We start from the raw sequence: 55285 nt of genomic DNA, 5'->3' as shown, positions 1-55285 counted from the left end.
GTGGACGCCGAGTCCTACAACCAGGTGCGCGGACTGCCGTTCAAGGCGGCGCAGTTGGCGGACGTGCTGTGGGCGGCGATCGGCACCCTGGACGAGGAGGACAACCGATGAGCGAGAAGTTCCCCTCGTTGAAGCTGGTCCCGAAGGCCGAGGCGCCGCAGAGCGCCAAGGAGTTCAAGACCGACCAGGAGGTGCGCTGGTGTCCCGGCTGCGGTGACTACGCGATCCTGGCCGCGGTGCAGGCGTTCATGCCGGAGCTGGGGATCAGACGGGAGAACACCGTCTTCGTCTCCGGCATCGGCTGCTCGTCCCGGTTCCCCTACTACATGAACACCTACGGGGTGCACTCGATCCACGGTCGCGCCCCGGCGATCGCCACCGGGCTGGCGACCTCCCGGCGGGACCTCAGCGTCTGGGTGGTGACCGGTGACGGCGACGCGCTGTCGATCGGCGGCAACCATCTGATCCACGCGCTGCGCCGCAATGTGAATCTGAAGATCCTGCTGTTCAACAACCGTATCTACGGCCTGACCAAGGGCCAGTACTCGCCGACCAGTGAGCTCGGGAAGATCACCAAGTCCACCCCGATGGGCTCGCTGGACGCGCCGTTCAACCCGCTCTCGCTGGCCATCGGCGCGGAGGCCACCTTCGTCGCCCGGACCATCGACTCCGACCGTCAGCACCTGCAGTCGGTGCTGCGGGCGGCGGCCGAGCACGAGGGCACCGCGCTGGTCGAGATCTACCAGAACTGCAACATCTTCAACGACGGCGCGTTCGAGGTGCTGAAGGAGGCCGGCACCCGGGACGAGGCGCTGATCCGGCTGGAGCACGGGCAGCCGGTCCGCTTCGGCGCGGACGGCGCCCGGGGCGTCTTCCGCGGCGCCGACGGCGAGCTGTTCGTCGACGCCGTCACGGCGGAGAACGAGGCGGCGCTGCTGGTCCACGACGCCCACGCGGCCGGCCCGGCCACGGCGTTCGCGCTCTCCCGGATCGCCGACGCGGACACCCTGCACCACACCCCGATCGGCGTGCTGCGCGAGGTCCGGCGCCCGGTGTACGACGAGCTGATGGCCGACCAGCTGGCCGCCGCCGCCGCCGACCGCGGCCCGGGCGAGCTGGCCGCGCTGCTCGCGGGCGGCGACACCTGGACGGTCGACTGAGCCCGGCCGACGAGCGCGGCGGCGCCCCCGGCCCTTCCCGGCCCGGGGGCGCCGCCGCGCGTTCCGGCCCGCGGCTAGCCCAGCCCGGGCAGCGGGTCCTGGTCGACCTCGTGGCGGGGGACGCGCTCGGCCGGATCGCGGCACTCCGGGCCGAGGCGCAGGATGCGCGACTCCGGGTCGTGCAGGGGGCGGTGGCAGCGGCGGCAGGTCACCCGGGGGCGGACGGCCTCGGGGGTGGTGGTGCCCGGCAGCGGGTCGGGGTCGGCGGTGGTCATGGAGCCGACCGTACCCGTGGGCCCGGCACGGCCGCCGGGCCGAGGACGGGCCGAGGACGGGAGGGGGACGGGCCGAGGACGGAAGGGGGCGGGCCGGTCTAGCGCCCCCGGGCGTCGTACTCGTCGCGGGCGGCCAGCACGGCCGGGACGCGTTCCTCGGTCCAGTGCGCCAGCTCGGCGACCAGCCGGGAGGCCTCCCGGCCGAGCGGGGTCAGGCTGTAGTCGACCCGGGGCGGGATGACCGGATGGGCCTCGCGCAGGACGAAGCCGTCGCGCTCCAGCGTCTGCAGCGTCTGGGCGAGCATCTTCTCGCTCACCCCGGTGATCCGGCGGCGCAGCTCGCTGAACCGGTAGCCGCGCTCGTGCAGCGCGCCGAGCACCAGCACGCCCCAGCGGCTGGTGACGTGTTCCAGGACGCCCCGGGACGGGCACATCCGGTCGAAGACGTCGGGCGGGGGCAGCGGGCCGGCCGGGGCGCCGGGGCCGCCGGCCGGGGGCACCTGGGTCGCGGTGTTCATTACCTGCATATCAGTACCCTACTTTGAAGTGCGTACTTACGAAAGGTTAGTGCCGTCCCTAAGGTGAGTTCCGAAGCCGAAAGTCCAATGGACAGCCACCTCAGGGAACAGGGAGCAGCACCATGTACGTCGTCACCGGAGCCACCGGACAGCTCGGCCGCCTCGTCGTCGAGGGGCTGCTGGCCAAGGTCCCCGCGAGTGAGGTGGCGGTGGTCGTCCGCTCCGCGGAGAAGGCCGCCGACCTCGCCGAGCGCGGCGTGACCGTGCGGGTGGCCGACTACGACCGCCCGGAGAGCCTGGCGGGTGCCTTCGCCGCCGGCGACCGGGTGCTGTTCGTCTCGGGCAGCGAGGTCGGCAACCGGATGCCGCAGCACACTGCCGTGGTCGAGGCGGCGCGCGCCGCCGGGGTCGCGCTGCTCGCCTACACGAGTGCGCCGGGTGTGGCCACCTTCAAGCTGGCCGACGAGCACAAGGCCACCGAGGCCCTCATCCGCGAGTCCGGGCTGCCCTTCGCCCTGCTGCGCAACGGCTGGTACACCGAGAACTACCTGGGCGACGCGGCCGGCACGGTCGAGCGCGGCGCGGTGGTCGGCAGCGCCGGCGAGGACGGCCGGATCGCCACCGCCCCGCGCCGGGACTACGCCGACGCGGCGGTGGCCGTGCTCACCGGCGAGGGCCACGAGGGCGCGGTGTACGAACTGAGCGGCGACGCCGCCTGGAGCCTGCCGGAGCTGGCCGCCGAGCTGGCCCTCGCCTCGGGCAAGCCGGTCGTGTTCCACCCGGTGACGCCGGAGGAGCACCTGCGGATCCTGGTCGGCGCGGGCCTGCCGGAGGGCTTCGCGGGGATCCTGGTCGACGTCGACGCCGGCATCGCGCGCGGCGAGCTGGCCGGCACCCCGGGCGACCTGGCCCGGCTGATCGGCCGCCCGACCGTTCCGCTGGCGCAGAGCGTGCGGACCGCCCTGGGCGCCTGAGCCGCCCCGGTCGGGCACCCGGTCATGACATCGCCCGCGGCACCCGCCGCGGGCGATGTCATGACCAAAAACCGAATACGGAGATGACAGGCCCGGCCGTGCCCGCTACCGTCGGCTCGACACTCGCGCGCGGAGGGCGGACGGGCCATGCCAGAGACAACCCAGCACGAGGCCGGACGCGGCCTCTGGTACGGCTTCGCGGCCTACGGCATATGGGGCCTGTTCCCGCTCTTCTGGCCGCTGCTGGAGCCCGGCGCCGCCGACGACATCCTGGCCAACCGGATGGTCTGGTCGCTGGTCGCGGTCGTCCTGCTGCTGGTCGTCCAGCGCCACTGGGGCTGGATCCGCCCGCTGCTGCGCCAGCCCCGCCGGCTCGCCATGCTGGGCGCCGCCGCCACCGTGATCTCGGTCAACTGGGGCGTCTACATCTGGGGCGTCAACGCCGGGCACGTGGTGGAGACCAGCCTCGGCTACTTCATCAACCCGCTGGTCACCATCGCCTTCGGCGTGCTGGTGCTCAAGGAGCGGCTGCGCACCGCCCAGTGGGCGGCGGTGGGCATCGGCGTCCTCGCGGTGGTGGTACTGACCATCGGCTACGGGCGGCTGCCGTGGATCGCGCTGACCCTGGCGTTCTCCTTCGCCACCTACGGGCTGCTGAAGAAGACGGTCGGACTGAGCGGGCTGGAGAGCCTGGCCGCCGAGACCGCCTTCCTGTTCCCCTTCGCCCTCGGCTACCTGGTCTACCTGCAGGTCTCCGGTCGCGGCACCTTCGGGCACACCGTGCCCGGTGAGTACGGCTGGGGGCACACCGGGCTGCTGGTGCTCAGCGGCGTGATCACCGCCGTCCCGCTGCTCCTCTTCGGCGCCGCCGCCGTCCGGGTGCCGCTGAGCGTGATCGGCCTGCTGCAGTACCTGGCGCCGGTGTTCCAGTTCCTGATCGGCGTCGCGGTCTTCCACGAGTCGATGCCGCCCGCCCGCTGGGCCGGCTTCGCCCTGGTGTGGGTGGCGCTCGCGCTGCTCACCTGGGACGCGCTGCGGCGGGTCCGGGCCGACCGGGCGGCCGTCCGGGCCCGGACGGCCGCCGCTTCGAGCACCGCTCCCGCCGACGCGGTGCCGGTCAGGCGGTGATGTCCCGCGAGGTGAACCGGGACCACGCCGCCGAGCCGAACACCGCCACGTAGGCGGCCTGCAGCCCGAGGTTCTTCAGCACCCCGTCCCAGTACATCGGCTCCCGCAGCAGGTCGCCGAAGGTGAGCCAGTGGTGGGTGAAGAGGAACGGCTGGATGGCGTGCAGCTGCGGGAAGGCGTCCAGGATCTGCACCGTGACCACCAGACCGACGGTGGCCGCCATCGCCGCGATGCCGCTGCCGGTGAGCGTCGAGACGAACAGCCCGATCGCGACCAGCCCGGCCAGCGAGGCGGCCACCACGGCGGCCACCAGCACCGCCCGCAGCAGCGCCGGGCCCAGGCCGATGGTCTCGCCGGAGATCAGCGTGACGTCGCCGACCGGGAACAGCACCGTCCCGGCGATCACCGCGGAGAGCGCGACGGTCACCGTCGCCGCCAGGCAGAACGACAGCCCGGCGGTGAACTTGGCGGCCAGCAGCCTGGTCCGCCCGGCCGGCGCCACCAGCAGGTAGCGCAGGGTGCCGGTGGCCGCCTCGCCCGCCACCGAGTCCCCGGCGACCACGCCGACCGTCATCGGCAGGAAGACCGGCAGCGCCACCGCCAGCGCGGTGAACACCAGGAACAGGCCGTTCTGGGTGACCTGGGCGATGAACGCCGGGCCCTCGCCGCCGCGCGCCCCGTCCGTGTTGATCTTGACCACCACGCCGATCAGCACCGGCAGCACCGCCAGGATCCCGAGCAGCACGATCGTCCGCATCCGGCGGAAGGTCAGCAGCAGCTCGTTGCGGAACAGCGCCAGGAACCCGGCCGCCGTCTGCGGCCGCCGCCCGGGCGCCACGGCCGCGAGGGCCGGCACCGCCTCAGCCCGCGACATCGAAGCCCTCCCCGGTCAGCGCCACGAAGGCGTCCTCCAATGTGCCCCGCTCCACGCCGAAGCCGTGCACCCGGACGTCCGCCGCGACCAGCGCCGCGACCAGCCCGGGCAGCGCGTCCTCGGCGAGCGAGGCGATGTCGCCGTCCACCCGGCCCTCGCCGATCCGGACCTCGGTGACCTTGTGGGCGAGCAGCACCTCACCGGCCCGGTGGGTGTCCGGGGTCCGTACCACCAGCCGGCCGCGGGCCCGGGCGGCCAGCTCGGCGACGGTGCCCTGCACCACCAGCCGGCCGCGCGACATCACCGCGGCGTGCGTGCAGACCTGCTCGATCTCGTCCAGCAGGTGCGAGGAGAGGAAGACCGTGGTGCCCTCGGCCGCGACCTCCCGGACCAGCGCCCGGATCTCCCGCATGCCCTGCGGGTCCAGGCCGTTGGTGGGCTCGTCCAGGACGAGCAGCTCGCGCGGCTGGAGCAGCGCCGAGGCCAGGCCCAGCCGCTGCTTCATGCCCAGCGAGTAGGCCCGGGCCTTCTTGCCGGCCGCGGCGGCCAGACCGACCCGGTCCAGCGCCTCGGCGACCCGGAGCTTGCGGGTGCGCGGATCGGACGTCGGGTCGGCGGCGTCGAACCGGGCCAGGTTGTCCCGGCCGGAGAGGAAGCCGTACAGCGCCGGCCCCTCGATCAGGGCGCCGACCCGGGGCAGCACCGAGGCCACCGACTGCGGCATCGGCTCGCCGAGCACCGTCGCCACCCCGGCGCTGGGGGCGATGAGGCCCATCAGCATCCGGATCGTGGTGGTCTTGCCGGAGCCGTTGGGGCCGAGGAAGCCGAAGACCGAACCCCGGGGGACGCTCAGGTCCAGCCCGTCCACGGCGAGCTGGCCGCCGCGGAACCGCTTGGTCAGACCCCTGGTGCTGATCACGTCGTCGGACGGGCGGGAGGGCGAAGCGGCACCGGGGGCCGGGCGCGACACCGCGCCCGGCCCCCCGGCCGGCTCCGTAACGTCCCCCGTTACGGGAGCCTGGGTCACTACTTCACCCCGGCCGCACTCTGCAGCACCGACGGGGTGACCGCGCCCGCGAAGACCCGTCCGTCGTCGGTGACCAGGACGTTGAGCACCTTGGTGCTGATCAGCGAGCCGCCGGCGACCGGCTTGCCCAGCGACTTGACCAGCGCCAGCGGGTTCTGGGTGGTGCCCGCGCCGGCACCCGGGCGTCCGCCCGGACCGTGCCCGCCCTTGCCGCGCGGACCCTTGCCCTCGGCCGGGACGAACACGTCGCCGCTCGGCAGCTTCGCGGACAGCACGGCCGTCCAGCCCTCACCGATCACGTTCAGGCCCTCGGTGGCGGCCTTGGCCTCCTCCGGGGCCGCCTCGGCGCGCGGCGCGTCGGACGCCTTCTGCTCCGTCACCTTGGCGCCCTTGGGCAGGGTGAACTCGAAGGTCTTCGCGTCCGGCCGGGCGAACGAGACCTGGGTGAAGTGCACGTCCAGCACCGTGCCGCCGTCCGTGCCCTTGACCACGACCGACAGCGGCACCCCGTTGTCGGCGGCCACCGCGATCCGCACCTCGCCGATCGTCGAGCCGGATCCGGTGGGCTTCACGCTCAGCCGGTAGGCCTTCTGCCCGGCCACGGTCGCGGTGCCGTCCACGGTGACGGCGGTGGTCTGCGCGCTCGCGGTCAGGAACTGCCGGGCCGCCTCCTGCGGGGTGGTCGGCACGCCGGTCAGCGGAGCCTTGCCCCGGTGGCCGTCCGCCGCGTCCCGCCCGGTCCCGGTCAGGTGCACGGCCTCGTTGGTGCTGCTGTCCCAGGCCCAGGCCTGGTCGCCGTTGCGGATCAGCTCGTAGCCGGAGAGCTGCTCCAGCAGGCCGATCCGCTGCCGGTCCGGCCCGTCCACCGCGACCCGCAGCGTGTGGTCACCGCCGAGCAGACCGGTGAGCTTCGCGGTGGGCGCGGCGCCCGACGGCTTGTCCCCGCCGCGCTCCCCGCCACCGGCCGCCGCGAGCCCGCCGCCCGCCGCGCCCAGCAGCTGGGTCGGCACACCGAGGTCGGTCGAGACCGACACCGTGCCGGAGAGCGTCTGCGCCTCCGAGCCGAGCACCTTCGCCACCACCTGCTCCGCCGTCAGCGCGGGCAGCTCCGGCGGCGAGGAGTCCGCCAGCGCCGGCACCAGCCCCACCCCGGCGGCGATCGTGGCCGTGATCGCCAGCGGCACGGCCACCCGCACCAGGGTGCGCCGGCGCGACCGGTAGGGAGCCGTGCCCTGCCATTCGTCCGCCGGGCCGCCGCCCGCGGTCGCCCTGTCGTCCGTCATCCGTCCAACCCCTCCGTCGGTCAACGACTTTCCCTGGATACCCATTAGACGGTCCCGGGGCGCTCGCGTCATCGCCCTGCAGGGTTGGTTCCGGGTCGGCCTCGCGGCGCACCCGACCCTGAGGGGGACTCAGGGTCGAGTCCTCCGAACGCACGAGGAACGTACGTGAACTGGCGTAGGGTCGCGGCATGGACGCAACCAACAGCCCGACCGCGAATGCGATGCGGCGCGCCCTGCGCCGGGCCCGGGACGGCGTCGCGCTGGACGCGACCGAGGCGGCGGTACTGCTCCGGGCCAGAGGCGATGACCTGCGCGACCTCTGTGCGAGCGCCGCCCGGGTCCGCGACGCCGGCCTCGACGCGGCCGGCCGGCCCGGCGTCATCACCTACTCCAAGAGCGTGTTCATCCCGCTCACCCGGCTCTGCCGGGACAAGTGCCACTACTGCACCTTCGTCACCGTCCCCGGCAAGCTGCGCCGGGAGGGACACGGAATGTTCATGTCCCCGGACGAGGTGCTGGAGGTCGCCCGCCGGGGCGCGGAGCTCGGCTGCAAGGAAGCGCTCATCACGCTCGGGGACAAGCCCGAGGACCGCTGGCCGGAGGCCCGCGAGTGGCTGGACGCGCACGGCTACGACGACACCATCGCGTACGTGCGCGCCATGTCGATCCGCATCCTGGAGGAGACCGGGCTGCTCCCGCACCTCAACCCCGGGGTGCTGAGCTGGACCGACTTCCAGCGGCTCAAGCCGGTCTCCGCCTCGATGGGCATGATGCTGGAGACCACCGCCACCCGGCTGTGGAGCGAGCCCGGCGGCCCGCACTTCGGCTCGCCCGACAAGGAGCCGGCCGTCCGGCTGCGGGTGCTGGAGGACGCCGGCCGCAGCTCGGTGCCGTTCACCAGCGGCCTGCTGATCGGCATCGGCGAGACCTACGAGGAGCGCGCCGAGTCGCTGTTCGCGCTGCGCCGGGTCGCGCGGGCCTACCACGGCGTGCAGGAGCTGATCCTGCAGAACTTCCGCGCCAAGCCGGACACCGCGATGCGCGGCATGCCGGACGCGGAGCTGGACGAGCTGGTCGCCACCGTCGCGGTGGCCCGGCACATCATGGGCCCGTCGGCCTGCCTGCAGGCGCCGCCGAACCTGGTGGACGGCGAGTACGAGCGGCTGATCGCGGCCGGCATCGACGACTGGGGCGGCGTCTCCCCGCTGACCCCCGACCACGTCAACCCCGAGCGCCCCTGGCCGCAGATCGACAAGCTGGCGGAGCGCTCGGCCGCGGCCGGCTTCGAGCTGCGCGAGCGGCTCGCCGTCTACCCCGAGTACGTCCTGCGCGGCGAGCCCTGGCTGGACCCGCGGGTGCTGCCGCACGTCCGGGCGCTGGCCGACCCGCGGACCGGCCTGGCCCGGCCCGACGCGGTGGTCACCGGGCACCCCTGGCAGGAGCCCGAGGACCTGCCGGACTCGTACGGGCGCACCGACCTGCACAGCACCATCGACACCGAGGGCCGGACCGGCGACCGGCGGGCCGACTTCGAGGACGTCTACGGCGACTGGGAGGTGCTGCGCGAGCAGGCGGCCGCCTCGGCCGCCTCCGCACCGGGCGCCTCCGGCGGTCCCGGCGGCTCGGCCGGGGCGCCGGAGCGGCTGGACGCCGAGGTCCGGGCCGCCCTCGCGGTGGCCGCCGACGACCCGGTCCGGCTGACCGACGAGCAGGCGCTGGCGCTGTTCCAGGCGGACGGCCCGGCGCTGGACGCGCTCTGCCGGATCGCCGACGCGGTGCGCCGCGACGCGGTCGGCGACGAGGTCACCTACTGCGTCACCCGCAACATCAACTTCACCAATGTCTGCTACACCGGCTGCCGGTTCTGCGCCTTCGCCCAGCGCCGCACCGACGCGGACGCCTACAGCCTCTCGCTGGAGCAGGTCGCCGACCGGGCCGCGCAGGCCTGGGAGGTCGGCGCCACCGAGGTCTGCATGCAGGGCGGCATCCACCCCGACCTGCCCGGCACCGCCTACTTCGACATCGCGCGCGCGGTGAAGGAGCGGGTGCCCGGCATCCATGTGCACGCCTTCTCGCCGATGGAGGTGGTCAACGGCGCCACCCGGACCGGGCTGTCGATCCGGGACTGGCTGCAGCGGGCCCAGGAGGCCGGGCTGGACACCATCCCGGGCACCGCCGCCGAGATCCTCGACGACGAGGTCCGCTGGGTGCTCACCAAGGGCAAGCTGCCGGCCGCGACCTGGGTGGAGGTCGTCACCACCGCGCACGAGCTGGGCATCCGCTCCTCGTCCACGATGATGTACGGCCATGTGGACACCCCGAAGCACTGGGTCGGCCACCTGCGGCTGCTGGCCGGGATCCAGCAGCGCACCGGCGGCTTCACGGAGTTCGTGACGCTGCCGTTCATCCACACCAACGCCCCGGTCTACCTGGCCGGGATCGCCCGGCCGGGCCCGACCGCGCGGGACAACCGGGCGGTGGTCGCGATGGCCCGGCTGCTGCTCCACCCGCACATCCGCAACATCCAGACCAGCTGGGTGAAGCTGGGTGCCGAGGGGGCCGCCGAGATGCTCCGCTCGGGCGCCAACGACCTGGGCGGCACGCTGATGGAGGAGACCATCTCGCGGATGGCCGGGTCGGCGTACGGGAGCTACAAGTCGGTCCGGGAGCTGCGGGCGATCGCCGAGGCGGCCGGGCGTCCGCACCGGCAGCGCACCACCACCTACGGCGAGGTGCCGGCCGAGCGGCTGGCCGCCGCGCTGGCCTCGGACGGGCACCTGCCGGAGCTGCTGCCGCTGGTGGACTGAGCCGTCACACCCGGAAGGGCGCGTTCCAACCCGGGGAGCCCGTCGGCCGGCCGAACATCCGGTGGCGATCCGGTGGAGCGGGAACCCTGCCGTCCCGTTCGGGCATTCGAATACAGTGCGAGGGCGCGCGACCGGCCGTGCGTCGCGCGACCCCGCCCGAACCCGGACGAAAGGCGCCCGTCGTGATGCCACTGTGGTCCCGCGCCCAGCAGCAGGACTTCCGCAGCCGGGTGCGGGGGTGCCTGCTGGGCGGGGCGGTCGGGGACGCCCTCGGCGCGGGCGTCGAGTTCGAGTCGCTGGAGAAGATCCGGGCCGCGCACGGGCCGCTCGGCGTCACGGGGTACGTCCCGGCGTACGGGCGGCTCGGCGCGGTCACCGACGACACCCAGATGGTGCTGTTCACCCTGGACGGGCTGATCCGCGCGCACATCCGCCGGGACACCGGCAGCTGGCACCCGCCCACCGACGTCCACCGCGCCTACCTGCGCTGGGCCGCCACCCAGCGGGACTGGGGCCCGGACGAGCGGCGCGCCGACCTCGGCTGGCTGGGCCGCGAGGAGTGGCTGTACGCGCAGCGCGCGCCGGGCCAGGCCTGCCTGTCCGGCCTCTCCGGTCCGGACGCCGAGCGGCTGGGCACCCTGGAGGTGCCGAAGAACCCGCACTCCAAGGGCTGCGGCACGGTGATGCGGGCGGCCCCGTTCGGGCTGCTGACCACCTGGGAGCCGAGCCTGGTGTTCCAGCTGGCGGTGGAGTGCTCGGTGCTGACCCACGGTCACCCCACCGGCTACCTCTCGGCCGGCGCGCTGGCGGTGATCGTCCAGACCGCGGCCCGCGGCGGCACCCTGGAGGAGGGGGTGCACCTGGCGCTCGCGCTGCTCTCCGAGCGGCCGGCGCACGAGGAGACCACGGCGGCGCTGCGGGCGGCGCTGGACGCGGTGCGGGCGGGGGAGCCGTCCGCCGAGCGGGTCGAGGCGCTGGGGGAGGGCTGGGTCGCCGAGGAGGCGCTGGCGATCGGGGTGTACTGCGCGCTGGTCGCGCACGACGTCCGGTCCGGGCTGCTGCTGGCGGTCAACCACTCCGGGGACAGCGACTCCACGGGGGCGATCTGCGGCAACCTGCTCGGGGTGCTGCACGGTGACACGGCGCTGCCGCCGGGCCTGGTGGCGGGGCTGGAGGGGCGCGGGGCGCTGCTGGAGCTGGCGGACGACTTCGTCCTGGAGCTGATGCACGGGCCCGAACTGCACAGCGCGGACACCCCGGAGGGCGCGGCCTGGGCGGCCCGCTACCCGGTGCTCGGCTGAGACCCGGCCGCCGGAGGAGGGGGCGGTCTTCTCCACCGGGAATTCTTTGACGAGGTCATGCCTGCCGGACGCGAAGATGCCCGTAGCGGTGTCCGCCGCCCCGGGGAGGGCGGTGGACACCGCTACGGGCACCTGGCCGAGAAGCGGTACGGAGCGGATCAGAACCCGCCGAACACCCCGGCGCCCGCGTCGGCGGCGAACGCGTTCCAGGCTTCGGCGGAGAACCGCAGTTGAGGACCCTGTGGGTCCTTGGAGTCACGGACCGCCACCAGGTCGGTGGCCGGTACGCGGATCTCCACACAGGCGCCGTTGCCGCCGCTGTGACTGCTCTTGCGCCAGCTCGTGCCGTTCTCGAAGGTGGTGCTCATCGGTGGTATCCCTCTTCAATGTCGGCTATCAGTGTCCGGGTCTCGGCCACCCCGAGCGCGGCCGCCCGCAGGTGGTCGTAGAGACTGGTATAGCGGCGCACGTCGGCCTCCTTCTCCAGGTAGAGATCGCTCGTCACCCCTTCGAAGTAGACAACTGTGGAATCGGCTGACTCGGGGAACTCCAACAGGGAGAATGTCCCGGTCATACCGGGGTGGGCACCGTGCGAGAACGGGATGACCTGGATGGTGATGTTGGGGCGCTGACTCAGCTCCAGCATGTGCTTCAGCTGGTGGGCCATCACCTCCTTGCTGCCGACCTCCCGGCGCAGCACCGCCTCGTCTATCACGGTCCACAGGCTGCCCAGCTGGTTCTCGCCGTTGACCCGGTCCTGGCGCTTCATCCGGACCTGGACCCGGCGCTGCACGGCGAGCGCGTCGGTGTCCGGCTGGGTGCCCTCGACCACGGCCTGCGCGTACTGCTCGGTCTGCAGCAGGCCGGGCACGAAGGAGGACTCGTAGGCGCGGATCGAGGAGGCCTCGGCCTCCAGGCCGATGTACACGCTGTAGGGCGTGGGCATGTCGTTGAAGTCGTGCCACCAGCCGCGCTGCCGGGACTCCCGGGCCATCTCCATCAGGCTGGCCCGCATCGCGTCGTCGGTGACGTCGTAGACGTCGCAGAGGTCACGGACGTCCCGCTGGCTGATGCTGCGGCGGCCGTTCTCCAGGCGGCTGATCTTCGACTGGGAGACCATCAGCCGGCCGGCCACCTCCTCGGCGGTCATCCCGGCCTGGTCCCGGAGCTTGCGCAGTTCCGCGCCGAGGCGCCGGCGGCGCACCGTGGGATTGATGTTCGCGGACACGTCGGCCTCCGGTCGGACCTCTGGTGATCGTTGGAACGGAAGTCCTCGGAACACGGTGGAAATCTGGATCAACCCCCTGACGGTGAGCAGCATGTCACCCCGGATCAGTTCGGCGCCGGGAAATGACCGGAGCGCAGTAGAACAGATCATCGGAAAAGCGCTTCGGCGAGACAAGGGGGACCCCCGAGTGGTAGGGGCGCCGGGGTCCGGTCCGGTGGTGGTGCGACGGCGTGACGGGCGTGGTGCGGGTGCGGCCCCTGGGGCTGCGCAGGTGCTGGTGGCACGTGCGGGGGCGGTATGCGGCCGAAGGTCCGGGTGGGGTCCGGGTCGGGGCCGGACCGGCCGGGGGGATGCCGGAGGGGCGGGGGGCCCCCGCCCGGCCAGCCGGGGGGCCCCCCCCCCACCGGGACGGGGGGGGCGGGGGGGGGCGGGCGGGGGGTGGGGCCGGGGGGGGGGCCGGACGGGCGGGGGGGTGGCGGGCGGGGCGGGCGCCCGGCGACTCCCGGCGGGGGCGACCGCCCCTTCTCGGTACGGGTGCTGCTGGTTGCTCATCGCCGCCGTAGGGCGTGAGCGGTGCGGTGTGCGCTGCTCCGTGCGCCGGTCGATGGCCGGCGCGCCAGGTGGTGCGGCGGGGCGCGTCCGGCTCCGGGCACGGCCCCGGGGGTCCGGCGGCCGGACCCGGTGCCGCGGGGCACCGTCGCACCGCGTGGTCCCGTGGGGCCGTGCGATCCGGTCGGTTCCGCGGCCGCGGAGGCGCCGCAGAGGCACCGCGGAGGCGTCAGCGGACTCCGACGCGGGACGCCGCGACCCGTCCGCCGCCGCTGCCGCGCCCGGCCGCCGGGCGCTGGCCGGCCCGGCCGCCCGAGCCCGCCGCGGCCGGGCCGGCCTGGGCGGAACGGTTCTGCTGGCTCGGCAGGCCGTTCTGCACGTCCATCACGGCGTGCGCGACCATCCCGCCCAGCGGGTCGTAGCGGATCAGATCGCGCAGCCGGGAGCGCGAGGAACGGCCCTCGTTGCCCGGGTAGAGGTGCTTGCCCAGCCCGACCGAGTGCGCCAGCGCGGCGAGCGCCGCCGTCCGTGGGTCCGGCGGCACGCCGGTGCGGATCGCGGTGTCCAGCCGTTGCTTGATCGCGGCGTTGGTGCAGTCGTCCGACGCCTGGTAGCGGGTCGTCGGCAGCACCCCGCACACCTGACCGGGCACGGCGGTGACCATGCCGCACCGCTCCAGGTGCGCCAGATAGGTCTGCCGCAGCCCCAGCCGTGGCCCGCCGATCCAGTGCGCCGCGCGGACCGGACTGCCGCGTCGGCGCAGCAGTTCCAGCGCGTGGTCGAGTGTCGGGTCGCCGGTAGGCCGTGGCAGCACCACGGCGATCCGGTCGCCCTCCGGAATGATCCGTCCGGCCAGGGACAGCTCGACGAGCTGGGCCCCGGCGAGTCCGAGGTCGAGGGTCTGCGGCTGCGCAGTGGTACCCGTGGCCGGGTCCAAAGCGAGCAGCAAGAGCTCCTCGGGAACAGTTCTGCGGCTCTTGCCCATCCAAGCCTCCCCGCGTGGATGGGAAACAGCGTGACGCCTCTCACACGGGCTTGTCGAGTACGCCTCCGAATCGTGACCTTGCGATCGAGCGGGGGAACCGGCCGTGGCGGGCCCGGCGTCTGACCGTTGAACAGGCCGGAGCGCGGCCGTGCCGCGGCAATAAGCGCCGGTCGGGCGGGGTGTGGGCGACCCGATTCGGGCGCCGGTGGCGGAGACTGTACAGGTACACGGGGCGGGGTGCCGGCTTCCCGAAATACGGGCTTGCCGGCGCCCCGCCGGGCGTTGAGGAGGCTGGGTTACGTGGGCGAGTCCCCCGACAGGGTGCTGCGGGACGGCGAGCGGGCGCGGGAGCGGGACGGCGAACGGGCCGGTTCCGACGCGGTGACCGAGGGGACGGCCGCGGCGACGGCCGGCCCGGCGGGGGAGCCCGAGCGGCCGGAAGCGTCCGCCGAGGCCGCCGACGCCGATCACGCCCCCGCCGCCGACGCCGGCTCCTCCGCCGCCGCCGGCTCCTCCGCCGACGCCGACCCGGACGCGGACGCTGACACCGACGCGGACCCGGACGGTGGCGGGGAGGCCGACGCGGCCGAGGCCGACAAGGCGGCGCCGGCGGTCCGGCCGGGCCCCACGGTGCAGCTGCGCGTCCGGGATGCGGACATCCGGACGACCTCCCTGCGACTGCCCGCGGACCAGGCCACCACCTCCCTGCGGATGCCCGCCGACGACCGGACCACCGCGCTGCGCCTGCCCGATGAGCTGCGCGAGCCCGCCGGTGCCACGGCGAGCGGCAGCGCCGAGCCGGCCGGCTCGGCCGGGGGCGATGCGCCGGAACGCCCGGTCGGCACCGACCCCCGTCTCGCCATGCGGACCGGCCCGGCGGTCGGCCGGGAGGGCCGTCCGGCCGCCGAGGCCGACGTCGAAGCCGACGTCCACGACGCCTCGGACGCCTCGGACGCCTCGGACGTCTCCGACACCTCCGACGTCGACGCCGGGACCTCCGGGACGGAGACCGAGCCGCCCGCGCGTGCCGAGAAGTTCGAGAAGCGGGAGAACGCCGAACGGACCCGCGTCCTGCGCCTCCCCGCCGTCGCGGCCGCGGCCGTCCCCGACACGGACACCGTCCCGGCCCCGCCCGCCCCGGGCCCGCTGCCCGAGCCGGCCCCCGTCCCGGAGCCGGTTCCCGAGCCGGAGCCGGAGCCGAAGCCGCTGCCCGAACCCGAGCCGGTCCCCGGCCCGGAGCCGCTGCCCGCCCCCGCGCCGAAACCGAAGCCGAAGCCCGCCCCGGCCCCGCAGCCGCTGCCCGTGCCCGAGCCGCTGCCGACCCCCGAGCCGCTGCCGGCGCCCGCGCCGGAGCCGCAGCCCTTCCCGGAATCCACCTCCGAGGCGATGGAGGTGCTGGCCGCGCTCAACGGCCGGCCGGTCTCGCCGCTGCGCCGCGCGCTCAAGCGGATCACCATCTGGACGCTCTTCCTCGCCGTCGTCCTCGGCGCCGTGGTCACCGCCCAGCTACTGCGCCCGCTGCCGGCCGGCAAGGTGCGGATGACCGCCGCCGACGGCTTCGGCTTCCCCGGCGGCCCGCTCGACCTGGCCTGGCCGGCCAAGGGGCAGTCGGCCGCCGAGGTGGTCGGCATCGGCAGCCTGGGCAGCTCCGGCCCGGAGACGCCGGCCTCGATCGCCAGCGTCACCAAGGTCATGAACGCCTACCTCGTCCTCCAGGCGCACCCGCTGAAGAAGGGCGAGGCCGGTCCGAAGATCACCGTCGACAAGCAGGCCGCCCAGGAGTCCGGCAACGTCGACGAGTCCCGGGTCACCCTGACCGAGGGCCAGCAGATCAGCCAGTACCAGGCGCTGGAGCTGCTGATGCTGCCCTCCGCCAACAACGTCGCCCGGCTGCTGGCCCGCTGGGACGCCGGGTCGGAGGAGGCGTTCGTCAAGAAGATGAACGACGCCGCCGCCAGGCTCGGCATGGCCAACACCACCTACACCGACCCGGCGGGCTTCAACCCGGAGACCAAGAGCACCGCCAAGGACCAGCTGAAGCTGGCCGGACAGGTGATGCAGGACGAGATCTTCCGGCAGATCGTCTCCACTCCGGACACCACCTTCAACAACCAGAAGATCTCCAACACCAACACCCTGATCTCCCCGAAGAACGGCATCATCGGGGTCAAGACCGGCTCCAGCACCCCGGCCGGCGGCTGCCTGATGTGGGCCGCCTACAAGGAGATCGCCGGTGTCCGGCGACTGATCCTCGGCGTCACCCTGGGCCAGCCGGCGACCACCGCCGAGCCGAGCATCCTCAAGGTGGTGCAGACCGTCAGCGCCAAGCAGATCCAGGCCGCGCAGGACGGGCTCACCGGGCAGACCCTGGCCAAGCAGGGCGACGTGGTCGGCCGGATCGAGGACGGCCTCGGCGGCTCCGTCCCGGTGGTCGCCGCCCAGGACCTCACGGTGGCCGGCTTCCCCGGCGTCACCGGCACCCTGGTGCTGGACCCGCTGAAGGTCGGCCACCAGGCGGCGGCCGGCACCAAGGTCGGCGTGCTGCGCGCGGGCGAGGGCGACAGCCGGGTGGAGGTGCCGGTCGTGCTCCGCTCCGACCTCGCCCCGCCGTCCATCGTCTCCCGGCTGACCCGCGCGCTGTGAGCCGCGCCCGTTGAGGACCGCTTGGGGCGGCCCGCGGTTCAGAACCGCGGGCCGCCCCACTGTCCCGGTGCGGTGCGCGAGCCCAGCAGCCGGGCGACCGCCTCCTCCTCGGCGACCACCCGGCCCAGCGCGATGGCCAGGGTCAGCCCGGTGAACACCACGATCAGCCAGGACAGGCCGGTGAACACCACGCCGAACGGGCCGAACTTGCCGATGCTGCGGTTCATCGCGGCCGGCAGGTAGACCCGCGAGGCCACCCCGATCCCCACCACCCCCACGCCGCAGAGCAACGCGCCCGGCAGGAGGGGCAGCCAGCGCACCCGGGCGCCCAGCAGCAGGTGCTGGGTCCACCACCACAACGCCGTCGCGAGCAGGAAGGTCAGCGGCACGCCCAGCCAGGCGCCCAGGCCGAAGCCGTCCTTCACCGGGGTCTGGAACGCCAGGCAGACCAGCCAGACCAGCAGCCAGGCGAGCCAGCGCCAGGCCGCCACCCTGGTCCCTGACCTGGGCAGTTCCCAGCAGCGTTCGCAGACCCGCTGCATCGCCCGGCTCAGCGCCGTCGCCGACAGCAGGGTCACCAGCGCGCCGACCATCCCGAAGCCGGTCTCCTGCTCGTGCCCGTTCCCGAGCATCTGCTGCACCGACTGCGCCGCCTGGCCCTGCAGGCCCAGTTCCTTGCGGAGCGAGTGCACCACGCCGTCGCGGATCGCCGCGGGGGCGAAGACCGCGACGACGAACAGGGCGGGCAGCGCGCTCAGGAACGCCTGGGCGGCCAGCCGGGTCGCGGAGTCCAGCAGGTTGACCCGGAGCAGCTGGCGCAGCGCGCGGCCGACCACCGGGACCTGGTCGGGCAGTCCGCGGGCGGATCCGGCCAGGTCCGCCGACCGGCGCCGCCACCGGGTGGTCCGCCGCTCGTCGTGGGTGGCGTGCTCGTCCCGGTCGTCGCCGCCCGGGCCCGCCGGTTGCCCGTTCGGCTGCTCGCTCACCGCCGTCCTCCCGACCATGGTCGCCGTGCTCCATGGTCGCCCCGCCCCGGGCCCCGCGCACCCGGACCGCCGACGCGCGCGGGGGTTCAGCCCGCGGGTTCAGCTCCCGGCGCGGGTCCCGTCCAGCAGCGCCAGCGTCATCCCGCCCAGCGGCGTCACCTGCTGCGGCGTCCCGAACCGGGCGCGCAGCGCGTCCGCCTGATCGGCGGGCACCGCGGCCAGCGGGTCCGCGGTGTTGCCCAGGACGACCAGCCAGGCGCGGCTGCCCGTGCCGGTGCACTCCGCGGGGTGCGGGCACGGCACCGGGAAGAGGTCCTCGGCCCGGATCGCCCCGGTCGCCTCGAACAGGGGGTACGGGCGGACACCGGCCGGAAGGTAGTAGGAGACACCCGGGCCGACCATCGACCAGGCCTGGTCGCCGAGCGGCACCGCCAGCCCGTCGCCCGGTCGGTAGCCGGCCGCGATCAGCCGGGCCACCTCCCGGTACGGCTCCTTCGACTGCGCGTGCGAGCCCGCGTAGCGCACCAGGGACTGCTTCGGCAGGGCCGTCACCCCGGCCACCGCCACCACGCCGACCGCGAGCAGCAGGCCGGCCGCCCGCACTTCCGGCGGGGTCCGGCCGGGCCGGGCCGCCGCGGTCACCGCCGCGTAGCCCGCGCCTATCCCGCAGCCGGCCAGCGCGGCCCACGCGGGCACCGTGAACAGCAGGTACCGGTCGAGGAAGTACGAGGTCGGGCCGAACGAGAAGGCCCAGACCGCCAGCACCGGCAGCACCGCGAGCAGCAGCAGCCGCAGCGCCGGACCGCGCCGCCCGGGCAGCGCGAGGGCCAGCAGCGCCAGCACCAGGAAGACGTGGAAGACCCGGGCCGAGCCGAACAGCGGCTCGCCGAAGTGCCACAGCTGGTCCAGGGTCGGCCGGCCGAGCCAGCCCAGCTGGCGCTCGGACTGCCGGCGGCCCAGCAGCGCCACCGGAAGCACCGCCGCCACCAGGGCGGCGAGCACCAGCACGAGCCCCGCGAGCAGCCGCCGCCGCGCCGGTCCACGGGTCCGCCACAGGTACGGGGCGACCAGCGCGGCCTGACCGGCCAGGGCGCTCAGCGAGACCAGGTGCGCCGCGCCGGCCACCGCCATCGCCAGGCCGTAGGGCGCCCACCGGCCCAGCGTCGGCCGTTCCAGGGCGCGCAGCAGGAACCAGCCCGCCGCCGCGACGGCACAGGTCACCAGCGCGTACGAGCGGGCCTCCTGGGCGTACCGGGAGATCAGCGGGACCATCGCGAAGAGCAGCCCGGCGCAGACGCCCGCGACCCGGCCGCCGAACAGCCGCTCGGCGGTCAGCGCGGTGAACGCGGCCGCGCCCGCCATCGCCAGGACGGAGGGCAGCCGCAGCGAGATCTCGGAGTCGCCGAACAGGGTCGTCCAGCAGTGCAGCAGGACGTAGTAGGCGCCGTTGCTGGCGTCCACGTGCTGCAGCATCCGCAGCAGGTCGCCCAGCGTCCGGGTGGCCGAGACCCAGCTCGCCACCTCGTCCCGCCACAGTGCCGGTGTCCCCAGCCGGTAGGCGCCCACCGTCAGCATGACCAGCGCGGGCGCCAGCCACACGAACGGCCCGGCCGCCTTCCGTGCGAGACGGAGGACGGGCCCCCGGTCCCACCGGTCACCCGACGCCATCTGCCGCTCCCGTCCTCTTCCCCCGCCGGAGGGGCCCCGGGCCCCGTCGGTCCGAGGTCCGTTCCCCCAGGCTAACCGCGCCCCGATCGGCCGGGCGGACGGCCCCCGTCCCATCTGACCCACCGTCGGCCGCTCCGCCCGCCCGCTCCGTGCCGCCCACCCCCGCGCCCCCGATCCGCTAGGCTGTCTGCGGTCGTCCCCGCCTCAGTAGCTCAGGGGATAGAGCACGGCTCTCCTAAAGCCGGTGTCGCAGGTTCGAATCCTGCCTGGGGCACAGCGCCGGTCACGGCGGATGACGTGAATGCGGGCCCCCTCGGTTGCGATCGAGGGGGCCCGCGGCGTTCTCCGGGGTGAGGGGGCGTCAGCGCAGCAGGCCGTCCGGGTGGTCGGCAGTGTTCTCCGGGGCGGGCCCCGGCATGGGGTCCGGGGTGCGGCCGACGGGGTTCCGGGGCCGGTGGGTGGGGGAGACGAGCACGCGTTGGACGCGGGGGCGGGTGCGCCGGTTCACCCGGCGGAAGTCGCGGGCCAGCGCACCGGGGCGGGCGAGTTCGACGAGGACGGTGACGCTGCCGAGGACGATGCCGGCGGCCAGCCAGCCGCCCATGACGTCGCTGGGCCAGTGGACGCCCAGGAAGACCCGGGAGGCGCCGATCCCCAGGACGGTCAGCGCGGCGATCGAGCAGGCGGTGATCCGGCCGGCCCGGCCCGCCCGGGGCCAGAGCAGGCCGACCAGGACGGCACAGGCGATCGCCGAGGCCATCGCGTGTCCGGAGGGGAGGGCCGGGCCGCCGGCGTGCGCGACCGGGTCGGAGAAGGTGGGGCGGTGGCGGCCGAGCGAGAGCTTCAGCACCCACTGGCCGCCCCAGCCGGCCAGGGTCTGGGCCGCGACCCAGCCGCCCAGCGTCCGGGCGCCGATCAGCCAGAGCCAGAGGGCGGCCGCGCCGAGCACCGAGCGCATGGTGACCGTTCCGCCGATGTCGGAGAACAGCTGGACCGAGGCGGTCCACGCGGTGTGATCGGCGGCGAAGCGGTGAAGGCGGTCGACCGGTTCGCGGTCGAGCCGGGAGAGCGGGCTCCAGCCGGTCTGCACCAGGGCCGCCAGGACGGCGAACAGCACGGCGCAGCAGACCGCGAGGGCCGCGTGCCGGAGCAGGTGGCGATCACGCGGGGTGATGGAAGGCGAGCTGTTGGTCAGGTGCATGGCTGACACCTTCCCAGCCGCCCATGCCGATCGTGCGCTGCGGCGATAGCGATTTGGCATCTTTTGTGCGGAGGACCTGCGTGCGCCGGGGCGTGGGTGCGTCCCGCGCGGGAACGCGCTCGCGGCCGGCGGGGTTGTGGGAAGGGAGGGCGTGCGCGGGGGTGCGCCGAGAGGCCCCGAGGAACGCGTCCGGTGGCCGGCCCGTCACCCTCGGTCCGCATCGCGGGTGAAATCGGGCAGCATACTGCATCGCCGGAAGAAGTCTGAGTGACTTGGGAATGTTGTCCGGATTCTGTTCGTTGGATCGTTACGTGTGAGGCCCGCGGGGCCCGCACTTCTTGCCCTCTCCGGGCAGGCAGCCAGACCGCGGCAACACCAGCAAAGGGAGCAAGCATGGCCACCCGTGCCGTCGTTCGCGACAGGGCCGACCGGACTCGCGCGGCCCGCCCGACCAACCTTGAGGCCGACCGTGACCTGGTCGGCATGTACCTCGACGAGATCGCCAGGACGCCCCTGCTCGATGCCGCCGAGGAGGTCGAGCTCTCCCTGCGGATCGAGGCCGGCGTGTACGCCCAGCACCTGCTGGACGAGGGCGGGCTTCCCGAGGGCGTGCGGCGCGAGGAGCTGGAGGCGATAGCCGAGGACGCCGAGCGCGCCAAGGACGTCTTCATCCGGTCCAACCTCCGTCTCGTGGTCGCGGTGGCGCGGCGCTACCCGCGCAGCGGCCTGCCGCTGCTCGACCTGATCCAGGAGGGCAACGCGGGCCTGGTCCGTGCGGTGGAGAAGTTCGACTACGCCAAGGGCTTCAAGTTCTCCACCTATGCGACGTGGTGGATCCGTCAGGCGATCACCCGGTCGATCGCGGACCAGTCGCGCACCATCCGGCTGCCGGTGCACCTGGTCGAGGAACTCGGCCGGATCCGCCGGGTGCAGCGGGAGAAGTCGAAGGAGCTGGGCCGGGAGGCCGAGCCCGCCGAGATCGCGGCCGAGCTGGACACCACCGAGGCCCGGATCAAGGACGTGCTGGACTGGGCGAGGGACCCGGTCAGCCTGAACATGTCGGTGGACGACGAGGGCGAGACCCAGTTCGGCGACCTCGTCGAGGACACCGGGGCGACGTCCCCGGAGGACGCCGTGATGGTCATGCTCCGCCGTGAGGAGCTGGACGGCCTGATCGGACGGCTGGACGACCGGACGGCCTCGATCATCCGGTCGCGGTACGGCATGGAGGACGGCCGCGAGCGCACCCTGACCGAGGTGGGCAAGCAGCACGGGCTGACCCGTGAGCGGATCCGCCAGATCGAGAAGCACGCCCTGGCCGAGCTGAAGAAGATCGCCGACCACGCGGGCTTCGAGGCGGCGTGACGCGGGGGCGTGGGACCCGGCGCGTGTCCCGGGGGTGACGACGGCCTGCGGGCCCGGTGCGGAAGTGGTCCGCACCGGGCCCGCCGTCGTGCCGGCCGCGTTCTAGGCTGGTGACGGCGGGGCCGGTGAGGGCGGGCGGGAACGTCGGCGGCGGAGGATCGGGAGCTGTGGAGGCGAAGGTGGCGGAAGAGCAGACGGCCGAGGAGCAGGCGGTCGACGGGCAGGCGGCCGAGAGGAAGACGGCCGAGAGGAAGACGGCCGGGCGGGCGGCGGCGAAGGCCCGGCTGGTCTTCGGCGACCCGCTGGAGCGGCAGTCCCGGGACGACACCGACACGGGCTGGGGCGACCGCCCCGGGGCGGGGGAGAGCGGTGGGCGGGGACTGGACTGGTACCTGAGCCAGCGCCCGCCGCACCACGGCGACTGACGGCCCCGCCCCCGCCGGGCCTCAGCCGGCCCGGGTGACCAGGGCGTCGCGGATCTGGGTGAGCAGTGCCACCTCCTTGACCTCGGCCTCGGTCTGGATCTCGGCCAGGGTCTTGCGCTTGGCGGTGAACCTGGTCATCGGCAGGATCAGGAAGAAGTAGACGACGGCCGCGGTGATCAGGAACTGGAGGGCCGCGCTCAGCACGCTGCCCCAGAGGATGAGGATGCCGGACGTGACCTCGCCGGTGGCGGACAGCTCGCAGGGTCCCTTGAGGCAGGAGCTGTAGGACGCGAGGTCCTTGGCTCCGAACGCGCCGACGATCGGGTTGATCACGCCCTTGACGAAGGCGTTGACGATGTTGGTGAACGCCGCGCCGATGACCACGGCGACGGCCAGCTCGACGACGTTTCCGCGCAGCAGGAATTCCTTGAAGCCTTTCATGCCGCGTGAACGACGGAGTCGTACGGCGGTCACGGGTGCTTTTCTCCCCCCTCCGCCGGACAACCCGTTCGGCCCACCGGGGGCGGTGCTCCCGGTGCGGGCGGCCCCGCCAGGACCGGGCCGAGGGTGAGCACCGCCGCCGCCGCCGCGAACAGCAGCACGGCCGGGACGGGCGCGCGGTAGCGCAGCACCTGCCGCAGTCGGCACCGCGGGCCCGCACGGCCGCCGATCGGCGGGAACGACGGCACCGGCTGCCGGGGCGGCACGCTCGGCGCGGGCAACGGCGGGATCGGCAGCGGGCGGGGGGACAGGACGGGCGAACCGGTGCGCACGGGCACCTCCGGGGTCGGTCACGGGTTCCGTTGACCGCCACTGTGGGCCGCAAGCGCCGCCGCCGGAAGCGGCTTTTCCCGGCCTGTGGAAAACCCGGGGCTGTGGACAAAAACCTTCACCCCGACGAGTGAACCGGCCGCCCCCCGGAGACGACGGACGGCCCGCCGCGCCCGCCGGGAAGCGGGAACGGCGGGCCGTCCGGAACGCTGGTGCCGGTGCCCGGCCGAAGGTCAGCCGGCCGCCGGAGCGGGGCTCGCGGCGGGGGTCGACGGCTTCGACGAGGACGAGCCCGACGAGCCCGAGGAGCCCGACGAGGACGGGGCGGCCGACGTCGACGAGGAGGACGAGGACGAGCCCCCGCCCACCGAGCTGCTGGAGGACGAGCGGCTGTCGGTCCGGTAGAAGCCGGAGCCCTTGAAGACCACGCCCACCGCGGAGAAGACCTTGCGGAGCCGTCCCTGGCAGTCGGGGCAGGTGGTCAGCGGCTCGTCGGTGAACTTCTGCACCGCCTCCAGGCCGTTGCCGCACTCGGTGCACTGGTACTGGTACGTGGGCACTTGTCTTCCTCCTGGCACTCTCGCCTGATGAGTGCTAACGATGGTCAATGATGCGGCATTCCGGTGGATCAGTCCAGCGACTCGAATGTGAGATGAGCCGGGCCGCCGGTCCGATCCGGCCGTTCCGCTCAGCCCTCGGCCGCGCCCACCAGCCGGCCGCGGGTGCCCCGCTCCCCGGCGGCCGCGGCCACCGGGCCGCGCGCGGCCCGCGGAAGCAGCAGCCCCCGCAGCGTCACCAGCGCGATCAGGCCCAGCCCGGCGCCGGCCACCGGCACCAGGAAGCCGATCGAGGGCCCGTGCGCGTCGATCAGCTGCCCGGCCGCCGTCGCGCCGGTCGCCAGGCCCAGGCCGATGGCGCCGGTCAGCCAGGTGAAGGCCTCGGTCTTGGCGCCGTCCTCGACCAGCGTCTCGACCAGGGTGTAGCCGCTGATCAGGGTGGGCGCGATGGCCAGGCCGCAGACCAGTCCGGCGATCGAGAGCGCGACCAGGCCGGGCATCGCCCACAGGGCCGAGCAGCCCAGCACCAGCAGGCCGTAGCTGATGATCATCCGCTGCTGGACCGGACGCCGCCAGGCGATCACGCCGTACAGCACGCCGGCCACCATCGAGCCGCCGGCGAAGATGCCGTACACGGTGCCGGCGGCGCCGTGCTGCCCGACCGAGTCGGCGAAGGCGTTCACCGAGACCTGCAGGCCGCCGAAGACGGTGCCCACGCCGAGGAAGGCCCCGGCCAGCAGCCGGACGCCGGGCGAGGCGAGCGCGGAGGCCTGCCGGACGCCCGGCTCGCGCACCACCCGGGCGGGCGCGGTGCGCCGCTGGGCGGCGAAGGCCAGGCCGCCGACCAGGGTCAGCGCGGCCTCGGCGACCAGCCCGGTCGCGGGGTTGACCGAGGTGGCGACGGCGGCGGCCAGGATCGGGCCGATCACGAAGGTGAACTCGTCGGTCACCGACTCGAAGGCGAAGGCGGTGCCCACCTTGGCGGCGGAGCCGGCCGAGGCGCCCTCGGCGGAGAAGGTGGCGATCCAGCGGGCGCGGACCATGGCGCCGATCTGCGGGACGCTCGCCCCGGCGGGGGCGGCGGCCAGGAAGAGGCTCCAGGCCGGTGCGTGCCCCAGCGCGAGCGCGATCAGTGTGCCGACCGAGACCGCGTGCACCAGGACGGCCGGGACCAGCACCGCGGCCTGGCCGTACCGGTCGGCGAGCCGGCCGGTCTGCGGGCCGATCAGCGCCTGGGCGACGGCGGCCACCGCCGCGACGGTGCTGGCGGTGCCGTACGAGCCGTGGGTGTCCTTGACCAGCAGCAGGATGCCCATGCTGAGCATCGCGTAGGGCAGCCGCGCGACGAACGCGGGGGCCAGGAAGGTCCAGGCGCCGGGCGTGCGCAGCAGCGCCCCGTAGCCCACGCGGGCGGGCGCGGCGGCCGCGGCCGCGGTCTCGGCGGTGGCGGTCTCCGCGGGAGCGGTGGCCAGGGAGTGCTGGGCGTCCTCGACGTCCTCGACCGTTCGGCGCGCCGTCACGGTCGGTCCTTCCTGCTGCCTGGTAGCGCGGCAGGGCATGGGGAGGCCCCGACGGCGCCGAGAGTCGTCCTCTCGCGCGTCGACCGGGGTAGATACCGGGCCGGTCCGGCGGTGGGCCGGGGCCGGGCCGCGGCCGCCGAGCGGTCGCGCCAACTCTGCTTCAGACAGATGTTGGGGATTCGGTGTATCAACCAAAGAAATTTACGCGCGTAGATGCGCGCTCACCCCGACCTTACCGGACGGACCCAAACTTGTCCCGTGACATCGGGGTGAACACTCGAACACCGGGCCGGGGCCTCAGTCGCCCGTCCGCTCGGTCGCCCGCCCGTTCAGCCATCCCGCCCGTTCAGCCAGCCGGCCAGCTTGCCGCCCTTGTCCACGGCCCGCAGCCGCCGCTCGGCCGCCTCGCCGACCTCGTCGGTGGTCACCACCAGCAGCTCGTCCCCGCCGCGCAGCACGGTCGCCCGGTCCGGCACGAAGCTGTTCCCCTCGCGCACCACCAGGGTCACCGCCGCACCGGCCGGCAACCGCAGCTCACTGACCTCCACGCCGGACATCCTGGAGTCCGGCGCCAGTGCGACCGACAGCAGGTGCCCGTGCAGCTTCTCGAGCGGCGCGGACTCGATGTCGAGGTCCTGGCCCATCGAGCCCTCGCCGATCCGCAGGGCCTTGGCGACCCAGGGCAGGGTCGGGCCCTGGAGCAGGGTGAAGACCACGACCAGGATGAAGACGATGTTGAAGACGTCCTGCGCCAGGGGTGCGCCGGAGACCAGCGGGATGGTGGCCAGCACGATGGGCACCGCGCCGCGCAGCCCGGCCCAGCTGAGCAGGGCCTGCTCGCGGGCCGGCAGTCCGAACGGCGTGAGGGTCAGCACCACCGAGAGCGGCCGGGCGAGGAAGACCAGCACCGCGCCGATCACCAGTGCGGGCACCACGGCCGAGCCCATCGACTCGGGGGCGCAGAGCAGGCCGAGCAGCACGAACATGCCGATCTGCCCGATCCAGGCCAGGCCGTCGGCGAAACCGCGTACGGCGGGACCGTGCGGCAGCTTCGCGTTGCCGAGGATCACCGCGCTGACGTAGACGGCGAGGAAGCCGGAGCCGTGCAGCAGCGCGCCGCCGGCGTAGGCGAGCACGGTGAGCGCCATCACGGCGATCGGGTAGAGGCCGGAGGACGGCAGTGCGACCCGCTTGACGCCGAACGCGCCCAGCTTGCCGACCGCGAGGCCGATGGCCAGGCCGACCGCCAGCTCGGCGGCGATCGTGCCCAGCAGCACGTACCACGAGTCGTGCGCGCCGACCGTGGCGAAGGAGACCACCAGGATGACCACGGGCGCGTCGTTGAAGCCGGACTCGGCCTCCAGCAGGCCGGTCAGCCGGCGGGGCAGCGGCACCGTCCGCAGTACCGAGAAGACGGCCGCGGCGTCGGTCGAGGAGACGATCGCGCCGAGCAGCAGCGAGGTCCGCCAGTCCAGGCCGACCAGGTAGTGCGCGCCGGCCGCGGTGACGGCGACGCTGATCCCCACGCCGACGGTGGCCAGCACCGTGGCCGCCGGCATCACCGGTCTGGCCTCGCGCCAGTTGGTCTTGAGGCCGCCCTCGGCCAGGATCACCACCAGCGCCGCGTAACCGAGGACCTGGGTGAGCTCGGCGTTGTTGAACGAGATGCCCAGGCCGTTCTGGCCGAGCGCCACGCCGATGCCGAGGTAGATCAGCAGGCTGGGCAGGCCCGATTTCGTGGACACCCGCACGGCGACCACCGCGACCAGCAGGATCACGGAGAACTCGAGGAGCAGCTGGTTCAGGTGGTCGACATTCACGCAGGGGCACCTCGGGCGTGGCGGCGGGCGGCGGACGGGGTACCGACAGGGGTGGCGGCGGAAGGCACCGACTTACTCCCCTTGCGGATCGTTACTCAGTCTAACATTTTGCCATATCTTTAAGTTCACTTGTCGACGGCGCCGTCACCTCCCGCTTCCGGCTCCGCTTCCGACCTCCCCCGATCCCACCGTGAGCGTCCCCCGTGCACGGCCGCCAGTCGGGGCGGCCTAATGTGGTCCCCTGTCACGGCTCCGTGCTCCTGACACGTCCGCCCGCCCCCCAGTGAGGACCGCAAGGACCCAGATGCCCCGCTCCAAGAAGTTCCGGCGCGCCCGTCTGATCGTGATCGTGCTGGTCGTGCTGATGGTGGCCGGCGCCGGCTACGGCGGATACCGGGGGGTGGCCGCGGTCCGTGCGTCCTTCCCGGAGGTCGACGGCAGCGTCAAGCTGGCGGGCCTGAGCGCGCCGGTCGACGTCAAGCGCGACGCCAACGGCATCCCGCAGCTCTACGCCGACACCTCCGAGGACCTCTTCCGCGCCCAGGGCTACGTCCAGGCCCAGGACCGCTTCTGGGAGATGGACGTCCGGCGGCACATCACCGCGGGCCGGCTCTCCGAGATGTTCGGCGACAGCCAGGTCGAGACCGACTCCATGATCCGCACCATGGGCTGGCGCCAGGTCGCGCAGAAGGAGTTCGACACCGTCCTCAGCGCGGACACCAAGAAGAACCTCCAGGCCTACGCGGACGGCGTCAACGCCTGGCTCGCCGAGCACCCGGGCGGTTCCTCCGCCTCGCTGGAGTACGGCCTGCTCGGCGTCGTCAACGGCGGCTACAAGCCCGAGCAGTGGTCCCCGGTCGACTCGGTGTCCTGGCTCAAGGCGATGGCCTGGGACCTCTCGGGCAACCTCCAGGAGGAGATCGACCGCTCGCTGCTCGCCCAGGACTTCAGCCGGGAGAAGATCGACGAGCTGTACCCGGACTACCCGTACGCCCGCAACGGCACGATCGTGAAGACCGGCACCGTCAACGGCACCGCCTACAAGCCGGCCGACGGCTCCACCCCGGCGGGCAACGGCGCCGGCGCGACCGGCGGCACCGGTACCGGCACCGCCCAGGGCGCCGCCGCCACGAAGGCGCTGCTCAAGGACGTCACCGACCGGATCGACGCGCTGCCCGAGCTGCTCGGCCGCAACGGCCAGGGCATCGGCTCCAACTCCTGGGTGGTCGCCGGCAGCCACACCACCACCGGCAAGCCGCTGCTGGCCAACGACCCGCACCTCGGTCCCGGCCTGCCCTCGGTCTGGTACCAGATGGGCCTGCACTGCCGGACCGCCTCGCCGGCCTGCCAGTACGACGTCTCCGGCTTCACCTTCGCCGGGATGCCCGGTGTGATCATCGGCCACAACAAGGACATCGCCTGGGGCCTCACCAACCTCGGCGCCGACGTCACCGACCTCTTCCTGGAGAAGGTGACCGGCCCGGACACCTACCTGGTGGACGGCAAGGAGGAGAAGTTCGAGCTCCGCAAGGAGACCATCAAGGTCGCCGGGGGCGAGGACCGCACCATCACCGTGCGCACCACGAAGACCGGCGCCCCACTGATCTCCGACCCGAGCACCGAGCAGCAGAACGTCGGCAAGTACGCCCCCAACGGCGACTCCGCCCCGGACCGCGGCACCGGCGGCTACGGCGTCGCCCTGCAGTGGACCGCGCTGATCCCGGGCAAGACCATGGACGCGATCTTCTCGCTCGACCGCGCGAAGGGCTGGGACGACTTCCAGAAGGCCGCCGCGGACTTCGCCGTCCCGGCCCAGAACCTCATCTACGCCGACGCCAAGAACATCGGCTACCAGGCCCCCGGCTACATCCCGGTGCGCGGCAAGGGCGACGGCCGCTACCCGGCGCCGGGCTGGGACTCCGCCTACCAGTGGAAGAAGGACCCGGTCCCGTTCAGCGCCCTGCCGTGGAGCCTCAACCCCGCCAGCGGCTACATCGTCACCGCCAACCAGGCCGTCGTCGACCCCTCGTACAAGTACGGGCTGACCAGCGACTGGGAGTACGGCACCCGGGCCAAGGAGATCACCGACCAGATCGAGGCCAAGCTCAAGAACAACGGCAAGATCTCGCCGGACGACATGCAGGACATGCAGCTGGACAACACCAGCATCCTGGCCAAGACGCTGGTCCCGATGCTGCTCAAGGTCGAGATCGACGACCCCTACGTGCGCGAGGCCCAGGACCTGCTGAAGGACTGGAACTACCACCAGGACGCCGACTCGGCCGCCGCCGCCTACTACAACGGCGTCTGGCGCCAGCTGCTCACCCTGGCCTTCGGCCAGAAGTTCCCGGCCGACCTGCGGGCGAAGGACAACTGCCTGCTGGTCCGAGAGCAGGCCGACCCGACCAAGCCGGACAGCAAGTCGAAGATCGTCACCGAGTGCGGCACCCGTGACCCGGGCCGGGCGCAGCCGGACGGCGGCGACCGCTGGAACGAGGTGGTCCGGCAGCAGCTGGAGAAGCCCGACAGCGGCTGGTGGACGTACATCGACTCCCAGCACAAGGAGCAGAAGGGCCTGGACAACCTGCTGCGCGAGGCGATGACCAACGCCCGCCAGGAGCTGACCTCGCTGCTCACCAAGGACATCACCACCTGGAGCTGGGGCCGGCTGCACAAGCTGGAGCTGCGCGAGCGCACCCTCGGCTCGGACGACTCCTCGATCGCCTCGGGCGCCGTCCACAAGCTGCTCAACCGCGGCCCGTACCGCCTCTCCGGCGGCTCGGCGGCGGTCGACGCGGCGGGCTGGAACGCGGCCGCCGGGTACCAGGTCGACTGGATCCCGTCGATGCGCATGGTGATCGACCTGAACGACCTCGACGCCTCCCGCTGGATCAACGTCGGCGGCGCCTCGGGCCACGCCTTCCACGAGAACTACAACGACCAGACCGACCTCTGGCTCAAGGGCAAGCTGTTGACCTGGTCGTACTCGCCGGACGCGGTCGAGAAGGCGACCAAGCACAAGCTGACGCTGACCAACGGCTGACGCCGCCCCGCAGCGACGGCCCGACGGCGCCGACGACCGACGGCCCCGCCCCCGGACATCCGGGGCGCGGGGCCGTCGCCGTACGGCCGGGTGCTCCGCCCGCTCACCCCAGGCGGTGGGTGCCCGAGGGGGTCAGCGCGAGGTCCACCGGCCGGTCGTGCGGCTCCGCCGGCACCCGGTCCAGCAGCTCGTGCTCGTACAGCAGCACCGCCAGCACCGGCCGCGCCCCGGACCGCTCCAGCCGGGCCAGCACCCGGTCGTAGGAGCCGCCGCCGCGCCCCAGCCGCAGTCCCCGGCGGTCCACCGCCAGTCCCGGCAGCAGCACCAGGCCGGCCTCGGTCACCGCCTGCGGACCGAGCCGCTCGCCGACCGGCTCCAGCAGCCCGCGCCCGGCCGGGGCCAGCGCCTCCGGGCCCGCGTACGGGGCCCAGTCCAGGTCGTTGTCGGGCAGCAGCACCGGCAGCAGCACCCGCACCCCGCGGGCCCGCAGCGCGTCCAGCAATGGACGGGTGCCCGGTTCGGCGCCCACCGAGACGTACGCCGCCACCGTGGCCGCCGCGGCCGCCAGCTCGCCGGCGTGCCCGGCCAGCGCCTCGGCGGCCCGCTCCCGGGCCTCGGGCGGCAGCGCCCGCCGTTCGGACAGCAGCCGTGTCCTCAGCTCGCTCTTCTCGTTGTGCATGGGATGGTCCACCGCTCCTCCACCGCTCGACCTCGACCGCTCTGGACCCCGGCCCCGGTGCGACCGGGACGCCCCAGAGCCTGACACGCGGAAGGCAGCCCCCGATGTCCACCCCGCTGCTGGTCCAGGCGCTGGCCGCGCTGAGCGCCCCCGCGCTGGCCGGCGCCGCCGTGCTCGGCGGCCGGCTGCGGCGCGGCTCGGCCCGCGCGGCGCGGCGCGAGGCCGCTCTGCGCGAGCGCCTGGCCGCGCTGGAGTCCCGCTGCGCCGAGCTGGAGCGCACCGCCTCCTGCGACCCGGTCACCGGCGTCTGGAACTACCGGCACCTCCAGCTCACCCTGGACCGGGAGATCGACCGGGCCCGCCGGGCCGAGCGGCCGGACCCGGCGGACGGGCCGCGCCCGCTGGCCGTCCTGCTGCTGGAGATCAGCGGCTTCGACGCGGTGGTCGCCGAGCACGGCCGGGCCCGGGCCGGGACGGTGCTGCGCGACCTCGCCCAGCGGCTCGGCATGGAGATCCGCCGCTCCGACACCCTCGGCCGGTACAGCGGCGAGGAGTTCCTGGTGGTGCTGCCGGACACCGGCGCCGAGGGCGCGGCCCAGGTCGCCGACCGGCTGGTCTGGTCGGTCCGCCGCCACCTGCTGCTGGACTGGTCCTCCGGCGACCGGGAGGGCCGCCGCCCGTACGGCAACGGGCTCACCGCGGCGGTCGGCCTGGCCGTGCTGCCCGAGGACGGCGCGCACGCCGCGGTGCTGCTGCGGGCCGCCGACCGGGCGCTCGCGGCGGCCCGGGCGGCCGGTGGCGACTGCTGGCGCCGGGCCGCGCCCCGGACCGTCGCGGCGGACGCTCCGGCGGGTGTGCCGAAGGTCGTGCCGACAGCTGCGCCGACAGCTGTGCCGGCGGGTGTTCCGGCGGGTGTTCCGGCGGGTGTTTCCGTGCGGCCGGAAGGAGTCTTCGCAGCCGAACGTGACCGTTCGGGAAAGGCGGGTAGTCTGTCGCCCTGTGTCGGAGGGGACCCCCTCACCCCGCCCGCCACGTCCCCTTTGCCTGCCATTTCGGCCGGGTCCGGCGACGTGCTGCCCAAGCATCGGTCAACTGCGCCCGGTCAGGCGAAATACGTGCCTTAGTAAGGTAAACGCATGACGACGACGAACTCCCGTACCCCGGTAACCAAGGCAGTGGTCCCCGCGGCCGGTCTGGGTACCCGATTCCTGCCGGCCACCAAGGCGACTCCGAAGGAGATGCTGCCCGTCGTCGACAAGCCGGCGATCCAGTACGTCGTCGAGGAGGCGGCCTCGGCCGGCCTGTCCGACATACTGATGGTCACCGGCCGCAACAAGCGTGCGCTGGAGGACCACTTCGACCGCGCCTACGAGCTGGAGGAGCTGCTCGCCCGCAAGGGTGACCAGGACCGTCTGCGCCGGGTCCGCGAGTCCGTCGAGCTCGCCAACATGCACTACGTCCGCCAGGGCGACCCGAAGGGCCTCGGCCACGCCGTCTCGGTCGCCGAGCAGCACGTCGCCGGCCAGCCCTTCGCCGTCCTCCTCGGCGACGACCTGATCGACCCGCGCGACCCGCTGCTGTCCCGCATGATCGAGGTCCAGCAGGAGCTCGGCGGCTCGGTCGTCGCGCTGATGGAGGTCGACCCCTCCCAGATCCACCTGTACGGCTGCGCCGCCGTCAAGCCCAACGGCTTCGGCGACGACGTCTTCCAGGTCACCGACCTGGTCGAGAAGCCGGAGACCGCCGACGCCCCGTCGAACTACGCCGTCATCGGCCGCTACGTGCTCGACCCGTCGGTCTTCGACGTGCTGCGCGAGACCGAGCCGGGCCGCGGCGGCGAGATCCAGCTCACCGACGCCCTGCGCGAGCTGACCAACCGTCCCGCCGACACCGGCGGCCAGGTCCACGGCGTGCTGTTCAAGGGCCGCCGCTACGACACCGGCGACCGCGCGGACTACCTGCGCGCCATCGTCCGGCTGGCCTCCGAGCGCGAGGACCTCGGCCCGGACTTCCGCACCTGGCTGCGCGAGTTCGTCGCCTCCGAGCTGCAGGACTGACACACCGACAGAGAGCGAGTGCGCCGATGACCGGGTCCACGGAGAGCGGTACCACCCCCGCAGCCTGCTGCGACGACTCCGCGGGCCCGGCCCCGGCCACCCGCTCCGCCGCCCGTCCGGACGGTCTGTGGACCGTGGACGAGCACCTCGCCGACGTCCTGGCCACCGTCGGCCCGCTGCCCGCGATCGAGCTCCAGCTGCTCGACGCGCAGGGCTGCCGGCTGGCCGAGGACGTGCTCGCCGAGGGGGACCTGCCGCCCTTCGACAACAGCGCGATGGACGGCTACGCGCTGCGCACCGCCGACACCGTCGGCGCTGGCTCCGCGTACCCCTCGGTGCTCACGGTGGTCGGCGACATCGCCGCCGGCACCGGTGAGCTCCCCAAGGTCGGCCCCGGCCAGGCCGCCCGGATCATGACCGGCGCCCCCGTCCCGCCCGGCGCCCAGGCCGTCGCCCCGGTCGAGTGGACCGACGGCGGCACCGGGACCGGCCGCCCCGCCGACGCGATGACCGCTCCGGTCGAGGGCGAGGAGGTCCGGGTGCTGCGCCCGGTCGCCGAGGGCGCCCACATCCGCCGCCGCGGCGGCGACGTCACCGCCGGCACCCGGGTGCTGGCCGCCGGCACCCGGCTCGGCCCCGCCCAGCTCGGCCTGCTCGCCGCGGTCGGCCGGGCCACCGCCACCGTCCGCCCGCGCCCGCGGGTGGTGGTGCTCTCCACCGGCAGCGAGCTGGTCCAGCCCGGCGAGCCGGTCGGCCCCGGGCAGATCACCGACTCCAACAGCTTCGCCCTCACCGCCGCCGCCCGGGACGCCGGCGCGATCGCCTACCGGGTCGGCGGGGTGCCCGACGACGCGGCCAGGCTGCGCGCGGTGCTGGAGGACCAGCTCGGCCGGGCCGACCTGATCGTCACCAGCGGCGGCGTCAGCGTCGGCGCGTACGACGTGGTCAAGGAGGTCTTCGCCGAGTACGGCGGGGTCGACTTCCGGCGGCTGCGGATGCAGCCCGGCAAGCCGCAGGGCTTCGGCCGGATCGGCCCCGGGGCGGGCGTGCCGCTGCTGGCCCTGCCCGGCAACCCGGTCAGCGCGTACATCTCCTTCGAGCTGTTCGTCCGCCCGGTGATCCGCGCGATGCTCGGCGCCGAGGACGTCCACCGCCCGGTGGTTCGGGCGCGCTGCCCGGTGGCGCTGCGCTCGCCCGCCGGGCGCCGGCAGTTCCTGCGCGGCCGCTACGAGCGGCGGGACGGCCTGGTCAAGCCGGTCGGCGGCGCGGGATCGCACCTGGTCGGCGCGCTGGCCCGGGCGGACTGCCTGATCACCGTGCCCGAGGACGTCACCGAGCTGCCCGCCGGCAGCGAGGTCGACGTGGTGCTGCTCGACGGCTGAGCGCCGGGCCGGCGGGCGAACTCCCGTCCGCGGCGGGGCGTCTCGGCGACGCGGCCCGTCCCACGCCCGGACCGGACCGGGGGGTACGGTAGCGCGGTATTCGACCTGCGCGCCCCTGGAGCCACCCGTGACCACCTCGCCCCCCGGCGACCGCCTCACCCACGTCGACGAGCAGGGCGCGGCCCGGATGGTCGACGTCTCCGAGAAGGCCGTGACCGCCCGGACCGCCGTCGCGGCCGGCCGGGTCAGGGTCTCCCCGCGCGTGGTCGAGCTGCTGCGCGGCGAGGGCCTGCCCAAGGGCGACGCGCTGGCCGTGGCCCGGATCGCCGGGATCATGGGCGCCAAGAAGACCCCCGAGCTGATCCCGCTCTGCCACCCGATCGCGCTCTCCGGCGTCAAGGTCGAGCTGACCGTCGCCGACGACGCGGTGGAGATCACCGCCACCGTGCGGACCACGGACCGGACCGGTGTCGAGATGGAGGCGCTGACCGCCGTCGCGACGGCCGGGCTGACCGTGATCGACATGGTCAAGGCGGTCGACAAGGGCGCCGCCGTCGAGTCGGTCCGGGTGCTCGCCAAGACCGGCGGCAGGAGCGGCGACTGGACCGCCCCCGAGGCGCCCGCCGCGGAGGCCTCCGCATGAGGGCGCTGGCGGTCACCGTCTCCAACCGCGCCTCGGCCGGCGTCTACGCCGACCGGGGCGGCCCGCTGCTGGTCGAGGGCCTGCGCGCGCTGGGCTTCGCCGTCGACGGCCCCCGGGTCGTCCCGGACGGCGAACCGGTCGAGGCGGTGCTGCGCGAGGCCGTGGCGGCCGGCTACGACGTGGTGCTGACCACCGGCGGGACCGGCGTCTCGCCGAGCGACCTCACCCCCGAGATGACCGCCCGGGTCCTCGAACGCGAGATCCCCGGCATCCCCGAGGCGATCCGCGCGCACGGTCGGGAGAAGGTGCCGACCGCCGCGCTCTCCCGCGGGCTGGCCGGTGTCGCCGGACGTACCCTGGTCGTCAACCTGCCGGGCTCGACCGGCGGCGTCCGGGACGGTCTGGCCGTGCTGGCCCCGCTGCTCGCCCACGCCGTCGACCAGCTCGCCGGCGGGGACCACCCCCGGCCCGACGCCGCAGCTTCCGGGAGCGCGCACTGAACGCCGGCTGGCCGGTCGAACTCCACGAGGGGGACGTCGTGCTGCGCCCGATCCGGGCCCGCGACCAGCGCGAGTGGCAGGAGGTCAGCCGGCGCAACCGGGACTGGCTGCGGCGCTGGGAGGCCACCGTGCCGCCCGGCCCGGCGGGCCTCGCGGCGGGCCCGCGCCCGACCTACCGGCAGATGGTGCGCTACCTGCGCGGCGAGGCCTCGGCGGGCCGGATGCTGCCCTTCGTGGTGCTCTACCGGGGCCGGCTGGTCGGCCAGTTGACCGTCGGCGGGATCACCTGGGGCTCGATGTGCTCGGCCAACGTCGGCTACTGGATCGACGAGGGGGTGGCCGGACGGGGCATCATGCCGACCGCCGTGGCGCTCTCGGTGGACCACTGCTTCCGCACCCTCGGCCTGCACCGGATCGAGGTGTGCATCCGGCCGGAGAACGGCCCCAGCCGGCGGGTGGTGGAAAAGCTCGGCTTCCGTTCGGAGGGAATGCGCCCGCGTTATCTGCACATCGACGGCGACTGGCGGGACCACCTGGTGTTCGCCCTGACCGCCGAGGAGGTCCCCGAGGGGATGCTGGAGCGCTGGCGCTCCCTCAGCTCGGGTCGGCGTCCACGAAATTGAATACATGTTCGAATGAAATATCGATATGGCATCGGCGCGGCGACGGAGGGGCACAAATACCGGCAAAATAGTCGGAGAATCAGCTTGATCACACGACACGCCGTGCCAAATTGCTACCGGCCCTTCCTTCACGCCCGTACGGTGTGAATCGTGAGCAGTAGCGGCCTTATCTACGCCGTCATCGTAGGGGCCTGGGCCGCCTATCTGGTGCCGATGTGGCTCCGCAGGCAGGACGAGCTCAACGAGGCGCGCCCGACGGAACGCTTCAGCACCGCCATTCGCCTGCTGGCCGGGCGTTCGGCGCTGGAGCGGCGGGCGTCCCGGGCCCTGGGTGACGAACCGCGTGACGACGAGCAGACCAAGGACGGCCCTCCCGAACGGGACGCGGCCGTCTCCGACGACCCCGCGGCCGCACCCGCGGAGGAACCGGCGGCCCCCCGCCCGGCGGTGCGGGCCGAGGCGCGGCCGGCGCCCGAGGGCGGCGGCTCCGAACGCCGGGCCCGGCTGCTGGCCCGCCGGCGCCGGATGGTCACCGTCCTCTTCCTCGCCTTCGCCCTGGGTGCGGTGGTCGCGGCGGTGGCCGGACTGGCCTTCCTCTGGGTGCCCGCCGTGCCGGCCGTCCTGCTCACCCTCTACATCGGCCACCTGCGCCGGCTGGAGCGCCAGCGGTACGCGGTGAAGCTGGACCGGGTCCGCGCGGCGCAGGCCGCCGAGCGGCTGCGCAAGCGCGAGCAGCAGCGCGCCGAGGCCCTCGGCGCCAAGGCCGCCGCCGAGCCCGGCCCGGCCCCGGCACCCGCCGAGCCGGCGTCCGGGGCGCCCGCCGGGCGCGGACGCCCGCACCTGCGGCTCGCCACCGAGGCCGACGCGGCCCGGGCGGCCTCCGAGGGCGCGGCGGCCGTCTCGGCCTCGGCCGTGGCGGAGGCCACCGAGCACGAGGAGTGGGTCGACGGCATGCGGGAGCGCGGCGCGGCCGGCCCGGACTCCTGGGAGCCGGTGCCCGTCCCGCTGCCGACCTATGTGACGGCCCCGGTGGCCCCCCGGGTCAACGGCGGGCTCGACCTGTCGGCGCCGGGCACCTGGACCGCCGGCCGCCCGGCCGAGTCCCGGAAGACCCCGCTGTTCGACCAGTACGCCGAGCCCCCCGCTCCGGAACCGCGGCCCCGCGCCGCCAACGAATAGCTTCGAGGCCCCCTCCCCGGGGGCCTCTTCGCTTTCCGGGAGCCCTCGGGGCCGCCTGGGGACCGCCTCGGTGTTGCCGCGGTGCCGCCCCGGGGGCTCCCACCAGGGGGTGGTCACGGACCCCCTCCGAAAGGTGCTAGAGTTTCTTCTCGTTGGGGCTGTGGCGCAGTCCGGTAGCGCACCTCGTTCGCATCGAGGGGGTCAGGGGTTCGAATCCCCTCAGCTCCACCCAACGGGCTGTTCACGAATTCGGTCATGAACGGTTCACGAAATCCCGCCCAGTAGGCAACTCTGGGCGGGATTTCGTGCTTTGCGGGTCTGGTTGGGTCTGACTGCGATCTGTGGGGTGGATCACATCGCCCCGCGGGATGGCTGAGCGGAGCTGGCGGTGCGGGTGCGGGCATGGCGAAGTGGCCGTGGGACCAGAGGGTGTGTGGTCCCACGAACCGGCGTCGCGTGCTCTGTGGTTGGCCTGGCGAGTGGAGGGCTAGCCGAGTCTCGGTGGGTCCGTCTCGGGGCCTTCACGGCTGATGCCGGGCGTTGTGGGGGAGCCGTCGGTCACGTTCGGGGGTACGTGAGGGTCTGGGGTGTCGGTGATGTCGGCGAGCGTGTAGCTGTCTTCGACCCACAGACGACGCTCGCGCAGGTAGACCTCGATGGTGCGCAGGTTCTCGACCATCAGCTGGATTGCGCTGAGGAGCGTCTGAGCAACACGTCCCCGGCTCTGGCGGAGCTCCCGTTTGTCGAGGAAGGAGTCGACGTTCTTGGCGCGGCCGTTGAGTCCCTCGACGTGGCTGCGCAGGCTCCGGAAGGCCCGCTGCCAGGGTGCGCGGCCCCAGGGCATGCCCTGGCGCAGTTTCGGTGTGAGGTCGACGGGCACGCCGATGGTGGTCTGTTGGCAGATGTCCGGCCGCTGGTGCATGGGCTTGTTGGGGACGCGGATGGTGGGCTTGGCCGCCGGGTGGGCACGGCGGGAGCGCTGGTCGTCCAGGTCGATGAGGGGGCGAGGCGGATCGGCCCGCCTGCGGTGGCGGGGGCGCTGGTCGCGTTCGGCGGCCCAGGGGCACTGGACCCTGGGGCTGGTGCCGGCGGCCGGGCACTGTCGGCGTTCGACACCCTTGACGTTCGCCCGCTGCTTGAGCGGCAGGACGAACGGATCGGCTTCCTCCATGCGGGGGAGCAGTTCCTCGCGGTCCTTGCTGGTCCTTGCTGCGGCCATCAGGTGGTAGGTGTTCAGGACGCGCTGCGGGGCATGGGGACAGAGCAGGTCGCCGCCCAGAGCGGTTGCTCCGTGCCAGGGGACCTTGCGGATCATGTCGGTGCGGTAGTCGAGCACGAGATCCCAGCCGAGCGCGCGAACGGGCTGGTGGAAGGTCTCCGCGCGGGCGTGGGTGTAGGCGCGGTCCCCGGCCAGGTAGCCGGTACGCGGCAGCATCCGCTTGGTGACGGCCAGCAGGCGCACAGCCTGGGGGCCGATCTGCTTGCTGGGGGTGTGCACGGCCATGCCCATGCACAGCTGAGGGTAGGTGCCGGCGACCGCGGGGTCGGCATGTCCGGCGACCAGCAGGGTGGCGCTGTAGCCGAAGGTCTCAGTGCCGTCGCCGGAGACGTGGATGCCGGCGCTGAGCTCCAGCGAGGCGTGTCTGCGGGTGCCCTCGCGGGCCCAGACCGGAACGCTGGTGCCGTCCACGGACAGGTCGCCCTGCCAGTTGTCCATCAGGCCGCGTTGCACGGCGATGCGCACCGGGGCGAGGACGAGCCGGTTGGCGATCTCGCTCAGGCACGGTGCGGGGTCGTGGTCGTCGGAGGCGGTGTCCCAGACGGCCTTGAACCGGCCGGCCTCCGCCGGGAGCAGGCGGACGCGGCGGTCGTGGCGGGCCGGGTCGAGGACGGTGGTGATCCGGTCCCACGCGCGGTAGAAGCGCTGGGCGGAGGCGTGGGTGGCCTTGAGGTCGAGCGGGTCGACGACCTCGAGGTCGAAGACGTCTCGCCACGTGGATCCGAGACGGAACGTCATGATCTCCCACGCGTCGTCGATGTTCGTGCTGCGACGTTCGCGGGCGGCCAGGAACAGCCCGGTGAGCACGACCTTCGCAGGCAGGCCGGAAGGGCCTGGGCGGCCTGCTTCCAGGGCGTCGAGTTTGTCCAGGACACCGCTGGTGCGCACGAGGTCGTAGGCCAGGCGCACATGGGCGTCCGCGATCTTGGTGTGGAACGGTGAGGGGGCCGGGCGACGCCGCAGGCGTTCGGCGTGGTGCACCGGGTGAGGGTGGCGTACGGGCCTGCGCGGCGGGCGGTGGGGCCGGGTCATGCCCACCCCCGCAGCAGGCGGACCGCGGCGTCCTGGCCGGGGGCGGGCACCCACCGGTGGTACGGGTCGAGTGCGGCGGTGGACTTCAGGCCGGCGGCGCCGGCGATGAGGTTCGCCGGGACCCGGTCGCGCAGCAGTGCCACGATCCAGGTCGAGCGCAGGCGCTGGGCGTCCAGGCGCGGCACTCTCGGGTCCGCCGACTCGTTGCGTTTGGTCCAGTTGCTGACGAGGTTCTTGGCGCCGCTGACCTTGCGGCCGGGCGCGAACAGGTAGTCGTCGCCAGCGACCTGGGCCAGATCCGCCAGGCCCTCCTCCCACAGCGAGCGGCAGATGACCAGCCGCGTCGACTCGGGCACGGAGATGGCAAGGGCGCCGCTGGGCAGCGGCACGATGTCGCTGCCGCGGGTGGCTGTGATCTCGCCGGGCATCAGGCCGCACCCGGCGCCCAGCGCGATCAGCGCAAGGGCGCTCCTGCGGCCGGTGGTGCTGTCCGGCAGCGCTCGCGCCCACACATCCAGCCGGGTGAGCTCGCTCACGTCGTAGGGGACGGCGCGGGAACGGGCGGCGCGCAGGCGGGGGCGCGGGGCCTCGCTGCGTTCGACCCACACCAGCGCCTCGTGGACGCGGGCGAGCACGCTTGCGTACTTCTGGACGGTGGAGCCCTTCAGGTCGGTGGCGCCCGACAGGTAGCGGCTGATGGTGCGCTGCTCCAGCCACACCGCCGGATCGCGGGGCAGCCCCGCGCGTTCCGCGCTGACCGCCAGCGCGGAGGTCACCCGCAGTACGAGCATCACCGGGTACCGGACCTGCTCGGCGACTGCGGCCACCAGCATTCGCACACCGTCGGCCACGGCCTCCCATTCGGGTGGGGCGTCGTCGGGACGGTACCTCAGGATCTGCTGGCTCATGCCGGCCTCCAGCGCCACGGACCACGAGAAGCGGCTGCACAAATAGCCACCTTCACGGACATAGTGCACATCGACCTGAAGGAGCGCATCCCGATGCCCGGTGGAACGCTGCGTAGTACGCGCCCGCGGGACTTTGCCGCTGACCCGCAGGCGTGGCCCGACACGCTCGTGCCCGGCCACGCTCAGGCCCGCGTCGTGCGGGCCATCTCCGGGCGCCTGAAAGAGCACATCGAGGCGAGCGGGCTGAGCCTGCGGGAGGCCGCTGCGCTCACGGGCGTGAACCGGCAGGTCATCGCCCATCTGCTGGCGGGCCGCAGCTGGGTCGACGTGGTGACGGTCAGTCTGCTGGAGGATGGTCTCGGGGTGGTGCTGTGGCCGGGGGCGGACGCCCGGGCCTCTGTGGCGGCCGGTCGCCAATGACCGGGTGGAGGAACGCATGCGAGCGGCTCGCTTCCGCACGCCCGGGTGCCGGACGGCACCCGGGCGCTGCAAATTAGACCGCACGGCCCCCGGGTGCCGGTGATGTCGGCTACGCTCGGGCGTGCGGACCCGTTGTCAGGGGACCGTTCAGTGCCGCCGGGCTGGACCCCGGCGGCACCCCCCTTCTTGTCGTGTGTCAGGGGAACTCGTTCAGTGCCCGCGTTCGGCGACCTCCTCCGACGGCGCGCCGGGGGTCCCGGCCAGGGGCAGGGCGTACAGCCCCGGTGCCGTCTTGCGAAGCTTCCCGCGTTGGTTCAGTCGGCGCAGTGCGTTGCTGACGGAGGCGATCGGTTGCGCGGTGCCGACCAACTTATTCGTGCGGCCGAGTGACTGCAGATGTGTGATGACCGCCAGGATGTCGGCGGCGCGCATCGGCTCCTGGGAAGTGGCCAGGATCTGCAGGATGAACTGCGGCAAGGAGGGCTCTGTCCCGCCGACGGCCGACGCACCCTGCCCGTCCCCCATGCTGGTGGGTGACGGCGCCTCCTGTGGCTGCTCGCTGTCCGTCGGGTGGGCGGTGGGTCCGCTCCGGTCCCCGCTGTCGGCGGGGGTGGCGTGGGCGAGCCTGCCCATGCTCTGCTGAGCGTCGCCGCCCGGGGGTGGGGCCAGGTCCACCAGGGACTCGCGCAGATTGTCCCGGGTCCGCTCCAGCACGGTGAGATACCTCTCGGCCGTACCGAGGAGAGCCTGTACCTGCGTGACCTCCCGGCGCAGGCCCTCGATCCGCTCGTGCTGGTCGGTGATCCTTTGCTCCGCCTCGGCCGCGAGGTCCATCAGCGACCGGGTGAACGCATCCACGTGGTCCGACTCTCCTCGTGCCGTGACTGCCAGTCAGTGTGCATAGCCTAGAGGCATGAGGCATGCCGTGGGGCGCCGATGGGCGAATCATCTGCCGCCGGACCAAAATAAGCGCTCCACTGTCAACGCTGCGAAGCACCAGGGAACTTGCGATTCAAGGTCTCGTGGGCGGCGTAGGCCGGCCAGGTGGCACGATGGCGCCTCGGGAGGCAGGCGCAGAAGCCGAGGCAGGGGGTGCGTGAGGTGAGCACACGGTGGCCATCAAGGCTTCGTGTCGGCGATGAACTGCGCTACCAGGAACGGGCCTGGATGGTGACGTCCTTCAGGCAAGGCCGCATCCAGCTCACTGATGCACTCGGCAGTCACGTTCTCCTCAGCCCGCTGGCCCTCGTCAGCGACCCGGATGCCGGTCTCTTGAACGCCCGGTCCCGGCCGGACGCACCCACCCCTCCTGTGTTGGCTCGGGACGCAAGACTGTGGGAGCGGCACCTCACCGAAGTCATCACCGGTCTTCCATCGGATGCGACGCCGGGCCAACTCCCCAAGCCCGCCTACGATCTGGCCGTCACCACCCTCGCCCAGCGTGAGGCAGCGAAGGCCGCCGAACTCGCCGCGCTGGGCATCGAGGGCGCATCCGCGCGCACCGTTCGCCGTAAACGCCAGCACTACCAGAAGGCGGGGCAGGCGGCGCTGGCCGACCGGCGTACCCACCGCAGTACCCGCCCCGGATCCCGTGTGGACCCGCGCGTGATGGAATGCCTGAACCTTGCCCTGTCGCAAGCGCACGCCCGCGAGAGCGCCGCCTCCATTCGCCGCCGCACCGCATCGCTGCTGGGGCAGTTGCATCCCGGAGCGACCCCGCTCCCCTCGCCATCCACCTTCCGCCGGCTCATCGCCGCTCACGGCAGCCGCCACACGCCTGGGCGCGTGCGCCGCACGCTGGGACCGCCGGGCGCCGCCGTCGCCGTCGACACCTTCGCCCTTCCCGGAACCCGTTCCCTCGACCTGACTCTGGCCCTGGACACCGCCACGGGATGCGTCTGCGCTGCGCTGGTGCACCTGCGTGGTGCCGCCCCCGACCCGGTCGCCCTGTTCGCCCGTTGGTGCGCGCCCGCGCCGCTCAGTCTGGCCTCCCGCCAAGGCAAGCCGGTCTGGCGGCTCACGGCGGGCGTCGATACCCCGGTCATCCGGCCTCGGCGACTGGTCCTCCAGCCGCATGCGGGCGCCCGGGTGTTCGCTGAACGCTTCGCGCGCCTGGGAATCGACACCGAGTTCCCGCGCGCGACGCAGTTCCAGAACGCGGCGGCGGACATGAACGCCCTCGCCCGCCGACTCGGCCGCCACCTCTCCCGTACTCTCCCGCCGCCGGGCGCCGCGCGAGAACGAGCCGTCCAAGATCCCGTGACGGTGGCCCAGGCAGCCGTCGACGCATGGGTGGCCGAGGTGTGGCACGACTCACCGCGCCTCAGTGCGACAGCCCACCCGGTGACCCCGGCTGCCCAGTACGCGCACCTGGTGGCTCAGCACGGGGCGATCGACCTGCCCCTCGACGCCGCCGAGTACCTGGATCTCATGCCACTGCACCGCCGCAGGATCGGCCGGGACGGCATCCGTCTGCACAAGCGCCGCTACGACAGCCATGATCTCGACCCCTACCGCGGCCAGGGGCAGCACGTGCTGATCAATGTCGACGTCCGGGACCCGAACAGCATCTGGCTGCACACCGCAAGCGGCGCCCGCATCCCGGTCCCGGCCGCGGACGGGGCCGCGACCCTCGACCGGCTGCTGGCCCCTGCCTACGTCTCCGCCGCAGTGGACCGCGCCCTGCTCGCCGGCCGAGGCCAACCGGCCCTGCTGCCGCCCGCCGAACCTCGTGAGCGACCCGGGCCGCGCCCGCTGGACACCCCGCAGGGCTGGCGGCACTACCTGGAGAGCCCACTGCCGGTCAGAGACGGCACCGACCGCCTCGCATACCACGCCCAGCTGACCCTCAGCCTGCCGCTCGTCGAGGACGTCGAGCGAGCCCTGCGGCGCCAACTGGCCTTCAGCCAATACCAGATGGGAACAAGACGCGTGATCACGGTCTGCGGGCCGCCATCCAGCGGCAAGACAACAGCCGTCCTGCTCGCCGCCCGCCATCACCACCTTGAGCATGGCGCAACCCGGCCCACGGACAGCCTGCGGACCTCGAGCATCTACGTCACAGCCCGCCCCCGCCCCACCACCCGCGCACTCCTGCACGACCTGGCCCGTTCCCTCGCCCTGCCCGGCTCCGCCCGCACCACGCACGCCCTCGCCGACCAGGTCTCCGCTGCTCTGAGCGCCGGAGGTATCGACATCGTCATCATCGACGACGGCCACCACCTGCTGCACGCGGCATCGGCCGCCACCGGTGCCCTGGAGGCCCTGAGGTACCTCGCGGCACGAGTCCCGGTCACCTTCGTCATCACCGCCACCGCCGACCCGGACCACACCCCCGTCCTCCTGGACGGTTGGCTCGACCGGGTGCACGCTGCACCCCTGGGCCACGGACCCGCCTGGCATGCGCTCCTCACCGGGCTCGACGCGGCGCTGTGGCTGCGCAACCACCGCACAGGCCGCATCCACGCATTCTCCCGCCTCCTGTACCAGGCGTCCGGGGCATTGCCCGCCCGGGCCGTGTCCATCGTGCGCGCTGCTGCCGTTGACGCGGTCATCGACGGCACCGAAGAGATCACTGAGCAGGCCCTGATGCGTCACACGCGCTGGCCCGCCCTCGGTCGCCAAGAACCATATCCAATAGGCGATCTGCAGCCTTAACTCGACTGCGGACCATAATGAATGAACCATCCTCTGCATCAGGTGGTCAGTCGAGGGTGAAGTCGCCGTCAGGAAGCCAGCCGTCCAGGTACCCATCCACCAGTGCCTGGGACGCCCGCAGTTCGGCGCCCACCAGATACGGCGACAGGTCGCGGCGGCTTACCCACTCCAGCGTGACCAGCCCCGGTCCCTGCTGCTGGCAGCAGGAACCGGGACGGGCGATCAGGAAGTGTTCCTCCACACACGTCGCCGGGCAGCAGTCAGGCGCCGCCCGCCGGTGGCCCGTCACCTTTCCCCAGCGCACGGTCGACCAGCCGATCACCTGCTTGGCCAAGCGTCGTCCGGCCTCCCGACGAGACTCCGTCGGCCCCATCGTTGTGCGAGGCACATGCCACGCCGACTCCGCCGGCACCAGCGCGACCTCCTGCTTCGTGTTGATCGCCAACAGGCAGACGGACCGGGACGGCCGCAGACCAAGAGTGAGGGGCATACTTCTCAGCCTCCCCTTATGGGTGGACAAGTAGCCACTTCGGGGTGGCCGGTCACGCCAGCGGAGTACTTTCGCGGCTACTCAGCGTTGCGAGGAAGTCTCCGTGGCCGTCGGGGCGAGCAGGGTCCGCAGTGGCGTGGTGCCGGGCTTGGCGATCAGCCGGACCTTGGTGGGGATCCGTCAGTTCTACAGGTCGGCGAAGCCGTGCTCGTTCGCCGCCTGCTCTCGGCTGACCAGCCAGTTTGCCTGCTTCTCGGCGCCTGTCAGCGACCTGCCTTGGGTCGCCTTGTGGTCGGTGGCGCTGTCGGTTCATCGAGGCCAGCGCGCTGCTCGGCTTTGAGTGAATTCATTAGGGATTGAAGTCGGGTCGTGGCGCGCTACCTGCGGGGTCGGTGAGAGCGGTGCGGACCCGGCGGGCCATGGTCTCTGCGGTGGACCGTTGCCCGGGGTTGGGGTCGAGGCCGGCTCGTAGGGCACCCTCGAAGGCGGGGAAGGGCCAGGGCCGGACGGCGGCGAGGTCGTGTCGGCGGTTTGCCGCGATGTCGGCGAGGAGGTCGGGGCGACGGTTCTTCGGATCGCGGTAGTCGGTGGGTGGGGTGCGGGTCCAGGCCCAGAACAGGGAGGCGGCCAGTGACCAGACGTCCGCTTCGGGGGTGGTGGTGATGTGGTCGGTGGTGTCGAGGATCAAGGTGGCGATCTCGGGGGCAGTGGTGTGGGTCATTCCGCCGCGATGGACGTAGAAGGGCACCGGGACGGGGCCCTGGGCGCAGGCCAGGTCGATGATCCGCGTGGCGGAGCCCTCGAAGACGATGTGGTCGGGCTGGAGGTCGCCGTGGGTCCAGCCGGCGGCGTGCAGGGCGGCGAGTGCGTCGGCGGCCTCGGCGGCGGCCGTCAGGATAGAGCGGCGGACCGCGGGGGTGCCGTTGCTGCGGTGGGCGGGTTCCAGGGCGTCCCAGAGGCTGGTGCCGTCGATCCACCGCATGGCCAGCCAGGTGCCCTGTCCGTGGTCGCCGTGGGCCAGGTAGTGGTCGGCGCCGAGGGCGGCGAGCACTTGGCCCTCGCGGCCGGCCATCAGCCCGTCGGTGATCTTCAGGGCGGTACCGCCGACCTTGAAGAAGGTCGTGCCGCGTCGCTCGTGCAGGAGCTTCGCTTCGCCGTCCAGGCCGAGCTCGGTGATCAGTGGGTGCACGGGAGTCCTTCCGGGACGGCCGCCGTCCGGGCTGTCCCCTCGTGGCCAGCCTGCCCGATCGCGAGGCCGGGTGCGAGTGATGGATGTGACCGCGGTCGTCGCGGTGCCGCGTGCGGGGCGCCTGCGCGGGTGGGGCTTCAAGTTGCCCTAGGGTGTGGGGAGTTCCCGGTGGCGGCTCGCTGCCGGGACTTCGTGCTTCCCGGGGCGGAGTGGATCATGCGATACGTGCGGTTGCTGCGGCGCGGGCCCGTGCTTCTGCTGTGGGGAGCGCAGACGGCGTCGGTGTTCGGCGACCGGCTGTACGCGATGGCCGTGATGTGGATGGCCTGGGAGCGGTCGGGCGCCGGGGCGATGGGGCTGGTGGCCGTCGCCGAGTCCCTGCCGTACATCGTGCTCGGCACCGTGGGACGCCGGATCATGGACCGGTTCGCGTCGCTGCGGGCTCTGGCGGTGGTGGACGCGGTGCGGCTGGCCCTGGTGGCCGCGCTGCCGTGGGCGTGGACGGAGTTCGGCACGGCGGGCCTGATCGCCTCGGCCGCCCTGCTGGGAGTCGGCGGGGCCCTGTTCGACCCGAACCTCGGCGCGATGGTGCCGGACCTGGTCCGGCCAGGCGAGGTCCAGGCGGTGAGTGGGCTGATGGACCTGACCGGCCGGATCGCCCGGATCGCCGGCCCGGGGGCGGCCGGGCTGATGCTGGCGGTGATGCCGCTGGCCGGGCTGTTCTGGGTGGACGCGGCGACGTTCGCGCTCTCGGCCCTCGCCCTGGTGCTGCTGGCCGCCCGCGTCCGGCTGCCCGCCGGATCCGTTCCGCAGGCCGGGCCGAAGGCGGCGGGAGTGCGGCCGGGCGCCTGGTCGCTGATGCGGACCCACCCGGACACGGGTGTGGTGCTGGCCGTGCACGGGATCGGGATCTTCGCCGGGGCGGTGTCGCTGGCGATGCCCGCCCTGCTCGCGGCCCGGCTCGGTGCCGGGGCCTCCGCCTACGCGGCCGTGCTGGCCTGCACCGGGGCCGGGGCCCTGGCGGGCAACCTGGTGGCCGGGAACGTGCGGCTGCCCGGGCCGCTGACGGCGGTGTACTGCGGGGCGTGGGCGGCCTCCGGGCTGGTCCTGGCAGCCACTGGGCTGACCGGGTCGCTGCCGGTGCTGCTGGCGCTGTCCGTGCTGTCGGGGGCGGTGTCGCCGTTCCTGCAGATCGCGCTGTCCACGCACTTCGCGCTGTTCCCTCCGGTCGCCCGCAGGCGGCTGCTGACGGTGGACCTGACCGTTATCCGCACCTGCGGGACGGTCTCGATGCTGTTCGTGCCCGCGCTGGCCGCCGGCGGTCCGAGGGCCGCGTTCCTGGGCGGCGGCCTGGCCGTCGTCGTGGCCGGCTCGGCGGGCGCCGTGCTGGTGCTGGTCCTGGCCCGGGGGCGCCGGCCGCTGCCGGAGGTCGAGCCGGTGCCGGAGCTGGCGGCCCGCGACTGAGCACGGGCCGGGCCCCGCGGTGCGGGGCCCGGCCTTCGTGCTGGTGGTGCTCAGGTCAGCTGGCGAGCAGCTGCCAGTGGGTGACGGTGATGTCCTCCAGCGGGATGCCGAGGTCCTTGTAGATCCGCTGGTGCATGGCGCCGAACCAGGCGTCGCGCCGGTCGTCGAAGAACGCCTGGTCGTACCAGGCGACGCCGAGCAGGACGGTGCCGCCGCCGTTGGGGTTGCCGGGCTCGGCCTCCCAGTAGGTGCACTGCCAGTCCCAGAGCATGAGCTCCTCGGGGCGGTTGCGCAGGCGCTCGTCGGACTCGCGCAGGGACTGGATGCACCGCTCGGCGGTGGCCGCGTCGGGGCAGTAGTAGGTGCAGTCGGACTTGGCGATCGGGGTCTTGTCGGCGCGGCGGGCCGCGTCGGCGTCCTCCCCGGTCAGGACGCGGACCCGGGTCACCAGGTCCTCGCGGGTGGCGAGCTCTTCGAGGACGGTCACGTCGTTGTGCTCCTCTCGATGGGGTGTTGATCCCTTGGGTGGTGCTACCAGCCCGTCCCGCTGACCGGGTCGGGGCTGGGGCTCTGGGGGTCGCGGCGGCGGATCCCGCCGGGGGCGACGTAGCGGACGTTCAGGCCCACGCGGGCGCCGTCGCCGGCGTTGGTGCCGGAGCGGTGCAGCAGGCGGCTGTCCATCAGCAGGGCGGACCCGGCCGGCAGGGGCAGCGCGGTCGTGGCGTCGGCGGTGAAGCCGGTCGCCTGGTCGGCCCGGCCGCGTTCGGCGCCGTGCTCGGCCTCGGAGGAGAACGGCAGGTAGCCGAAGTGCTGGGAGCCGACCACGGCGTGCAGGCAGCCGTTGCTCACGGTGGCGTCGCTGAGGGCCAGCCACGCGGAGACGGAGTGGTCGGGGTCGAGTTCGACCCGGGCGTCGATGCCGTCCTGGTGCCAGGGGATCTCGAACGCGCGGTGCGGCCACTTCACCACGAGGAAGGTGTTCTCCACCGCGATGTCCGGGCCGATCGCCTCCTGGACGGCGGCCAGCAGCTGGGGGGCGCGGACGGCGGCGCGGGCCCACTCGGTGCTCAGGTGCGGGTTGCGGACGATCTCCCGCTGCTGGGCGCGGTGCTCGGTGACGAGCTGCATGGCGCGGGCGCGGGCGGTCGCAGAGGTGGACCACTCGACGCCGGTCCGCAGTCCGCGGCGGCCGAGGATGCCGTCGGCGCTGGTCGTGCTGGTCATCGGGGCTGGTCCCTTCGTGACGGGCTGCTACCGGGCGGGGACAGCGGGGCGGGTGGTTCCGGGGCGGTGCGGCGTGCGTATCGGCGGTCGGCCGCGGCGGCCGAGTGAGCTGAGGACGGCCCGGACAGCGCGGCGCGGACCGGCGAGGATCTGGCGCCGGGTCACCGGCTGGTCGGGCAGGGCCAGCTCCACCCAGACCCGCTTGCCCTTCTCGGTCCGCTCGGCTCCGTGGGCCAGGGCGAGATGCTCGACCAGCTCCAGGCCCCGGCCGCTCTCCGCATCCGTGCCGGCCCGGCGCCGCCGGGGCAACGCGGTCGAGCCGTCGTAGACCTCGACCAGGGCCCGCCGCTGCCGGACGTTCGCGTGGACGGCGACGGTGAGCATCGGCCGGCGGGAGTGCTGCACGGCGTTGGCCACCAGCTCGGAGGTGACCGTGTCGAGCGCGAGGCGGGAGTCCTCGTCGAGCCGGACGCCCCAGTCGACGACGCGGGCCCGCACCCTGCGGCGGGCGATGGGCACGGAGACCGGGTCTCTGGCGAGGAAGAAGACATGGGAGTGCACGACCACGAGGAGGAACCCTTCGGAGGGGTCGGGCTGCCGGGAAGCGTGGGAGGACCGCGTGCTGGGAAGGCTCCAGCTTTGCCCGCTCGACCAGTTGGCTGATGAACAGTCAACTCCGTCCCGGCTCCGCGTTCTGGTGCCAGGAAGGGGTGCATTTCCGCGCAGGGGGCCGCTTAGGGGGGCCAGGATCGGGCACTCGACAGGTGAATGCTTGGGGGACGGGCATGATGGCAGCAGACGGCATCGGCGCCCTGCTGAGGAGCATCAGGGAATCCGCCGTTCGCACCCGTGAGGAACAGGCTCAGCACCTGCGTCAGTTCCAAGGGGGCGAGTGGTTCGACCCCGAGAACTTGAAGCGGTGGGAGACCGAACGTCGTCTCCCGGTCCCGAGGTGGCACCAGCTGCTGGCCGACGGATACGGACGGACGGTCGAGGAGATCGTCCGTGCGGTGGCGGTATCCAGGCGCTGGCGCAGGCAGCAGCAGGCGGCCGGCAGCGGCGGGAAGGACGGCAAGGACGTGAAGCGGCGGCAGTTCCTCGGCGTGGCGGCGGCGGCGACCGGATCGGTCGCCCTGCCCGGCATCGCGGAGGCCAGACAGGGCATCAACGCCGGGCTGTCAGGTTCCGACGCCGGCGACCTCGCCTACCTGGACGGGGCGTTCGAGCGCCACCGGGGTGGCTACCACGGCCGCCCTCCCGGCAGCGTCCTCGCCCACATGCGCGAGGACCTCGGCCTCCTACGGGACGTCCTGAGCCGACCACACCCCGCCGCCACCAGGGCGGACCTCGCCCGCACCGCCGCCGGGATCACCGGTCTGGTGGCGATCATCCAGCACGACCGTGGCGACCAGCGCGACGCGCACGGGTGGTTCGCCACCGCCGAACAGGCCGCCCGCGAGTCCGGCGACCGGCACATGCTCGCCTGGGTCCTCGCCAGGCACGCGATGGTGCCCCTCAACTACGGCGCCCCGAACACCGCCGCCGAGCTGGGCGTCCGTGCCCGCACCGAGGCCGGCCGGGCCCCCACGGCCGCCGCGGCCCTGGCTGCCGCCGTCACCGCGCGCGCCCTCGCCGCCGTCGGTGACCGACAGGGCGCACTGCGTGCCGTCACCGACGCCCGCACCGTCGCCGGGCAACTGGACACAGCCCAGTCCGCCGACACCTGGTTCGGCTACCCACTCCAGAAGCACCACGTCCACCTCTCCCAGGCGTTCACCCTCCTGGGGGAGACCCGCGAGGCATACGCCGAGCAGGAAGCCGCCCTCGCCCTCACCCGCTCGCCCTCCGTGATGACCAGGGCCCTGCTGGCCATGGACACCGCGATCTGCCTCAACACCGACGGCGACCCTGCCGCCGCGGCCACCATGGCCGTGGACGTCTGGGAACAGCTTCCGGAGGCGTACCGCGACGGCCTGGTCCGCACCCGGGCCGAGAGCCTCCACCACGAGCTGTCCGGCCCGGCCCACGCCCGGCTCGGTGAAGCCCTGGCCAGCTGAGCACCAGCCGACAACGCATCCGGCGAGGCCGGGGGCCGAGAAGCCTCAGGCCCCCGGCCAAGAGAGCGCACGCACTCTCGGCCGGGGCGGGCCCCGATCACACCGAGTTGAGGCCGAGCACCTTGGCCAGCAGCAGGTAGAGGGCCACGCCCAGCGCCTGGGAGATCATCTGGCGCCAGCCCATGGGCCCGGTGGACGGCGGCTCGACCGGCGAAGCCGTCTCGCCCACCGACACCGCCTCCGACTTGCCGGAACTGGGCTGGCGACCACTGACACGACGCTTGCGACTCATCTCAGGCCCCTCCTTCGAGATCGGCACGTTGCCGACTGGCCATCAGATTTCGCATACCGGCCGCGACCAGCGCAAAGTCACATCCGCAACTCCAACGGCCTGAATCGACGTTGAGCGCTTGGGTGGGGTGTGTATCGTCAACCGACGATACACACCCCACCCAAGGCTCCCGACGATTCCCCCCGGGGCCAATGTGACTGAAGTCACTCGAAGGCCAGTGTCAGGGCGACCCGAGGCCATCAGATGCATCGGCGCGTAGCCGACCTCGGCGCGGCCCATTCGATCCACGGGGCAATGCCCGCAATAGACGCACAGTGCAGAGGGGGCGCGGTTCCCGTTCCTCAGCCATGGAAACGAATCCGGCGGGGGGCCCGGAGGAGCCCCCGCCGGGGCTTCCGCGCGGCTGGAAGCCGAACACAGCCAGCGGAAGGGCACTGGCACCGCAGTCCGGCCAGACGTAGCGAAGCGGGCGAGGCACTGCTGGATCGGCCGAAGGTCGATGGCTGTCGGACCCGCCTGCTAGATACACAGCTATGTCATCCCTCCGCCCGGCGATGTCCCGACCGCTTCGGTCGCTGCTCGACTCCATGCGGATCACTGACTGCGCGCTCCTTCACCTGCAGCTGAGTGAGCCCGCAGAGTGGAGCAACGACGAGGCTAGAATTCTCCGCTGGCACAAGGACAAGCACCGGCTCGATGCTCACTGGGGCCTCTCAGATCTCGGCAGGTCACGGCTTCAGATCGCCCATGTCCAGAGCTGGCCCGTCATCAAGGAGTTCAGCCGCCACTTCCCGCTCCTGATCGCCGAGCGTCGATTCCATGCGCTGGCCAACATCGTCCTGCTGTGCCCCGAAGCGCACGATCTATACGACGGAACCGGCTTGATCGGCACGTCAACGATGCTGGCAGCCTCAGCCCTGATGTGGGAGCGGCCTGAAGCCCTCGACCCACTCAAGATCTTTTTGCAGACAACGATCAACGCGCCTGGCGGCCACCAGACGGAGAACACCAACGTCCTGCATGCTGCCGACATCCTCACCCGTGCGCACAGCGCCGAAGTTGACCACTTCTTGGATCCTTGGGAGCAGCGCCTGCGCGACGCCCAACGCGCCATCGATCGCGATGAGGCCACCTCGATACACCCTGGCGACAGAGCGATCTTTGCGATGCCTAGGTTCAAGCTGTAGCCACCCCGACGGCCTTGGTCGCGTAGCCTCTTCCACTCTGATTGCGTTCTGGCCTACTCAGGTTGAACTCGCCTTGTGGTAGGTGCTGGTGGGCCTTGATCCCTGCGGTATGACATCAGAGTGCGATACGACAGATGCCGAGCTGCCCGTTTCCGTTGCAGACGTGCACCCGCGGCCGCTGCAAAGCCCTGCCAGCGCCGCTCGGGTAGGGCGGCCGGGGACTGGCCACAGTGTAGGGCCTGTCCGAGGAGTCCTACGGTAGCCACGGAGAAGCGGACGACGCTGTCGACCGGGCCTGTGCCAGGGCCTTCGGTGACGGCAACTCGTTAAGCGTTAGGCCACTTCGTGGGAGTGGTCTGACGGTGCAGCGGTCGGTTGCCGGTGGGCACCGCTCCGAAGAGGGACCTGCCACCGGCGGCTGCGTCGGTGAGGGGCGCCAGCACGGCCTCGGATTCAGGACTGGAGACGTTTGCGGCCAAGGCGGCGAGGCGCGGGAAGATCATCCGGGGTGGCGTGGGTGAAAGCGTCGGCCTCAAGTAGGCGATAGGTGCGGATGACGTCGGCAAGCGCGGTCGGGGCCGTGTCTGCGGAGGCGACAAGCGCGGCGAGCATCTGGGAACGGCTGACGTTCTCGCCGGCCGCGATCGCAGCCCGGACGAGGTCCTCGAGACGGTCGTCGACGGCCTGAGGCCACTCAACCAGCGTTTTGCGGCGTCGGGTTCGCCACAGCAGTTCCATGCCGTCGAGCCCCTTCTAAGTTTGGCTATATCAAATATATAGTGAGCCCATGGTGACCATGCTGCAAGCCCCCTCTCGCTACAGGGTCGCGGGCGAACGAGGGAAGCGCTCTGCCGAGATCAGGGTGGCAGGGCGCAGGCTGGTGCCGACGCCAGTGTTCGACACCTACTGGCGTTTCGCCGCTGCGCGCCAACAGGTCTACCTGGCGAGACTGGGTGCGGTGGTCACGGCGCCGAAGGATCCAGTGCTTGCGCAGCATCGGTTCACGAACTGCTTCCGCGCGTCGGACCGGGTGAGCCAGTTCCTGATCGGACAGGTGTCCTATCGCGGTGGCCAGGAGTGGAAGGATGTCTTCTTCAGGACGCTGCTGTTCAAGATGTTCAACAAGGTCTCCACATGGGAGCTGCTGGAAAAGCATCTGGGGCAGGTCGCGTGGGACGAGTGGGACTTCCGTACGGCCGATCGTGTCCTGTCACGCGCGTTCGCCGCAGGTGAGAGGCTGTACTCGGCCGCGTACATCACGCCACCGCCGGCGCTGGGCGAGCAGCGTAAACACAGCAACCACTTGCGTCTGCTGGAGTTGATGATGCGGGAGAGGGCACCAGAGCGTGTGCAGACTGCGGCGTCGATGCGCGAAGCGTACGAGGTGCTGCTGAGCTTTCCGGCGCTCGGGCCGTTCCTGGCTTACCAGTACCTGATCGACCTGAACTACTCATCGGGTCTGACGTTCTCGGAGATGGACTTCGTGATGCCGGGGCCGGGGGCGCGGGATGGCATCCGGAAGTGCTTCGGCGTGGTGGCAGGTGGCATCGAGGCGGAGGTAATCCGCTACATGGCTGACAATCAGGATGAGCATTTCGCGAGACTAGGTCTGGAGTTCGGAGGCCTTCGGGGGCGGCCTTTGCAACTGATTGACTGTCAGAACCTCTTCTGCGAGGTCGACAAGTATGCGCGTGTCATCCATCCGGAGATCGAGGGCATCAGCGGGCGCAGCCGGATCAAGCAGCTGTATCGAGCGGACGCGGCACCGTTGACGGCTTGGTTCCCGCCGAAGTGGGGTATCAACGACAAGCTCGATGGAGGTGCCGCCACAGCTGTCAGAACAGCCGGTTGATCTGGCTGATCATCGGACGGATGAGGCTGATGCCTTTCTCGATCTGTGCGTGTCCGGCTGTGACGGTGAGCGTGCCGTGGGCGAGGCCCGTCTGCTCGGCCAGATACGACTGGAGTCGCCCGAGGCCAAGGTAGTTGCCGTAGGCGCGTTCGAGCATGTAGTGGCTGCGGTAGTGCGCGGTCATGTGAAGCGTGCGGGTGCGGTCGATCTGGAAAGAGCAGTGGCTCAGGCAGGGGAAGCCTCGGACGAGGTTATCCGTGCCGGCTGCATGCACTGGCACGGGGATGCTTGTGGCCTCGGGTCCCGTCTCCTGCTCCTCAGGCGTGGTGGGTAGTTCCTCCTCGGCGTCGGAAGGGTGGGCGATATCGAGCTCGTATGCCGCGCTGAGCGGTCCTGTACGGGCAGCCTGGGATGTCAGTCTGTCGATGAGGGTGTTCAGTTGGTCGACGGACCCCTTGGCGCCGGGGTAGGCGACGATGCGGCCGAAGTATGTGCCGAAACGGTTGCCGGCGTCCATGCTCCGCAACTGCGGATACATCGCTCGATAGCGCTCTGCAAGTGACCGCGGGTCCTTGCTCGTAGCTGCGAGACGGTACGGGAAGACAGTGTTGGCGACCGTCTCAACTGGGTGGGAGCACTTCAGGTGGGACCTGACCCGGTCGAGTTCGCGCCGGAACTCGGCATCGTCCGCCGCGGCGTTCGTGATGCGGACGACGGTGTGGAACGCCTCCGGAGCGCGGCCGCGCGCCACTGTTGGCCGTTCCTTGGCCGACAGGTCCATGGCCCGACACGCGGCAGCCCAAGCGCTTGTGGTGGTGGCCTCGCTGACGATGAACGTATGCATCCTGGCTCCTGGTCGACAACATCATTGGCTGTGGCGCGGGTGGAGCGGGACCGGAACCCAGTGGGGCGCCGGGCAGAACACGTGTGCTGAGGGGTTCAGGACTGCCAGGCCCTGCTGTCGCCTTGGCGAGGCTTGTCGAGCAGCACTGTCACGGTAAAGGGCTCAGGGGAGCCTGGGAGGGCCAGCGTCCACGGGGTAGGTTCGGACAGGCTTTCGGTG

Annotated in this window: 51 protein-coding genes and 2 tRNA genes (2 of these 53 only partly in view); 25 read left to right on the top strand and 28 right to left on the bottom strand. The window is 72.8% G+C overall.

The genetic code is table 11. The annotated features are described in order from the left end of the window. Positions 1 to 111 carry the end of a 2-oxoacid:acceptor oxidoreductase subunit alpha gene (locus ACFVVU_RS15295; RefSeq protein WP_387790211.1) on the top strand. 1869 nt of this gene lie to the left of the window's left edge, so 111 of the gene's 1980 nt are visible here — the last part of the coding sequence; its start codon lies off the left edge, out of view; it ends in the stop codon at positions 109 to 111. Continuing rightward, positions 108 to 1160, top strand: coding sequence for a thiamine pyrophosphate-dependent enzyme (locus tag ACFVVU_RS15290; protein ID WP_387790209.1), 1053 nt, complete (start codon positions 108 to 110; stop codon positions 1158 to 1160). The genes ACFVVU_RS15295 and ACFVVU_RS15290 overlap by 4 nt, the downstream gene beginning before the upstream one ends. 74 nt (positions 1161 to 1234) lie before the next feature. Here ACFVVU_RS15290 and ACFVVU_RS15285 read toward each other — a convergent pair whose 3' ends face one another. After that, complete coding sequence (locus tag ACFVVU_RS15285) at positions 1235 to 1435, bottom strand: DUF6011 domain-containing protein (protein WP_387790207.1); 201 nt, start codon at positions 1433 to 1435, stop codon at positions 1235 to 1237. Positions 1436 to 1533: 98 nt separating this feature from the next. Beyond that, the gene (locus ACFVVU_RS15280; protein ID WP_387790348.1) at positions 1534 to 1953 is read right to left on the bottom strand and encodes a winged helix-turn-helix transcriptional regulator; all 420 of its coding nucleotides are present in this window, start codon (positions 1951 to 1953) and stop codon (positions 1534 to 1536) included. 122 nt (positions 1954 to 2075) lie between these two features. Between ACFVVU_RS15280 and ACFVVU_RS15275 the strand changes: the two genes are divergently transcribed. Both ACFVVU_RS15275 and rarD read left to right on the top strand, forming a co-directional pair. Beyond that, positions 2076 to 2927, top strand: a complete 852-nt coding sequence (locus tag ACFVVU_RS15275; protein WP_380690228.1) for an SDR family oxidoreductase — start codon at positions 2076 to 2078, stop codon at positions 2925 to 2927. 147 nt (positions 2928 to 3074) lie between these two features. Then, a complete protein-coding gene (gene rarD / locus ACFVVU_RS15270; RefSeq protein ID WP_380714698.1) occupies positions 3075 to 4055 on the top strand; it encodes an EamA family transporter RarD in 981 nt (326 codons plus the stop codon). Here rarD and ACFVVU_RS15265 read toward each other — a convergent pair. Genes ACFVVU_RS15265 through ACFVVU_RS15255 form a run of 3 tightly spaced genes read right to left on the bottom strand, consistent with a single transcriptional unit; the run spans position 4045 to position 7239 of the window. Then, positions 4045 to 4929, bottom strand: a complete 885-nt coding sequence (locus ACFVVU_RS15265) for an ABC transporter permease (RefSeq protein ID WP_380690198.1) — start codon at positions 4927 to 4929, stop codon at positions 4045 to 4047. The two genes, rarD and ACFVVU_RS15265, sit on opposite strands and share 11 nt — an antisense overlap. Next, on the bottom strand, positions 4916 to 5899 hold the full coding sequence (locus ACFVVU_RS15260; RefSeq protein WP_387790206.1) for an ABC transporter ATP-binding protein: 984 nt from the start codon (positions 5897 to 5899) through the stop codon (positions 4916 to 4918). Before ACFVVU_RS15260 ends, ACFVVU_RS15265 begins: the two co-directional genes overlap by 14 nt. A 56-nt stretch (positions 5900 to 5955) precedes the next feature. Next, positions 5956 to 7239, bottom strand: coding sequence for an outer membrane lipoprotein carrier protein LolA (locus ACFVVU_RS15255; RefSeq protein WP_380687324.1), 1284 nt, complete (start codon positions 7237 to 7239; stop codon positions 5956 to 5958). Between the two features lie 188 nt (positions 7240 to 7427). Between ACFVVU_RS15255 and ACFVVU_RS15250 the strand changes: the two genes are divergently transcribed. Both ACFVVU_RS15250 and ACFVVU_RS15245 read left to right on the top strand, forming a co-directional pair. Beyond that, positions 7428 to 10046: a bifunctional FO biosynthesis protein CofGH gene (locus ACFVVU_RS15250; RefSeq protein ID WP_380687322.1), complete on the top strand. Its 2619-nt coding sequence runs from the start codon at positions 7428 to 7430 to the stop codon at positions 10044 to 10046. Between the two features lie 185 nt (positions 10047 to 10231). After that, positions 10232 to 11347: an ADP-ribosylglycohydrolase family protein gene (locus ACFVVU_RS15245; protein WP_380687320.1), complete on the top strand. Its 1116-nt coding sequence runs from the start codon at positions 10232 to 10234 to the stop codon at positions 11345 to 11347. A 158-nt stretch (positions 11348 to 11505) separates the two neighbouring features. Here the strand turns inward: ACFVVU_RS15245 and ACFVVU_RS15240 are convergent, their stop codons facing one another. From ACFVVU_RS15240 to ACFVVU_RS15230, 3 genes are all read right to left on the bottom strand, one after another. Then, a complete protein-coding gene (locus tag ACFVVU_RS15240) occupies positions 11506 to 11715 on the bottom strand; it encodes a DUF397 domain-containing protein (RefSeq protein ID WP_380687318.1) in 210 nt (69 codons plus the stop codon). Further along, a complete protein-coding gene (locus tag ACFVVU_RS15235) occupies positions 11712 to 12575 on the bottom strand; it encodes a helix-turn-helix domain-containing protein (RefSeq protein ID WP_380687316.1) in 864 nt (287 codons plus the stop codon). Before ACFVVU_RS15235 ends, ACFVVU_RS15240 begins: the two co-directional genes overlap by 4 nt. Positions 12576 to 13353: 778 nt before the next feature. Further along, the gene (locus tag ACFVVU_RS15230; protein WP_387790203.1) at positions 13354 to 14109 is read right to left on the bottom strand and encodes a GPP34 family phosphoprotein; all 756 of its coding nucleotides are present in this window, start codon (positions 14107 to 14109) and stop codon (positions 13354 to 13356) included. A 300-nt stretch (positions 14110 to 14409) separates the two neighbouring features. Between ACFVVU_RS15230 and ACFVVU_RS15225 the strand changes: the two genes are divergently transcribed. Further along, the gene (locus ACFVVU_RS15225; protein ID WP_387790201.1) at positions 14410 to 16752 is read left to right on the top strand and encodes a hypothetical protein; all 2343 of its coding nucleotides are present in this window, start codon (positions 14410 to 14412) and stop codon (positions 16750 to 16752) included. 38 nt (positions 16753 to 16790) lie between these two features. Here the strand turns inward: ACFVVU_RS15225 and ACFVVU_RS15220 are convergent, their stop codons facing one another. Both ACFVVU_RS15220 and ACFVVU_RS15215 read right to left on the bottom strand, forming a co-directional pair. Continuing rightward, positions 16791 to 17738, bottom strand: a complete 948-nt coding sequence (locus ACFVVU_RS15220) for a YhjD/YihY/BrkB family envelope integrity protein (protein WP_380687647.1) — start codon at positions 17736 to 17738, stop codon at positions 16791 to 16793. A gap of 99 nt (positions 17739 to 17837) precedes the next feature. Continuing rightward, the gene (locus ACFVVU_RS15215) at positions 17838 to 19406 is read right to left on the bottom strand and encodes a glycosyltransferase family 39 protein (RefSeq protein ID WP_387790199.1); all 1569 of its coding nucleotides are present in this window, start codon (positions 19404 to 19406) and stop codon (positions 17838 to 17840) included. A gap of 201 nt (positions 19407 to 19607) precedes the next feature. On the opposite strand from ACFVVU_RS15215, the gene ACFVVU_RS15210 reads away from it, so the two are divergent. Next, positions 19608 to 19680, top strand: a tRNA-Arg gene (locus tag ACFVVU_RS15210). Between the two features lie 87 nt (positions 19681 to 19767). On the opposite strand, the gene ACFVVU_RS15205 is transcribed toward ACFVVU_RS15210, so the two are convergent. Then, positions 19768 to 20607, bottom strand: a complete 840-nt coding sequence (locus tag ACFVVU_RS15205; protein WP_387790198.1) for a phosphatase PAP2 family protein — start codon at positions 20605 to 20607, stop codon at positions 19768 to 19770. Positions 20608 to 21000: 393 nt separating this feature from the next. On the opposite strand from ACFVVU_RS15205, the gene ACFVVU_RS15200 reads away from it, so the two are divergent. Together ACFVVU_RS15200 and ACFVVU_RS15195 are read left to right on the top strand one after the other, a co-directional pair. Continuing rightward, the gene (locus tag ACFVVU_RS15200; RefSeq protein ID WP_350553867.1) at positions 21001 to 21972 is read left to right on the top strand and encodes a sigma-70 family RNA polymerase sigma factor; all 972 of its coding nucleotides are present in this window, start codon (positions 21001 to 21003) and stop codon (positions 21970 to 21972) included. Between the two features lie 179 nt (positions 21973 to 22151). Next, the gene (locus tag ACFVVU_RS15195; RefSeq protein ID WP_387790196.1) at positions 22152 to 22397 is read left to right on the top strand and encodes a hypothetical protein; all 246 of its coding nucleotides are present in this window, start codon (positions 22152 to 22154) and stop codon (positions 22395 to 22397) included. A 21-nt stretch (positions 22398 to 22418) separates the two neighbouring features. Here ACFVVU_RS15195 and mscL read toward each other — a convergent pair whose 3' ends face one another. The 4 genes from mscL to ACFVVU_RS15175 all read right to left on the bottom strand — a co-directional run bounded on the left by mscL (position 22419) and on the right by ACFVVU_RS15175 (position 27065). After that, on the bottom strand, positions 22419 to 22838 hold the full coding sequence (mscL, locus tag ACFVVU_RS15190) for a large conductance mechanosensitive channel protein MscL (RefSeq protein WP_380687649.1): 420 nt from the start codon (positions 22836 to 22838) through the stop codon (positions 22419 to 22421). Positions 22839 to 23401: 563 nt separating this feature from the next. Beyond that, a complete protein-coding gene (locus ACFVVU_RS15185) occupies positions 23402 to 23728 on the bottom strand; it encodes an FmdB family zinc ribbon protein (RefSeq protein ID WP_380687470.1) in 327 nt (108 codons plus the stop codon). A 128-nt stretch (positions 23729 to 23856) separates the two neighbouring features. Next, positions 23857 to 25131 carry an MFS transporter gene (locus tag ACFVVU_RS15180; protein ID WP_387790346.1) on the bottom strand — a complete coding sequence of 425 codons (1275 nt, stop codon included), beginning with the start codon at positions 25129 to 25131 and terminating at the stop codon, positions 23857 to 23859. A gap of 443 nt (positions 25132 to 25574) precedes the next feature. After that, positions 25575 to 27065, bottom strand: coding sequence for a potassium/proton antiporter (locus ACFVVU_RS15175; protein WP_387790194.1), 1491 nt, complete (start codon positions 27063 to 27065; stop codon positions 25575 to 25577). 304 nt (positions 27066 to 27369) lie between these two features. Between ACFVVU_RS15175 and ACFVVU_RS15170 the strand changes: the two genes are divergently transcribed. Continuing rightward, complete coding sequence (locus tag ACFVVU_RS15170; protein WP_387790192.1) at positions 27370 to 30108, top strand: penicillin acylase family protein; 2739 nt, start codon at positions 27370 to 27372, stop codon at positions 30106 to 30108. Between the two features lie 103 nt (positions 30109 to 30211). Here the strand turns inward: ACFVVU_RS15170 and ACFVVU_RS15165 are convergent, their stop codons facing one another. Further along, positions 30212 to 30787, bottom strand: coding sequence for a 5-formyltetrahydrofolate cyclo-ligase (locus ACFVVU_RS15165; RefSeq protein ID WP_380714729.1), 576 nt, complete (start codon positions 30785 to 30787; stop codon positions 30212 to 30214). 104 nt (positions 30788 to 30891) lie between these two features. On the opposite strand from ACFVVU_RS15165, the gene ACFVVU_RS15160 reads away from it, so the two are divergent. The 8 genes from ACFVVU_RS15160 to ACFVVU_RS15125 all read left to right on the top strand — a co-directional run bounded on the left by ACFVVU_RS15160 (position 30892) and on the right by ACFVVU_RS15125 (position 37399). Then, positions 30892 to 31911 (top strand): GGDEF domain-containing protein, encoded by a 1020-nt coding sequence (locus ACFVVU_RS15160; protein ID WP_387790190.1) that lies wholly within the window; start codon positions 30892 to 30894, stop codon positions 31909 to 31911. A 12-nt stretch (positions 31912 to 31923) separates the two neighbouring features. Then, positions 31924 to 32844, top strand: coding sequence for a UTP--glucose-1-phosphate uridylyltransferase GalU (galU, locus tag ACFVVU_RS15155; RefSeq protein WP_380687853.1), 921 nt, complete (start codon positions 31924 to 31926; stop codon positions 32842 to 32844). A gap of 26 nt (positions 32845 to 32870) precedes the next feature. Next, positions 32871 to 34226: a gephyrin-like molybdotransferase Glp gene (gene glp / locus ACFVVU_RS15150; RefSeq protein ID WP_387790188.1), complete on the top strand. Its 1356-nt coding sequence runs from the start codon at positions 32871 to 32873 to the stop codon at positions 34224 to 34226. Between the two features lie 187 nt (positions 34227 to 34413). Beyond that, the gene (gene moaC, locus ACFVVU_RS15145) at positions 34414 to 34869 is read left to right on the top strand and encodes a cyclic pyranopterin monophosphate synthase MoaC (protein WP_380687857.1); all 456 of its coding nucleotides are present in this window, start codon (positions 34414 to 34416) and stop codon (positions 34867 to 34869) included. Further along, positions 34866 to 35369: a molybdenum cofactor biosynthesis protein B gene (locus ACFVVU_RS15140; RefSeq protein ID WP_387790187.1), complete on the top strand. Its 504-nt coding sequence runs from the start codon at positions 34866 to 34868 to the stop codon at positions 35367 to 35369. The genes moaC and ACFVVU_RS15140 overlap by 4 nt, the downstream gene beginning before the upstream one ends. Next, positions 35366 to 35992 carry a GNAT family N-acetyltransferase gene (locus ACFVVU_RS15135; protein ID WP_380286195.1) on the top strand — a complete coding sequence of 209 codons (627 nt, stop codon included), beginning with the start codon at positions 35366 to 35368 and terminating at the stop codon, positions 35990 to 35992. The genes ACFVVU_RS15140 and ACFVVU_RS15135 overlap by 4 nt, the downstream gene beginning before the upstream one ends. 150 nt (positions 35993 to 36142) lie before the next feature. Further along, positions 36143 to 37171, top strand: coding sequence for a hypothetical protein (locus ACFVVU_RS15130; RefSeq protein WP_387790186.1), 1029 nt, complete (start codon positions 36143 to 36145; stop codon positions 37169 to 37171). A 154-nt stretch (positions 37172 to 37325) separates the two neighbouring features. Beyond that, positions 37326 to 37399 (top strand) — tRNA-Ala (locus ACFVVU_RS15125). Between the two features lie 259 nt (positions 37400 to 37658). Here the strand turns inward: ACFVVU_RS15125 and ACFVVU_RS15120 are convergent. Together ACFVVU_RS15120 and ACFVVU_RS15115 are read right to left on the bottom strand one after the other, a co-directional pair. Further along, a complete protein-coding gene (locus ACFVVU_RS15120; protein ID WP_387790185.1) occupies positions 37659 to 39431 on the bottom strand; it encodes a hypothetical protein in 1773 nt (590 codons plus the stop codon). Between the two features lie 47 nt (positions 39432 to 39478). After that, the gene (locus ACFVVU_RS15115) at positions 39479 to 40390 is read right to left on the bottom strand and encodes a hypothetical protein (protein WP_387790184.1); all 912 of its coding nucleotides are present in this window, start codon (positions 40388 to 40390) and stop codon (positions 39479 to 39481) included. Positions 40391 to 40453: 63 nt separating this feature from the next. On the opposite strand from ACFVVU_RS15115, the gene ACFVVU_RS15110 reads away from it, so the two are divergent. Then, entirely contained in the window at positions 40454 to 40810 is a 357-nt protein-coding gene (locus ACFVVU_RS15110; protein WP_387790182.1) for a helix-turn-helix domain-containing protein, read from the top strand. Positions 40811 to 41020: 210 nt separating this feature from the next. Here ACFVVU_RS15110 and ACFVVU_RS15105 read toward each other — a convergent pair whose 3' ends face one another. After that, entirely contained in the window at positions 41021 to 41668 is a 648-nt protein-coding gene (locus ACFVVU_RS15105) for a hypothetical protein (protein ID WP_387790180.1), read from the bottom strand. 309 nt (positions 41669 to 41977) lie between these two features. Here ACFVVU_RS15105 and ACFVVU_RS15100 point away from each other — a divergent pair, with 309 nt between their 5' ends. Then, the gene (locus ACFVVU_RS15100; RefSeq protein ID WP_387790178.1) at positions 41978 to 44467 is read left to right on the top strand and encodes an AAA family ATPase; all 2490 of its coding nucleotides are present in this window, start codon (positions 41978 to 41980) and stop codon (positions 44465 to 44467) included. A 46-nt stretch (positions 44468 to 44513) separates the two neighbouring features. Here ACFVVU_RS15100 and ACFVVU_RS15095 read toward each other — a convergent pair whose 3' ends face one another. Beyond that, the gene (locus ACFVVU_RS15095; protein ID WP_387790177.1) at positions 44514 to 44801 is read right to left on the bottom strand and encodes a hypothetical protein; all 288 of its coding nucleotides are present in this window, start codon (positions 44799 to 44801) and stop codon (positions 44514 to 44516) included. Between the two features lie 505 nt (positions 44802 to 45306). Further along, a complete protein-coding gene (locus tag ACFVVU_RS15090; protein ID WP_387790175.1) occupies positions 45307 to 46146 on the bottom strand; it encodes a hypothetical protein in 840 nt (279 codons plus the stop codon). Between the two features lie 216 nt (positions 46147 to 46362). Between ACFVVU_RS15090 and ACFVVU_RS15085 the strand changes: the two genes are divergently transcribed. Continuing rightward, positions 46363 to 47610, top strand: coding sequence for an MFS transporter (locus ACFVVU_RS15085; protein ID WP_387790174.1), 1248 nt, complete (start codon positions 46363 to 46365; stop codon positions 47608 to 47610). A 55-nt stretch (positions 47611 to 47665) separates the two neighbouring features. Here ACFVVU_RS15085 and ACFVVU_RS15080 read toward each other — a convergent pair whose 3' ends face one another. The 3 genes from ACFVVU_RS15080 to ACFVVU_RS15070 are packed head-to-tail and all read right to left on the bottom strand — an operon-like array spanning position 47666 to position 49401. Then, positions 47666 to 48097, bottom strand: coding sequence for a hypothetical protein (locus ACFVVU_RS15080; protein ID WP_387790172.1), 432 nt, complete (start codon positions 48095 to 48097; stop codon positions 47666 to 47668). 44 nt (positions 48098 to 48141) lie between these two features. After that, complete coding sequence (locus ACFVVU_RS15075) at positions 48142 to 48834, bottom strand: phytanoyl-CoA dioxygenase family protein (protein WP_387790171.1); 693 nt, start codon at positions 48832 to 48834, stop codon at positions 48142 to 48144. A gap of 27 nt (positions 48835 to 48861) precedes the next feature. After that, complete coding sequence (locus ACFVVU_RS15070; RefSeq protein ID WP_387790170.1) at positions 48862 to 49401, bottom strand: ATP-binding protein; 540 nt, start codon at positions 49399 to 49401, stop codon at positions 48862 to 48864. A gap of 218 nt (positions 49402 to 49619) precedes the next feature. Between ACFVVU_RS15070 and ACFVVU_RS15065 the strand changes: the two genes are divergently transcribed. Continuing rightward, entirely contained in the window at positions 49620 to 50891 is a 1272-nt protein-coding gene (locus ACFVVU_RS15065; RefSeq protein ID WP_387790168.1) for a transcriptional regulator, read from the top strand. Between the two features lie 97 nt (positions 50892 to 50988). Here ACFVVU_RS15065 and ACFVVU_RS15060 read toward each other — a convergent pair whose 3' ends face one another. Then, entirely contained in the window at positions 50989 to 51183 is a 195-nt protein-coding gene (locus tag ACFVVU_RS15060; RefSeq protein ID WP_387790167.1) for a hypothetical protein, read from the bottom strand. A 587-nt stretch (positions 51184 to 51770) separates the two neighbouring features. On the opposite strand from ACFVVU_RS15060, the gene ACFVVU_RS15055 reads away from it, so the two are divergent. Further along, on the top strand, positions 51771 to 52370 hold the full coding sequence (locus ACFVVU_RS15055) for a hypothetical protein (protein WP_387790166.1): 600 nt from the start codon (positions 51771 to 51773) through the stop codon (positions 52368 to 52370). 453 nt (positions 52371 to 52823) lie between these two features. Here ACFVVU_RS15055 and ACFVVU_RS15050 read toward each other — a convergent pair whose 3' ends face one another. Beyond that, positions 52824 to 53108, bottom strand: coding sequence for a hypothetical protein (locus ACFVVU_RS15050; RefSeq protein ID WP_387790165.1), 285 nt, complete (start codon positions 53106 to 53108; stop codon positions 52824 to 52826). Between the two features lie 49 nt (positions 53109 to 53157). Here ACFVVU_RS15050 and ACFVVU_RS15045 point away from each other — a divergent pair, with 49 nt between their 5' ends. Then, entirely contained in the window at positions 53158 to 54222 is a 1065-nt protein-coding gene (locus ACFVVU_RS15045) for a nucleotide kinase domain-containing protein (protein WP_387790163.1), read from the top strand. Here the strand turns inward: ACFVVU_RS15045 and ACFVVU_RS15040 are convergent. Together ACFVVU_RS15040 and ACFVVU_RS15035 are read right to left on the bottom strand one after the other, a co-directional pair. Next, the gene (locus tag ACFVVU_RS15040) at positions 54206 to 55066 is read right to left on the bottom strand and encodes a hypothetical protein (RefSeq protein WP_387790162.1); all 861 of its coding nucleotides are present in this window, start codon (positions 55064 to 55066) and stop codon (positions 54206 to 54208) included. The two genes, ACFVVU_RS15045 and ACFVVU_RS15040, sit on opposite strands and share 17 nt — an antisense overlap. Before the next feature lie 95 nt (positions 55067 to 55161). Next, positions 55162 to 55285, bottom strand: partial view of an ImmA/IrrE family metallo-endopeptidase gene (locus ACFVVU_RS15035; RefSeq protein WP_387790160.1) — the 3' portion only. The gene runs 782 nt beyond the window's last position; the window shows 124 of its 906 coding nt (coding positions 783-906); its start codon lies off the right edge, out of view — the gene reads right to left on this strand; it ends in the stop codon at positions 55162 to 55164.

It is taken from the genome of Kitasatospora sp. NPDC057965 (genome assembly GCF_042887135.1).
In the GTDB taxonomy this organism is placed as follows: Bacteria; Actinomycetota; Actinomycetes; order Streptomycetales; family Streptomycetaceae; genus Kitasatospora.
This window is presented reverse-complemented; position numbering and strand designations above follow the sequence as displayed.

What these genes read in the sequence shown, in the direction of transcription:
- ACFVVU_RS15290 (WP_387790209.1), top strand. Translation starts at nt 108, where the DNA reads ATGAGCGAGAAGTTCCCCTCGTTGAAGCTGGTCCCGAAGGCCGAGGCG.
- ACFVVU_RS15285 (WP_387790207.1), bottom strand. Translation starts at nt 1,435, where the DNA reads ATGACCACCGCCGACCCCGACCCGCTGCCGGGCACCACCACCCCCGAG.
- ACFVVU_RS15280 (WP_387790348.1), bottom strand. Translation starts at nt 1,953, where the DNA reads ATGAACACCGCGACCCAGGTGCCCCCGGCCGGCGGCCCCGGCGCCCCG.
- ACFVVU_RS15275 (WP_380690228.1), top strand. Translation starts at nt 2,076, where the DNA reads ATGTACGTCGTCACCGGAGCCACCGGACAGCTCGGCCGCCTCGTCGTC.
- rarD (WP_380714698.1), top strand. Translation starts at nt 3,075, where the DNA reads ATGCCAGAGACAACCCAGCACGAGGCCGGACGCGGCCTCTGGTACGGC.
- ACFVVU_RS15265 (WP_380690198.1), bottom strand. Translation starts at nt 4,929, where the DNA reads ATGTCGCGGGCTGAGGCGGTGCCGGCCCTCGCGGCCGTGGCGCCCGGG.
- ACFVVU_RS15255 (WP_380687324.1), bottom strand. Translation starts at nt 7,239, where the DNA reads ATGACGGACGACAGGGCGACCGCGGGCGGCGGCCCGGCGGACGAATGG.
- ACFVVU_RS15250 (WP_380687322.1), top strand. Translation starts at nt 7,428, where the DNA reads ATGGACGCAACCAACAGCCCGACCGCGAATGCGATGCGGCGCGCCCTG.
- ACFVVU_RS15245 (WP_380687320.1), top strand. Translation starts at nt 10,232, where the DNA reads ATGCCACTGTGGTCCCGCGCCCAGCAGCAGGACTTCCGCAGCCGGGTG.
- ACFVVU_RS15240 (WP_380687318.1), bottom strand. Translation starts at nt 11,715, where the DNA reads ATGAGCACCACCTTCGAGAACGGCACGAGCTGGCGCAAGAGCAGTCAC.
- ACFVVU_RS15230 (WP_387790203.1), bottom strand. Translation starts at nt 14,109, where the DNA reads ATGGGCAAGAGCCGCAGAACTGTTCCCGAGGAGCTCTTGCTGCTCGCT.
- ACFVVU_RS15215 (WP_387790199.1), bottom strand. Translation starts at nt 19,406, where the DNA reads ATGGCGTCGGGTGACCGGTGGGACCGGGGGCCCGTCCTCCGTCTCGCA.
- ACFVVU_RS15205 (WP_387790198.1), bottom strand. Translation starts at nt 20,607, where the DNA reads ATGCACCTGACCAACAGCTCGCCTTCCATCACCCCGCGTGATCGCCAC.
- ACFVVU_RS15200 (WP_350553867.1), top strand. Translation starts at nt 21,001, where the DNA reads ATGGCCACCCGTGCCGTCGTTCGCGACAGGGCCGACCGGACTCGCGCG.
- mscL (WP_380687649.1), bottom strand. Translation starts at nt 22,838, where the DNA reads ATGAAAGGCTTCAAGGAATTCCTGCTGCGCGGAAACGTCGTCGAGCTG.
- ACFVVU_RS15170 (WP_387790192.1), top strand. Translation starts at nt 27,370, where the DNA reads ATGCCCCGCTCCAAGAAGTTCCGGCGCGCCCGTCTGATCGTGATCGTG.
- ACFVVU_RS15165 (WP_380714729.1), bottom strand. Translation starts at nt 30,787, where the DNA reads ATGCACAACGAGAAGAGCGAGCTGAGGACACGGCTGCTGTCCGAACGG.
- ACFVVU_RS15160 (WP_387790190.1), top strand. Translation starts at nt 30,892, where the DNA reads ATGTCCACCCCGCTGCTGGTCCAGGCGCTGGCCGCGCTGAGCGCCCCC.
- galU (WP_380687853.1), top strand. Translation starts at nt 31,924, where the DNA reads ATGACGACGACGAACTCCCGTACCCCGGTAACCAAGGCAGTGGTCCCC.
- glp (WP_387790188.1), top strand. Translation starts at nt 32,871, where the DNA reads ATGACCGGGTCCACGGAGAGCGGTACCACCCCCGCAGCCTGCTGCGAC.
- moaC (WP_380687857.1), top strand. Translation starts at nt 34,414, where the DNA reads ATGGTCGACGTCTCCGAGAAGGCCGTGACCGCCCGGACCGCCGTCGCG.
- ACFVVU_RS15140 (WP_387790187.1), top strand. Translation starts at nt 34,866, where the DNA reads ATGAGGGCGCTGGCGGTCACCGTCTCCAACCGCGCCTCGGCCGGCGTC.
- ACFVVU_RS15115 (WP_387790184.1), bottom strand. Translation starts at nt 40,390, where the DNA reads ATGAGCCAGCAGATCCTGAGGTACCGTCCCGACGACGCCCCACCCGAA.
- ACFVVU_RS15100 (WP_387790178.1), top strand. Translation starts at nt 41,978, where the DNA reads ATGGTGACGTCCTTCAGGCAAGGCCGCATCCAGCTCACTGATGCACTC.
- ACFVVU_RS15085 (WP_387790174.1), top strand. Translation starts at nt 46,363, where the DNA reads ATGCGATACGTGCGGTTGCTGCGGCGCGGGCCCGTGCTTCTGCTGTGG.
- ACFVVU_RS15075 (WP_387790171.1), bottom strand. Translation starts at nt 48,834, where the DNA reads ATGACCAGCACGACCAGCGCCGACGGCATCCTCGGCCGCCGCGGACTG.
- ACFVVU_RS15065 (WP_387790168.1), top strand. Translation starts at nt 49,620, where the DNA reads ATGATGGCAGCAGACGGCATCGGCGCCCTGCTGAGGAGCATCAGGGAA.
- ACFVVU_RS15060 (WP_387790167.1), bottom strand. Translation starts at nt 51,183, where the DNA reads ATGAGTCGCAAGCGTCGTGTCAGTGGTCGCCAGCCCAGTTCCGGCAAG.
- ACFVVU_RS15055 (WP_387790166.1), top strand. Translation starts at nt 51,771, where the DNA reads ATGCGGATCACTGACTGCGCGCTCCTTCACCTGCAGCTGAGTGAGCCC.
- ACFVVU_RS15050 (WP_387790165.1), bottom strand. Translation starts at nt 53,108, where the DNA reads ATGGAACTGCTGTGGCGAACCCGACGCCGCAAAACGCTGGTTGAGTGG.
- ACFVVU_RS15045 (WP_387790163.1), top strand. Translation starts at nt 53,158, where the DNA reads ATGGTGACCATGCTGCAAGCCCCCTCTCGCTACAGGGTCGCGGGCGAA.
- ACFVVU_RS15040 (WP_387790162.1), bottom strand. Translation starts at nt 55,066, where the DNA reads ATGCATACGTTCATCGTCAGCGAGGCCACCACCACAAGCGCTTGGGCT.